The sequence below is a fragment of the Streptomyces doebereineriae genome (assembly GCF_031845645.1).
GTDB classification, from domain to species: domain Bacteria; phylum Actinomycetota; class Actinomycetes; order Streptomycetales; family Streptomycetaceae; genus Streptomyces; species Streptomyces canus.
Map to the genome: position 1 here is coordinate 1 of NZ_JAVREZ010000013.1, position 55,895 is coordinate 55,895.

General features: G+C 70.5%; 52 protein-coding genes and 2 tRNA genes (1 of these 54 running past the window's edge). 31 read left to right on the forward strand and 23 right to left on the reverse strand.

The features are described from left to right. The coding region (locus RNB18_RS31800) for an RICIN domain-containing protein (protein ID WP_311717573.1) at positions 1–678 on the forward strand (678 nt) is incomplete at its 5' end. Positions 679–701: 23 nt separating this feature from the next. Beyond that, the gene (locus tag RNB18_RS31805; RefSeq protein WP_311717574.1) at positions 702–1,595 is read left to right on the forward strand and encodes a DUF4429 domain-containing protein; all 894 of its coding nucleotides are present in this window, start codon (positions 702–704) and stop codon (positions 1,593–1,595) included. A gap of 11 nt (positions 1,596–1,606) precedes the next feature. Here the strand turns inward: RNB18_RS31805 and RNB18_RS31810 are convergent, their stop codons facing one another. Next, positions 1,607–3,169: a purple acid phosphatase family protein gene (locus RNB18_RS31810; RefSeq protein WP_311717575.1), complete on the reverse strand. Its 1,563-nt coding sequence runs from the start codon at positions 3,167–3,169 to the stop codon at positions 1,607–1,609. Positions 3,170–3,334: 165 nt separating this feature from the next. On the opposite strand from RNB18_RS31810, the gene RNB18_RS31815 reads away from it, so the two are divergent. Next, entirely contained in the window at positions 3,335–3,592 is a 258-nt protein-coding gene (locus tag RNB18_RS31815) for a hypothetical protein (RefSeq protein WP_266528077.1), read from the forward strand. Between the two features lie 12 nt (positions 3,593–3,604). Next, positions 3,605–5,422 carry a glutamine--fructose-6-phosphate transaminase (isomerizing) gene (glmS, locus tag RNB18_RS31820; RefSeq protein WP_266564340.1) on the forward strand — a complete coding sequence of 606 codons (1,818 nt, stop codon included), beginning with the start codon at positions 3,605–3,607 and terminating at the stop codon, positions 5,420–5,422. Between the two features lie 216 nt (positions 5,423–5,638). On the opposite strand, the gene RNB18_RS31825 is transcribed toward glmS, so the two are convergent. Further along, positions 5,639–6,166 (reverse strand): universal stress protein, encoded by a 528-nt coding sequence (locus RNB18_RS31825; protein ID WP_020123262.1) that lies wholly within the window; start codon positions 6,164–6,166, stop codon positions 5,639–5,641. A 337-nt stretch (positions 6,167–6,503) separates the two neighbouring features. On the opposite strand from RNB18_RS31825, the gene RNB18_RS31830 reads away from it, so the two are divergent. The 4 genes from RNB18_RS31830 to RNB18_RS31845 all read left to right on the forward strand — a co-directional run bounded on the left by RNB18_RS31830 (position 6,504) and on the right by RNB18_RS31845 (position 9,267). Then, positions 6,504–6,809, forward strand: coding sequence for a hypothetical protein (locus RNB18_RS31830; RefSeq protein ID WP_311717576.1), 306 nt, complete (start codon positions 6,504–6,506; stop codon positions 6,807–6,809). A 377-nt stretch (positions 6,810–7,186) separates the two neighbouring features. Next, a complete protein-coding gene (locus RNB18_RS31835) occupies positions 7,187–8,410 on the forward strand; it encodes a GlxA family transcriptional regulator (protein WP_311717577.1) in 1,224 nt (407 codons plus the stop codon). Positions 8,411–8,510: 100 nt separating this feature from the next. Then, positions 8,511–9,113, forward strand: coding sequence for an oligoribonuclease (gene orn / locus RNB18_RS31840; RefSeq protein ID WP_057609681.1), 603 nt, complete (start codon positions 8,511–8,513; stop codon positions 9,111–9,113). Positions 9,114–9,191: 78 nt separating this feature from the next. After that, a tRNA-His gene (locus RNB18_RS31845) sits at positions 9,192–9,267 on the forward strand. 49 nt (positions 9,268–9,316) lie between these two features. On the opposite strand, the gene RNB18_RS31850 is transcribed toward RNB18_RS31845, so the two are convergent. Then, positions 9,317–10,192 carry a LysR family transcriptional regulator gene (locus RNB18_RS31850; RefSeq protein ID WP_311717578.1) on the reverse strand — a complete coding sequence of 292 codons (876 nt, stop codon included), beginning with the start codon at positions 10,190–10,192 and terminating at the stop codon, positions 9,317–9,319. Positions 10,193–10,352: 160 nt separating this feature from the next. On the opposite strand from RNB18_RS31850, the gene RNB18_RS31855 reads away from it, so the two are divergent. Continuing rightward, entirely contained in the window at positions 10,353–11,249 is an 897-nt protein-coding gene (locus RNB18_RS31855) for an SDR family oxidoreductase (RefSeq protein ID WP_311717579.1), read from the forward strand. A 9-nt stretch (positions 11,250–11,258) separates the two neighbouring features. On the opposite strand, the gene RNB18_RS31860 is transcribed toward RNB18_RS31855, so the two are convergent. Both RNB18_RS31860 and RNB18_RS31865 read right to left on the reverse strand, forming a co-directional pair. Next, the gene (locus tag RNB18_RS31860; protein ID WP_311717580.1) at positions 11,259–12,038 is read right to left on the reverse strand and encodes a serine/threonine-protein kinase; all 780 of its coding nucleotides are present in this window, start codon (positions 12,036–12,038) and stop codon (positions 11,259–11,261) included. A 44-nt stretch (positions 12,039–12,082) separates the two neighbouring features. After that, positions 12,083–13,138, reverse strand: coding sequence for a LacI family DNA-binding transcriptional regulator (locus RNB18_RS31865; RefSeq protein ID WP_311717581.1), 1,056 nt, complete (start codon positions 13,136–13,138; stop codon positions 12,083–12,085). A 354-nt stretch (positions 13,139–13,492) separates the two neighbouring features. Between RNB18_RS31865 and RNB18_RS31870 the strand changes: the two genes are divergently transcribed. The 4 genes from RNB18_RS31870 (at position 13,493) to RNB18_RS31885 (ending at position 18,306) form a co-directional block, all read left to right on the forward strand. After that, entirely contained in the window at positions 13,493–14,818 is a 1,326-nt protein-coding gene (locus tag RNB18_RS31870; protein ID WP_311717582.1) for an ABC transporter substrate-binding protein, read from the forward strand. After that, the gene (locus tag RNB18_RS31875; protein WP_311717583.1) at positions 14,815–15,846 is read left to right on the forward strand and encodes a carbohydrate ABC transporter permease; all 1,032 of its coding nucleotides are present in this window, start codon (positions 14,815–14,817) and stop codon (positions 15,844–15,846) included. Before RNB18_RS31870 ends, RNB18_RS31875 begins: the two co-directional genes overlap by 4 nt. After that, positions 15,843–16,748, forward strand: coding sequence for a carbohydrate ABC transporter permease (locus RNB18_RS31880; RefSeq protein WP_266383313.1), 906 nt, complete (start codon positions 15,843–15,845; stop codon positions 16,746–16,748). The genes RNB18_RS31875 and RNB18_RS31880 overlap by 4 nt, the downstream gene beginning before the upstream one ends. Before the next feature lie 118 nt (positions 16,749–16,866). Next, entirely contained in the window at positions 16,867–18,306 is a 1,440-nt protein-coding gene (locus RNB18_RS31885) for a GH1 family beta-glucosidase (protein WP_311717584.1), read from the forward strand. Between the two features lie 78 nt (positions 18,307–18,384). Here the strand turns inward: RNB18_RS31885 and RNB18_RS31890 are convergent, their stop codons facing one another. Continuing rightward, entirely contained in the window at positions 18,385–18,804 is a 420-nt protein-coding gene (locus RNB18_RS31890; protein WP_311717585.1) for a PIN domain nuclease, read from the reverse strand. Next, the gene (locus RNB18_RS31895) at positions 18,801–19,010 is read right to left on the reverse strand and encodes a type II toxin-antitoxin system VapB family antitoxin (protein ID WP_311717586.1); all 210 of its coding nucleotides are present in this window, start codon (positions 19,008–19,010) and stop codon (positions 18,801–18,803) included. The genes RNB18_RS31890 and RNB18_RS31895 overlap by 4 nt, the downstream gene beginning before the upstream one ends. A gap of 142 nt (positions 19,011–19,152) precedes the next feature. Between RNB18_RS31895 and RNB18_RS31900 the strand changes: the two genes are divergently transcribed. Both RNB18_RS31900 and RNB18_RS31905 read left to right on the forward strand, forming a co-directional pair. Further along, a complete protein-coding gene (locus RNB18_RS31900; protein ID WP_311717587.1) occupies positions 19,153–19,482 on the forward strand; it encodes a trypco2 family protein in 330 nt (109 codons plus the stop codon). Between the two features lie 20 nt (positions 19,483–19,502). Continuing rightward, positions 19,503–23,222 (forward strand): tetratricopeptide repeat protein, encoded by a 3,720-nt coding sequence (locus RNB18_RS31905; protein ID WP_311717588.1) that lies wholly within the window; start codon positions 19,503–19,505, stop codon positions 23,220–23,222. A 10-nt stretch (positions 23,223–23,232) separates the two neighbouring features. Here the strand turns inward: RNB18_RS31905 and RNB18_RS31910 are convergent, their stop codons facing one another. The 8 genes from RNB18_RS31910 to RNB18_RS31945 all read right to left on the reverse strand — a co-directional run bounded on the left by RNB18_RS31910 (position 23,233) and on the right by RNB18_RS31945 (position 33,526). Further along, positions 23,233–25,227, reverse strand: coding sequence for a beta-galactosidase (locus RNB18_RS31910; protein WP_311717589.1), 1,995 nt, complete (start codon positions 25,225–25,227; stop codon positions 23,233–23,235). Then, entirely contained in the window at positions 25,224–26,537 is a 1,314-nt protein-coding gene (locus RNB18_RS31915; RefSeq protein ID WP_311717590.1) for a glycoside hydrolase family 36 protein, read from the reverse strand. The genes RNB18_RS31910 and RNB18_RS31915 overlap by 4 nt, the downstream gene beginning before the upstream one ends. A 26-nt stretch (positions 26,538–26,563) precedes the next feature. After that, positions 26,564–27,457, reverse strand: coding sequence for a carbohydrate ABC transporter permease (locus tag RNB18_RS31920; RefSeq protein WP_311717591.1), 894 nt, complete (start codon positions 27,455–27,457; stop codon positions 26,564–26,566). Then, positions 27,454–28,434, reverse strand: a complete 981-nt coding sequence (locus RNB18_RS31925) for a carbohydrate ABC transporter permease (RefSeq protein ID WP_311717592.1) — start codon at positions 28,432–28,434, stop codon at positions 27,454–27,456. Before RNB18_RS31925 ends, RNB18_RS31920 begins: the two co-directional genes overlap by 4 nt. A gap of 13 nt (positions 28,435–28,447) precedes the next feature. Then, entirely contained in the window at positions 28,448–29,752 is a 1,305-nt protein-coding gene (locus tag RNB18_RS31930; protein ID WP_311717593.1) for an ABC transporter substrate-binding protein, read from the reverse strand. Between the two features lie 200 nt (positions 29,753–29,952). Further along, complete coding sequence (locus RNB18_RS31935; RefSeq protein WP_311717594.1) at positions 29,953–31,341, reverse strand: glycoside hydrolase family 18 protein; 1,389 nt, start codon at positions 31,339–31,341, stop codon at positions 29,953–29,955. A 74-nt stretch (positions 31,342–31,415) separates the two neighbouring features. Beyond that, positions 31,416–32,825, reverse strand: a complete 1,410-nt coding sequence (locus RNB18_RS31940; RefSeq protein WP_311717595.1) for a sensor histidine kinase — start codon at positions 32,823–32,825, stop codon at positions 31,416–31,418. Continuing rightward, complete coding sequence (locus tag RNB18_RS31945) at positions 32,822–33,526, reverse strand: response regulator transcription factor (RefSeq protein WP_311717596.1); 705 nt, start codon at positions 33,524–33,526, stop codon at positions 32,822–32,824. Before RNB18_RS31945 ends, RNB18_RS31940 begins: the two co-directional genes overlap by 4 nt. Positions 33,527–33,624: 98 nt before the next feature. Here RNB18_RS31945 and RNB18_RS31950 point away from each other — a divergent pair, with 98 nt between their 5' ends. Continuing rightward, positions 33,625–34,125 carry a hypothetical protein gene (locus RNB18_RS31950; RefSeq protein ID WP_311717597.1) on the forward strand — a complete coding sequence of 167 codons (501 nt, stop codon included), beginning with the start codon at positions 33,625–33,627 and terminating at the stop codon, positions 34,123–34,125. Between the two features lie 9 nt (positions 34,126–34,134). On the opposite strand, the gene RNB18_RS31955 is transcribed toward RNB18_RS31950, so the two are convergent. Together RNB18_RS31955 and RNB18_RS31960 are read right to left on the reverse strand one after the other, a co-directional pair. Continuing rightward, the gene (locus tag RNB18_RS31955; protein ID WP_311717598.1) at positions 34,135–34,986 is read right to left on the reverse strand and encodes a spermidine synthase; all 852 of its coding nucleotides are present in this window, start codon (positions 34,984–34,986) and stop codon (positions 34,135–34,137) included. Between the two features lie 69 nt (positions 34,987–35,055). Then, entirely contained in the window at positions 35,056–35,436 is a 381-nt protein-coding gene (locus RNB18_RS31960; RefSeq protein WP_311717599.1) for a hypothetical protein, read from the reverse strand. A gap of 264 nt (positions 35,437–35,700) precedes the next feature. On the opposite strand from RNB18_RS31960, the gene RNB18_RS31965 reads away from it, so the two are divergent. Beyond that, positions 35,701–37,107, forward strand: coding sequence for a tetratricopeptide repeat protein (locus RNB18_RS31965; protein WP_311717600.1), 1,407 nt, complete (start codon positions 35,701–35,703; stop codon positions 37,105–37,107). A gap of 44 nt (positions 37,108–37,151) precedes the next feature. Here RNB18_RS31965 and RNB18_RS31970 read toward each other — a convergent pair whose 3' ends face one another. Beyond that, positions 37,152–37,748 (reverse strand): histidine phosphatase family protein, encoded by a 597-nt coding sequence (locus tag RNB18_RS31970; RefSeq protein WP_311717601.1) that lies wholly within the window; start codon positions 37,746–37,748, stop codon positions 37,152–37,154. A 209-nt stretch (positions 37,749–37,957) separates the two neighbouring features. On the opposite strand from RNB18_RS31970, the gene RNB18_RS31975 reads away from it, so the two are divergent. The 7 genes from RNB18_RS31975 (at position 37,958) to RNB18_RS32005 (ending at position 44,217) form a co-directional block, all read left to right on the forward strand. Further along, entirely contained in the window at positions 37,958–38,911 is a 954-nt protein-coding gene (locus RNB18_RS31975; protein ID WP_311717602.1) for a phosphatase PAP2 family protein, read from the forward strand. Beyond that, entirely contained in the window at positions 38,808–39,986 is a 1,179-nt protein-coding gene (locus tag RNB18_RS31980; RefSeq protein WP_311717603.1) for a hypothetical protein, read from the forward strand. Before RNB18_RS31975 ends, RNB18_RS31980 begins: the two co-directional genes overlap by 104 nt. Next, complete coding sequence (locus RNB18_RS31985; protein WP_311717604.1) at positions 39,977–41,569, forward strand: hypothetical protein; 1,593 nt, start codon at positions 39,977–39,979, stop codon at positions 41,567–41,569. Before RNB18_RS31980 ends, RNB18_RS31985 begins: the two co-directional genes overlap by 10 nt. Next, entirely contained in the window at positions 41,566–42,903 is a 1,338-nt protein-coding gene (locus tag RNB18_RS31990) for an AAA domain-containing protein (protein WP_311717605.1), read from the forward strand. Before RNB18_RS31985 ends, RNB18_RS31990 begins: the two co-directional genes overlap by 4 nt. Positions 42,904–43,039: 136 nt before the next feature. After that, positions 43,040–43,408, forward strand: a complete 369-nt coding sequence (locus RNB18_RS31995; RefSeq protein ID WP_311717606.1) for a hypothetical protein — start codon at positions 43,040–43,042, stop codon at positions 43,406–43,408. A 154-nt stretch (positions 43,409–43,562) separates the two neighbouring features. Continuing rightward, complete coding sequence (locus tag RNB18_RS32000; RefSeq protein ID WP_311717607.1) at positions 43,563–44,153, forward strand: bifunctional DNA primase/polymerase; 591 nt, start codon at positions 43,563–43,565, stop codon at positions 44,151–44,153. After that, a tRNA-Lys gene (locus RNB18_RS32005) sits at positions 44,144–44,217 on the forward strand. The genes RNB18_RS32000 and RNB18_RS32005 overlap by 10 nt, the downstream gene beginning before the upstream one ends. A gap of 138 nt (positions 44,218–44,355) precedes the next feature. Here the strand turns inward: RNB18_RS32005 and RNB18_RS32010 are convergent. After that, the gene (locus RNB18_RS32010) at positions 44,356–45,609 is read right to left on the reverse strand and encodes a M6 family metalloprotease domain-containing protein (protein WP_311717608.1); all 1,254 of its coding nucleotides are present in this window, start codon (positions 45,607–45,609) and stop codon (positions 44,356–44,358) included. A gap of 315 nt (positions 45,610–45,924) precedes the next feature. Between RNB18_RS32010 and RNB18_RS32015 the strand changes: the two genes are divergently transcribed. Next, positions 45,925–47,739: a putative bifunctional diguanylate cyclase/phosphodiesterase gene (locus tag RNB18_RS32015; protein ID WP_311717609.1), complete on the forward strand. Its 1,815-nt coding sequence runs from the start codon at positions 45,925–45,927 to the stop codon at positions 47,737–47,739. On the opposite strand, the gene RNB18_RS32020 is transcribed toward RNB18_RS32015, so the two are convergent. Continuing rightward, positions 47,736–48,827, reverse strand: coding sequence for an LLM class flavin-dependent oxidoreductase (locus RNB18_RS32020; RefSeq protein ID WP_311717610.1), 1,092 nt, complete (start codon positions 48,825–48,827; stop codon positions 47,736–47,738). The genes RNB18_RS32015 and RNB18_RS32020 overlap by 4 nt on opposite strands. A gap of 190 nt (positions 48,828–49,017) precedes the next feature. On the opposite strand from RNB18_RS32020, the gene RNB18_RS32025 reads away from it, so the two are divergent. Together RNB18_RS32025 and RNB18_RS32030 are read left to right on the forward strand one after the other, a co-directional pair. Further along, positions 49,018–49,278, forward strand: coding sequence for a hypothetical protein (locus tag RNB18_RS32025; RefSeq protein WP_311717611.1), 261 nt, complete (start codon positions 49,018–49,020; stop codon positions 49,276–49,278). Between the two features lie 13 nt (positions 49,279–49,291). Next, positions 49,292–49,825, forward strand: coding sequence for a hypothetical protein (locus tag RNB18_RS32030; RefSeq protein WP_311717612.1), 534 nt, complete (start codon positions 49,292–49,294; stop codon positions 49,823–49,825). A gap of 19 nt (positions 49,826–49,844) precedes the next feature. On the opposite strand, the gene RNB18_RS32035 is transcribed toward RNB18_RS32030, so the two are convergent. Together RNB18_RS32035 and RNB18_RS32040 are read right to left on the reverse strand one after the other, a co-directional pair. Then, positions 49,845–50,576 carry a maleate cis-trans isomerase family protein gene (locus RNB18_RS32035; protein ID WP_311717613.1) on the reverse strand — a complete coding sequence of 244 codons (732 nt, stop codon included), beginning with the start codon at positions 50,574–50,576 and terminating at the stop codon, positions 49,845–49,847. Continuing rightward, a complete protein-coding gene (locus tag RNB18_RS32040) occupies positions 50,573–51,397 on the reverse strand; it encodes a maleate cis-trans isomerase family protein (protein ID WP_059209990.1) in 825 nt (274 codons plus the stop codon). The genes RNB18_RS32035 and RNB18_RS32040 overlap by 4 nt, the downstream gene beginning before the upstream one ends. Positions 51,398–51,594: 197 nt before the next feature. Here RNB18_RS32040 and RNB18_RS32045 point away from each other — a divergent pair, with 197 nt between their 5' ends. Next, positions 51,595–52,542: a D-2-hydroxyacid dehydrogenase gene (locus RNB18_RS32045; protein WP_311717614.1), complete on the forward strand. Its 948-nt coding sequence runs from the start codon at positions 51,595–51,597 to the stop codon at positions 52,540–52,542. A gap of 19 nt (positions 52,543–52,561) precedes the next feature. Continuing rightward, positions 52,562–53,989: an amidase gene (locus tag RNB18_RS32050; RefSeq protein ID WP_311717615.1), complete on the forward strand. Its 1,428-nt coding sequence runs from the start codon at positions 52,562–52,564 to the stop codon at positions 53,987–53,989. Here RNB18_RS32050 and RNB18_RS32055 read toward each other — a convergent pair. Beyond that, positions 53,976–54,470 (reverse strand): DUF3830 family protein, encoded by a 495-nt coding sequence (locus tag RNB18_RS32055; RefSeq protein ID WP_057610926.1) that lies wholly within the window; start codon positions 54,468–54,470, stop codon positions 53,976–53,978. The two genes, RNB18_RS32050 and RNB18_RS32055, sit on opposite strands and share 14 nt — an antisense overlap. A 97-nt stretch (positions 54,471–54,567) precedes the next feature. On the opposite strand from RNB18_RS32055, the gene ehuB reads away from it, so the two are divergent. Next, a complete protein-coding gene (gene ehuB, locus RNB18_RS32060; RefSeq protein ID WP_311717616.1) occupies positions 54,568–55,473 on the forward strand; it encodes an ectoine/hydroxyectoine ABC transporter substrate-binding protein EhuB in 906 nt (301 codons plus the stop codon). Beyond that, positions 55,470–55,895: the 5' portion of an ectoine/hydroxyectoine ABC transporter permease subunit EhuC gene (gene ehuC / locus RNB18_RS32065; protein ID WP_311717617.1), read on the forward strand. 273 nt of this gene lie beyond the right edge of the window; only the first 426 of its 699 coding nucleotides appear in the window; the start codon lies at positions 55,470–55,472; its stop codon lies off the right edge, out of view. The genes ehuB and ehuC overlap by 4 nt, the downstream gene beginning before the upstream one ends.

Sequence of the window (55,895 nt, forward strand, 5' to 3'; positions counted from 1 at the left end):
CCCCCCACCCCGACCGAACCCCGCCCCGCCGATCCCGGCCCCCGCCGACCGGTGCTCGCCATCGCCGTCGCCGTCGTGGTGACCGCCGCCGCCACCGCCGTAGCACTGAATCTGCTGTCCGACGTCGGGCAGAGCGAGCGGCCCACCGGTTCCTACGGTCCGCCGCCGGCCGGACCCGCGCGGTCCGCCTCGGCCTCGCCCTCGCCCTCGTTCTCCCAAGCGGCGGGGACCGTGCTCGCGACCGTCGCGCTGAAGAGCGCGGCCGGGCCCTGTGTCGGCGCAGCCGCCGGTGAGGCTCCGGACATCCCCGCCCCGAGCGCCTGCGACGGAGGCACGACACAGCGGTGGCGGGTCGTCGACATCGGGGACGGGGCCGTCGCTCTGCAGCATGTGGCGTCGACGTTCTGTCTGGACATCGCGGGCGACCGGGCGGTGGGCGACCCCATGCAGCTGCGGCCGTGCGCCTACGCGCAGGGGGACGCCGCCCCCTACCCCGAGGACCAGGCGTTCCTCCTCAAGACCCACCAGGACAAGACCTTCACCCTGGTCTGCCAGGACAAGCCCGCCATCGCCGTGGGGACCACGAACGGCGAGATCCGCATGCTGCCGACCGGGACCCCCGGCGCGGCGACCCGCTTCGCCCTCGACGACGTCCTGGACAAGGCGCTGGGCAACTGAGCCCCGAATGCCAGAATTTCCCCATGGCGGAAATCCTCCAGAAGGACGGCACATGGGTCTTCGACGGCGACGCTCTGCGGCTGACTCCGGGAAGAGACAAGAACGTCGGGCTGCTGCGCAGAGAACTGGGTGAACTCGTCGTCCCGCTGGGCGCGTTGGCGGGCATCTCCTTCGAACAGGGCAAGAAGACGGGCCGGTTGAGGCTGCGGCTGCGCGACGGAGCCGATCCTCTGCTGCACGCGACCGGCGGCCGGCTGACCGAACCGCACGACCCCTACCAGCTGACCGTGGAGTCGGACCGCTACGGCGTGGCCGAGTACTTCGTGGACGAGGTCCGAAGCGCACTGCTCCTGGACCAGGTCCCCACCGACCCCGTGGACGGGTATCTGCTTCCGGGCCCGGCCGTCCCCCTCGCCGTGTCCGCGGGTGACGGCACCGCGGCCTTCGACGGTGAGCACATCCGGCTGGAGTGGAACTGGAAGACGGAGGACGCCAAGGCCTCCGCGGGGCCCCGCACCCTCGCCCTGACCGACGTCGTCGCCGTGGAGTGGCAGCCCGCGGCCGGCCTGGAGAACGGCCACCTGCGTTTCACCGTGCGGCACGCTCCGACGAAGGCCCCGCCGAAGTACGACCCCAACGCGGTGGAGCTGTGGGGCTTCAAGAAGGACCCGCTGATGGCGTTGGTCGCGGCGGCGGTCCAGGCCAGGCTTCCGCACCCGGCCCGGGCCGCCGCCATCGACGTACGCACATCGCGGGACGTACGACCGGAAACGCCTTCTTCTCCGGTCGGCTCCGCCGAGGACGGTCACGATGCCCTCCTGCGCCGGCTGCGCGAGCTCGGTGAGCTGCACCGCACGGGTGTCCTGACGGACGAGGAGTTCACGATGGCCAAGCAGGCGATCCTCAAGCGCATGTGATCCGGGGCGGGTTACTTCGCCTTGCGCGCCACCGTGAAGTGGTCGATGCGGTCACCGGTCTCGGCGATGCCCGACACCTTCAGCTTGGCGTAGTGGCCCCGTGCGGCGGGTTCCACGTCGACGCGCAGGAAGGAGTAGTTGAGGTAGCGCACCCGGGACCAGGCGACGGTCTCGTTGACCTTGCCGTCCTTGGTGTTGATGAAGGAGGCGACCGAGTCCTGCTCGTTGAGGTGGCCCTCGTACGAGTCCGGCGCGCTGAACGCGTACAGGCTGCGGCCCGCGGCGCCCGCCGTGACGTAGACGACGCCCTCGGTCTCCGAGTAGGCCGTCTCACCGATCGGGAGCTTCTTGGCGACCTTGTCGCCCTTGATGACGTCGGTGCGCTCGTACTGGTGGTTGTGGCCGTTGATGACCAGGTCCACCGTGTACTTCTCGAACAGCGGCACCCACTCCTGGCGCACGCCCCCCTCCGAGGCGTGCGCGGTGGAGGTGCAGTAGGCGCAGTGGTGGAAGAACACGATGATGAAGTCGATGTCCTTCGCGGCCCGGTACTTCTTCAGCTGCCCCTCGAACCACGTGGTCTGGGTGCCGCCGGAGATGCCGAGGTTGGCCGGGATCTCGAAGGAGACGTCGTTGGGGTCCAGCGAGATGACCGCCGTGTTGCCGTAGACGAAGGAGTACACGCCCGGCAGATGCGCCTTGTCCGGCCCGTTGTCGGGGAGCGTGAAACGGGCCTCCTCGCCGCCGTAGCCGTTGGGCGAGTACCAGGCCTCCATGTCGTGGTTGCCGAAACTCACCATCCACGGCACGGACTTGGCGACCGACTCGGTCTGGGCGAGGAACTGGTCCCAGGTGCGCGAGTCGAAGACCGTGTCGGAGGTCTTGCCCTGGCCGGCCGGGTCGGCGTAGGCGATGTCGCCCGCGTGGAGATGGAAGGCCGGGTTCTGGCCGAGGAGCAGGCTGTCGTTGGCCAGCGCGTGGTAGCTGACGCCCTGGTCGCCGAAGGCCGTGAAGGTGAACGGCTGCTTGTGGGCGGGCGCGGTGGTGAAGGTGCCCAGGGTGCCGGTCAGGTGCGGCTCGGCCGGGTCGAAGCCCTGGTGGCCGACACCGTAGTAGTAGGTCTGGCCGGGGCGCAGCCGGCTCAGCTTGGCGTGCACGTAGTACTGCGTGTGATCGCCGCTGGCGCCGACGCCGGCCGGGGTGTACAGGGTGCGCACCTCGGCCTCGATCTTGCGGGAGAGGTCCCAGGGGCGGGCGCCGATCCGGATGAACGGCTTCTTGACCGCGACCGGCACCTGCCACGAGACGGTCATCTCGGTGCGCGGATCGCTGCCGTAGGCGAGGTGACGGCCGAACGGGGCGACGAGTGCGCCGTCGACGCTCTCGGCACTGGCGAAGGTCCGGGTCGGCGTGGCGGCCTGGGCGACGGCGCCCGGCACGAACGCGCCACCCGTGACGGCGCCCAGCGTGACGGCGCCGCCCCTGATCATGTTGCGCCGGGAGAATCTGGCGCGCAGGTACTCGTGCTGCTCGGCCATGCTCATGCGCTCGGCGAGCTGGTCGGGTACGCCCATACGAGGAATGTCCATGACGTCTGAAACTCGTCGCCATGAGCAACGAGGTGTAAGACGCAGGATGGACAGCTTGCGAACAGACGTTCATAAGAACATCAACAGCAGCTTGCCCGATACCGGGCAGGATTCTTGCGAAACGGCTCCAGGTACCCCAGGATCTACCGGGTGCACGACGACCTGGTTGATCATCTGATGCGGTCCACACCCCTGAGCCGGGGCGAGGCGCTGCGGGTGATCCAGGACGTGCTCGCCTACTTCGACGAGACGACCGTGGAGTTCGTCCGTCGCCGCCACCGCGAGCTCCAGGCACAGGGCCTGGTGAACACGGAGATCTTCGGACGGATCGAGGCGGATCTGAAATACCGAGCGGTGGCACCGCCCGAGCTCACGCTCAGGCAGCTACGGCGCATCGTCTACGGCTAGGAATGCATACATATGTGCGGAATCGTCGGTTACATCGGGAAGCGTGATGTCGCCCCTCTGCTCCTGGAGGGTCTGCAGCGCCTGGAGTACCGCGGCTACGACTCGGCCGGCATAGTCGTCACCTCGCCGAAGACGGCAGGCCTGAAGATGGTCAAGGCCAAGGGCCGGGTGCGCGACCTGGAGGCCAAGGTCCCGGCCCGCTTCAAGGGCACGACCGGCATCGCCCACACCCGCTGGGCCACCCACGGCGCCCCCTCCGACGTGAACGCCCACCCGCACCTGGACGCCGAGGGCAAGGTCGCCGTCGTCCACAACGGCATCATCGACAACGCCTCCGACCTGCGCCGCAAGCTGGAGGCGGACGGTGTCGAGTTCCTCTCCGAGACCGACACCGAGGTCCTCGTCCACCTCATCGCGCGCTCCCAGGCGGAGAAGCTGGAGGACAAGGTCCGCGACACCCTGCGGGTGATCGAGGGCACCTACGGCATCGCCGTGATGCACGCCGACTTCAGCGACCGCATCGTGGTGGCCCGCAACGGCTCCCCGGTCGTCCTCGGCATCGGCGAGAAGGAGATGTTCGTCGCCTCGGACATCGCCGCGCTGGTCGCCCACACGCGGCAGATAGTGACGCTGGACGACGGCGAGATGGCCACCCTCAAGGCCGACGACTTCCGCACCTACACGACGGAGGGCACCCGCACGACGGCCGAGCCCACCACCGTCGAGTGGGAGGCCGCCTCCTACGACATGGGCGGCCACGACACCTACATGCACAAGGAGATCCACGAGCAGGCCGACGCCGTGGACCGCGTCCTGCGCGGCCGCATCGACGACCGCTTCTCCACCGTGCACCTGGGCGGCCTCAACCTGGACGCACGCGAGGCCCGTCAGATCCGCCGCGTGAAGATCCTCGGCTGCGGCACCTCGTACCACGCGGGCATGATCGGCGCCCAGATGATCGAGGAGCTGGCCCGCATCCCCGCGGACGCGGAGCCCGCCTCGGAGTTCCGTTACCGCAACGCGGTCGTGGACCCGGACACCCTCTACATCGCGGTCTCGCAGTCGGGTGAGACCTACGACGTCCTCGCGGCCGTCCAGGAGCTCAAGCGCAAGGGCGCGCGCGTCCTGGGCGTGGTGAACGTGGTCGGCTCGGCGATCGCCCGGGAGGCGGACGGCGGCATCTACGTGCACGCGGGCCCGGAGGTCTGCGTGGTCTCCACGAAGTGCTTCACCAACACGACGGTGGCCTTCGCCCTCCTCGCCCTCCACCTGGGCCGCACCCGGGACCTCTCGGTCCGCGACGGCAAGCGGATCATCGAGGGCCTGCGCAAGCTCCCCGCGCAGATCACCGAGATGCTGGAGCAGGAGGAGCACATCAGGAAGCTGGCCGAGCAGTACGCCGAGGCCCGCTCGATGCTCTTCATCGGCCGCGTGCGGGGCTATCCGGTGGCCCGCGAGGCCTCCCTGAAGCTCAAGGAGGTCTCCTACATCCACGCCGAGGCCTACCCCGCCTCCGAGCTCAAGCACGGCCCCCTGGCCCTGATCGAGCCGGCCCTCCCGACGGTGGCGATCGTCCCCGACGACGACCTCCTGGAGAAGAACCGCGCCGCCCTGGAGGAGATCAAGGCCCGCAGCGGCAGGATCCTGGCGGTCGCCCACCAGCACCAGGAGAAGGCCGACGAGACGATCGTGGTCCCGAAGAACGAGGACGAGCTGGATCCCATCCTGATGGGCATCCCCCTCCAACTCCTCGCGTACCACACGGCCTTGGCGCTGGGCCGGGACATCGACAAGCCGAGGAACCTCGCCAAGTCGGTGACGGTCGAGTAGCACCCCAAAGAGAACGGACCCCACGTGATGCCACCTTTCACGCGGGGTCCGTTTCATCGCCGGGAAGCCGCCCGACTCCCGGCCCGCGCAGCTGACCGGTGGCCGTCACGCCCCGGCCGGCAGCAGTGCTGCGGTGACCCCTATATGCCCTTCACAAGGGCACAAACACCTCTACGCGTGAGTAGATTTACCCATCTCACCTGGGAGAAGGGCGAGTTACGGAATGACGATGACGGGCCGCTTCGCCCGCTTGGCGAGCCGCCCCGCGACAGAGCCGAAGATGCGCCCCACGATGCCGTGGGTGGAGCCGACGACGATCGCGTCCGCCTCGTACTCCCGCCCGACCTCCTCGAGCTCGTGGCAGATGTCCCCGCCGCGCTCGACGAGGATCCAGGGCACCTCGGCCAGGTAGTCGGCACAGGCGAGCTCGAGGCCGAGCACCTCGGTGCGGTGATCCGGCACGTCGACGAAGACCGGTGGCTCACAGCCGGCCCACACGGTGGTGGGCAGCCGGTTGGCGACATGGACGATGATCAGGCCCGAGCCGGAGCGATGGGCCATGCCGATCGCGTACGCGAGGGCGCGCTCGCTGGATGTCGAGCCGTCGAAGCCGACCACGACGCCGTGCTTGAAGGCGGGGTCGCAGGAGTGGCGTGGCTCTTCCGCCGCCAGGGGCTCGGCCGCCGTGGGATCGGCGACGGGCCGCTTGCGGTCCGCTGGTTCGAAGAATTCGTGACCGGCCATGGCTGTCTCGGCGTTGTGATCCTTGTGTGGGAGGGACGACAGTGTGCGGCGGAGCTGTGTCCGGGAATCATCTTCCCAACCCCATACCCCCAAGGGTACGGCGGCAAGCCTCCTTCGCCCAGCGCCCGCCCTCGGTCCGTGGGGGTTCCAGGGAGCATGCACGAGGGGGCGCCCGTCACGCAATGGTTGCTGCGTTGTACAGGCGGTTTGCACAGGGTTCAGGTGGCCACTCCTGCCCCGGACCCACCGGACGGCCCCTCGATACAGTGACCGACTGGTCGAACGCGCGTTGACCTCCGTGAGCCACCCCGCAGGGAGACGCCACAGGGAGCACGCGATGACCGGACACCGACCGCCCTCCGAGGACTCCACCACGGACGTGGTCCGCTGGGCGGCCTTCAGCTGCGTCCTCGTCCCCGTGGTTCTTGTCTGCTACGGCACCTCGCTGGCCGGCGCGGCGGGCACGGCCCTCGGTCTCGCCGCCGTCACGGCCGTCTGCCGTATCCTCCTGCGCCAGTCGGAGCGCGGCGCGGCCCAACTGCGGGCGGAGGAGCGGGCACCCCATCGTGGCCGTCATCACAGGAGCGGCACCGGGGCCCATCGAGGCGGTCGTCACACCGGGGGAAATACACCGGTCGGCTGACCGGTTTCCATGCACCCGGACGATTCTTTTCAGCCAACTTCCGCAGTGGGCGTGTCCCTTGGCCCGACCACCCCTCAACCCCCGTTCCACCTGCACGGATAGGGTCTCCGGCGCCCTGCGCACCCTACGTGGATTAGCCACTGCCACAAGGCGCACTTCCCTGCACGGCCCACGAGTGCAACGCTTCGTGATCGAATGCTTTACGCCAAGTTGCCATGTCGACAATGTGCCGGATGACGAACTGGTCACGCCGACACCACGGGACACAGTAGATTCGATCTTGACGTCTTACGGCGGGGGACTCGTGCAGGACCGAGGGGAAACGTGCAGGAGCGACACAACCGAGGAGCCGCGACCACCGAGGGGGGCTTAGCAGTATGAGCCACGACTCCACTGCCGCGCCGGAAGCCGCGGCCCGGAAGCTTTCCGGGCGACGCCGCAAGGAGATCGTCGCGGTGCTGCTGTTCAGCGGCGGCCCCATCTTCGAGAGTTCCATACCGTTGTCGGTGTTCGGGATTGACCGCCAGGACGCCGGCGTACCGCGCTACCGCCTTTTGGTGTGCGGTGGCGAAGAAGGCCCACTGCGGACCACAGGGGGCCTGGAACTCACCGCACCGCATGGCCTGGAAGCGATCTCACGAGCGGGCACGGTCGTCGTACCGGCCTGGCGCTCGATCACTTCACCGCCGCCGGAGGAGGCGCTCGACGCTCTGCGCCGGGCGCACGAGGAGGGCGCCCGCATCGTCGGGTTGTGCACCGGCGCCTTCGTTCTGGCCGCGGCGGGCCTGTTGGACGGCCGCCCCGCGACAACACACTGGATGTACGCACCGACGCTGGCCAAGCGCTACCCGTCGGTGCACGTCGATCCACGAGAACTCTTCGTGGACGACGGCGACGTATTGACCTCGGCCGGTACCGCGGCCGGAATCGACCTCTGTCTCCACATCGTGCGGACGGACCACGGCAACGAGGCGGCCGGCGCGCTGGCCCGTCGGCTGGTGGTCCCGCCGCGCCGCTCGGGCGGCCAGGAGCGCTACCTCGACAGGTCTTTACCAGAGGAGATCGGCGCCGACCCGCTCGCCGAGGTCGTCGCCTGGGCGCTGGAGCACCTCCACGAGCAGTTCGACGTGGAGACGCTGGCGGCGCGGGCGTACATGAGCCGTCGTACGTTCGACCGCCGGTTCCGCTCGCTGACGGGCTCGGCCCCGCTGCAGTGGCTCATCACGCAGCGGGTGCTGCAGGCGCAGCGGCTGCTGGAGACGTCCGACTACTCGGTGGACGAGGTCGCGGGCCGCTGCGGCTTCCGCTCGCCGGTGGCGCTGCGCGGGCACTTCCGGCGGCAGCTGGGCTCGTCCCCGGCCGCCTACCGGGCCGCGTACCGGGCCCGTCGTCCGCAGAGCGACAAGCCGGTGGACAGCGACGGCTCCGTGGGTCCGACCGGTCCCGCGCCCAGCCCGCCGGTGCAGCTGCACCCGGACAGCGGTCCGGTGCCGATCCAGACCCGCCGCACCCCGGCGCCCGTGGGCCCGCCCTCCGAGAACGGCCGCGAGCTGTACGTCGGCGGCCGGGCGAGCCTGCCGGGGCAGCGCAGCGGCACATGACGTCCCGACGCCGGGCGGGCCACACGGCCCGCCCGGTGTCACAGGTCCTCGCACCGACGCGGGGCACCACAAAAGCAGACGTCAGCCGTAGGGTGTTCGCATGAACGATCGCATGGTGTGGATCGACTGCGAGATGACCGGCCTCTCGCTGTCCGACGACGCGCTCATCGAGGTTGCCGCCCTCGTCACCGACTCCGAGCTCAACGTGCTCGGCGACGGTGTGGACATCGTCATCCGCCCGCCGGACCAGGCGCTGGAGACGATGCCGGAGGTGGTGCGTCAGATGCACACCGCGTCCGGACTGCTCACGGAGCTGTCCGGCGGCACGACGCTCGCCGACGCCGAGGACCAGGTCCTCTCCTACGTCCGCGAGCACGTCAAGGAACCCGGCAAGGCCCCGCTGTGCGGCAACTCCGTCGGCACCGACCGCGGTTTCCTGCTCCGGGACATGCCCACCCTGGAGGACTACCTCCACTACCGGATCGTGGACGTCAGCTCCGTCAAGGAGCTCGCCCGGCGCTGGTACCCGCGGGCCTACTTCAACAGCCCGGAGAAGAACGGCAACCACCGCGCCCTCGCCGACATCCGCGAATCCATCGCGGAGCTGCGCTACTACCGCGAGGCGATCTTCGTCCCGCAGCCCGGGCCCGACTCCGACACCGCGAAGACGATCGCCGCGAAGCACGTTCTGCCTGGGCGTTAAAAGCCGGGCGCGAGCACCCCTTCAGACCCTGTACACTTTTTCTCGGCCGGTCGGGGAAACCCAGGACAGCCGAACATGGTGGGTGTAGCTCAGTTGGTAGAGCACCTGGTTGTGGTCCAGGTGGCCGCGGGTTCAAGTCCCGTCACTCACCCCACTCACCTCAGCCGGTGATCCTGGAGACAGGGTCACCGGCTGAGGTCGTTTCAGGAGTCGGACGCCCTGAGCAAGGCCCGCGCGGCCTTGCGGAAGGCCGCGACCAGCCGGCTCCGCTCCTCGGCACGGGTCGCGAGGACCACGTGGGCCGGGTCGACCCCGTGCAGCGGGACCGCGGTGATGTCCGGGCGGAGCGCACCGGCCCTGGGCAACGCCGTGATGGCCAGGGCCTGTCCCGAGGCGACGAGTTCGAACTTGTCCTCCAGGGCGTCGGCCAGGGGACCGTCGGGTGCCGGTCGGCCGTCCGGTCGGGGGTCGATGCGCCAGTACGCGTTCCAGACCGGGTCGGCCACCCGGACCAGCGGCTCGTCGGCGATGTCGTCGAGGGTGACGGACTCCTTGCCGGCGAGGCGGTGACCGACCGGGAGCACCAGGACCCGGGGCTCGTCGTAGAGGACCGTCACCTGCGCCCCGTCGGTCGGGAAGGGCAGCCGGGTCACCAGTACGTCGACCTTGAGCTCGGGCAGGGCCGTGGTCCGCTCGCCCCAGTCGACGTGCGCGGTCCTGACGTCGGCGTCCGGGAAGCGCTCGCGCAGTGCACGCACCGCCGGGGTGACGATGATCCCCGCCGTGTACCCCACGGTGATCCGGCTCGGCTCGGCGGCCGCCCGGGCAAGGCTCGCCGCCTGGGCCGCCGAGCGCAGCAGCGCCTTCGCCCGGGGCAGGAACACCTCCCCCGCCTCGGTGAGGCTGCTCCCCTGCGGGGTGCGCTCCAGCAGACGCGCGCCCAGTTGTTGCTCCAGCCGCCGGATCTGCCGGCTCAGCGACGGCTGGGTGATGTGCAGCGCTTCGGCGGCCCTGCCGAAGTGCCGGTGCTCGGCGACGGCCGTGAAATACCGGACCAGCCGGAGGTCGAGGTCGGTCATGCCCGAAGCGTACGCCCGGGTTCGCGGCCGATGTCCGTATAAACGGCCCGCCACCTGCGGTCATGCCTGATGCGTATTGCGCAATGCGGAACAAGCTTTGGACTCGCTCGCTCTCTCCTCCGCACGCTGGGACCATCACTCGACACAGCGAAGGATCACCATGCGTGTATTCGTCACCGGTGCGACCGGCTTCGTCGGTTCCGCCGTCACCCGTGAACTCCTCGACGCCGGGCACGAGGTCCTGGGCCTGGCCCGTTCGGACCGGTCCGTGGAGGCACTGAAGTCCGCGGGAGCGGAGGTGCACCGCGGGGACCTGAACGACCTCGACAGTCTGCGCCGGGGTGCCGAGGCGGCCGACGGGGTGGCGCACCTGGCGTTCATCCACGACTTCACCAATCTGACCAGCTCCGGCGAGGCCGACCTGCGGGCGATCGAGGCCATCGGGTCCGTCCTCGAAGGCACCGGCAAGCCCTTCGTGGTCACCTCGGGGCTGCTGACCGCACCGGGGCGCCTCGGCACCGAGGAGGACCCGGCCGACCCGGACTCCCCCGCCAAGCACCGGCATGCCTCGGAGTTCGCGACGCTCGCGCTCGCCGAGCGCGGGGTGCGCTCGGCGGTGCTGCGGCTTCCCCCGAGCGTGCATGGTGAGGGCGACATCGGCTTCGTGCCCATGTTCATCGACTTCGCGCGCGACAAGGGCGTCTCGGCCATGGTGGGCGACGGCTCCAACCACTGGGCGGCCGTGCACCGGCTCGACGCGGCCCGGCTGTTCCGGCTGGCCCTGGAGGCGGCTCCGGCGGGCGTACGGCTGCACGCGATCGGGGACGAGGGGGTGCCGTTCCGCGAGATCGCCGAGACCGTCGGGCGGGGGCTGGGGGTGCCGGTCGCGAGCGTGGCCCCCGAGGAGGCCATGGACCACTTCGGCTGGCTCGGCCGCTTCGCCTCCATCGACATGCGGGCGTCCGGCACGCTGACCCGAAAGCTGCTGGACTGGCAGCCGGAGCACCCCGCGCTGATCCCGGACCTGGAGGCGGGCCACTACTTCAGGACCGCCTGAGCCGCTGGGCTACGACACCGCCCGCCACGCCTCGACCAACTCCCGTACGCCGTCGAACCGTTCGCCCGGCTCCGCACACGTGGCCCGTTCGACGACCGCGAGCTGTGCGGCCGTACCGCGAAAGGCGTCCTCGCCCGGGCCTGCGTCCAGGAGGAGGCGGGCGGTGCGCCCGAGGACGTGGACGGTGGTGCGGAGGTCGATGACGGCGCCGCGCCGCCACTCCTCGGGGGCCATGAAGCGGGTGGAGCCCGGGAGGCGGTCCTCGGTCAGGACGAACGGGCCCGGGCGGTACTCGTCCAGGTCGATCAGGTGGAGCTCGTGGGCGCCGAAGTCGTAGAGGAAGGCGCCGTCGTAGAGATCCACGGCGACCTGGCCCGCGGCCTCGACCGCGAGGTGGGCGTCCAGGATGCGGTCCAGGGCGTGGTGGGCGCGGGCGAGGGGCAGGGCGTGGAAGCGGGCGCGGGCAGTGCGGTCGTAGAGGATCTCGCCGTCGTGCCACGGCATGACGACGGCCGCACGGCGGTCTCCCACGGTGATCCGGTGCAGCTGGGGGACGATCGCCGGATGCCGGACCGTGCGGTGGAAGGACCAGGCGCGGTCGAGCGAGCGCCGGCCGCGGTCGGTCGTGGCCTCCTTCACGAACCAGCGGGTGCCGTCGGGGAGTCGGACTCCGTGGGAGAGGCAGCCGGAGTCCTGTTCGCGGAAGGAACGGAACACCTGGCCCACGGTCCGCAGGTACGGCTCGGTCCCGGGGATCTCGTCAACGTCCAGCAGGGGATGGGCGGTCATGGCCTTCCAGGGTGATCCTTGCGTTCAACCTCTTGACGCTGAGGTCAGGACGACGCCCGCGCCACCAGTTCCGTGGCCAGTACCACCTGTCTGCGCTCCAGGCCCCGGGAGACCGCCGGGCGGCGGTCGGCGATCTCCGAGAGGAGGAGGTCGATCATGTGGCGGCCCATCTCCTCGATGGGCTGGCGAACGCTGGTGAGGGGCGGGTCCATGTGGCGCGCTATGGCCGAGTCGTCGTAGCCGATCAGGGCCACGTCGGAGGGGATGCTCCGGCCCTCCTCGCGCAGGACCTGGCGGGCGCCGGCCGCCATGACGTCCGAACCGGCGAAGACCGCGTCCAGGTCGGGGCGGCGGGCCAGCAGCTTCGTCATCGCCCGTCGGCCGCCCTCCTCCGTGAAGTCGCCGGGTTCGATGAGCCGCTCGTCCACCTCGTGGCCCGCATCGCGCAGCGCGTCCCGGTAGCCGTCGACGCGGCGCTGGGCGCCGTACACGTCGAGGCGGCCGGTGATGTGCGCGATCGCACTGCGACCGCCGGCCAGGAGGTGCTCCACGGCCGAGCGGCCGCCGCCGTAGTTGTCGGAGTCCACGGAGGGGAGGGTCTCCGCCGCCGAGCGCGGGCCGCTGATCACCGCCGGGATCTCCAGCTGGGACAGCAGGTCGGGAAGCGGATCGTCGGCGTGGACCGACACCAGCAGGACGCCGTCCACCCGGTGCGCCGCCAGGTACTGGGCCAGGCGCCGGCGTTCGCGGTCGCTACCCGCGAAGATCAGCAGAAGCTGCATCTCGGTGTCCGAGATCTCGGCGCCCACACCCTTCAGCATGTCCGAGAAGTACGGCTCCGCGAAGAACCGCGTCTCCGGTTCGGGCACGACCAGCGCGATCGCGTCGGTGCGGTTGGCCGCCAGGGCCCGGGCCGCGGTGTTCGGGACGTACCCGAGCTCGGCCACCGCCGCCTCGACCGCCGCGCGGGTGGCGTCGCTGACCCGGGGCGAGCCGTTGATCACCCGGGAAACGGTCCCCCGGCCGACGCCGGCGCGCGCGGCGACCTCTTCGAGGGTGGGCCGGCCACCGCTCCGGCTCCGCGCTCCGTGGCTTGCCATGGGCTCCGCCTTCCCACCGTGTCTCTAAGCTGGCCTGGAATTTAACAGTCCCGCGTGTGGGCGTGACGGGCGCGGGGCCCGGCGCCCCCGCACCCCACAGCTTCGTGCCCGGGCATCGGGCGGGCCGAGTGGTTCCAGTTAACAGGCTGATAACTGAAGGCATCTCCCCTCGCGCACTCCCTTGACACCCTCGCTCCAACCCGCGAACCTTCAACACATCACACGTGGGAGCGCTCCCACGCTACCTGACACATAAATATCCCGCACGTTCCCCGCCCGAGCCGCAGCATGAACTAACGGGTCCAACAACGCAGTTGGCCGGGGGGTCGGCACGTCAGGCAACAGGAGGACGCAATGCGCACGACTACCCGCCGGTCCCACCGGCTGTTGGCCCTGGCGGCCGTCGCCGCACTGACTACGGGAGTGCTGGCCGGCTGTGCCGGCGACTCGGACGACGGCGACCCGTCGGGCTCGGGCAACAACTCCGGCGGCGGCAAGACCACGCTGACCGTCGGCACCTTCGGAGTCTTCGGCTACAAGCAGGCCGGTCTCTACGACGAGTACACGAAGCTGCACCCGGACATCACCATCAAGGAGAACGTCACCACCCGGACCGACGTCTACTGGCCGAAGGTCCTCACCCGGCTGCAGGCCGGCTCCGGCACCGACGACATCCAGGCCATCGAGGTCGGCAACATCACCGAGGCCGTGCAGACGCAGGGCTCCAAGTTCGTCGACCTCGGCAAGGACGTCGACAAGTCGCAGTGGCTGGACTGGAAGAACGCCCAGGCCACGACCGCGGACGGCAAGCTCATCGGGCTCGGCACCGACATCGGCCCGATGGCGATCTGCTACCGCAAGGACCTGTTCGAGAAGGCCGGTCTGGAGACCGACCGCACCAAGCTCGCCGCACAGTGGAAGGGCGACTGGAACAAGTACGTCGACCTCGGCAAGCAGTACATGAAGAAGGCGCCGAGCGGCACCAAGTACGTGGACTCGGCCTCCTCCGTCTACAACGCGGTGCTCAACGGTGAGAGCGAGCGCTACTACGACAAGAGCGGCAAGGTCGTCTGGGACAAGTCCAACGGCGTGAAGAACGCCTGGGACGTCGCGATGTCCGTGGCGACCAGCAACATGTCGGCGAAGCTCAAGCAGTTCGACAAGCCGTGGGACCAGGGCTACGCGAACGCCTCCTTCGCCACCGTGGCCTGCCCCGCCTGGATGATCGGCTACATCCAGGAGAAGTCCGGTGACGCGGGCAAGGGCAAGTGGGACGTGGCGGCCGCGCCGACCGCGGGCAACTGGGGCGGCGCCTTCATCGGCGTGCCGACGGCGGGCAAGCACCAGAAGGAGGCCATCGCGCTGGCCAAGTGGCTGACCGCGCCCGAGCAGCAGGCGAAGGTCTTCGCCAAGCAGGCGAGCTTCCCGTCGGCCCCGGCGGCCTACTCGACCCTGAAGCCGGCCCCCGCCACCACGGAGTTCTTCAGCAACGCGCCGATCACGCAGATCTTCTCCGACGCGGCGAAGACGATCCCGGCGCAGGTCTTCGGCGTCAAGGACCAGCCGATCAACACCGCGCTGACCGACATCGGCATCCTCCAGGTCGAGCAGAAGGGCAAGTCGCCCGACCAGGGCTGGGACGCGGCCACGAACGAGATCAAGGACGTGCTCGGCCAGTGACAAGCCCCAAGCAGGCACTCGCGCATCCCGCGTCGAGCGCCGAGGCCGCGCCCGGCTCCCAGCCGGGCGCGGCCCGGGGCGCTCACGGTCGCGGTACGCCGCCGCCCGAGGACAAGAGCCCCTGGCGCAGCCGGCTGTACCGCTGGGACATGAAGGCGTCTCCGTACGTGTTCATCGCCCCCTTCTTCGTCATCTTCGGGGCGTTCTCGCTGATCCCGCTGATGTACACGGCCTGGTACTCGCTGCACGACGTGCAGTTGTCCTCGCTGGACACCCAGACCTGGGCGGGCCTGGACAACTACCAGAACCTGCTGTCCTCGGACTTCTTCTGGAACGCCCTCAAGAACACCTTCACCATCGGTGTGATCTCGACCGTGCCGCAGCTGATGGCGGCGATCGGACTCGCGCACCTGCTCAACTACCGGCTGCGCGGCTCGACCGTATGGCGGGTCGTGATGCTGACCCCGTACGCCACCTCGGTGGCGGCGGCGACCCTCGTCTTCACGCTGCTGTACTCGTGGGACGGCGGCATGGTCAACTGGCTCCTCGACTTCGTGGGCATCGACCCCATCAACTGGCGTGAGTCCGACTGGGGTTCGCAGTTCGCGGTGTCGTCGATCGTGATCTGGCGGTGGACCGGCTACAACGCGCTGATCTACCTCGCGGCGATGCAGGCGATCCCGGCCGACCTGTACGAGTCGGCGGCGATCGACGGGGCCAACCGCTGGCAGCAGTTCATCCACGTGACGGTCCCGCAGCTTCGGCCGACCATCCTGTTCACGGTGGTGGTCTCCACCATCGGCGCGACCCAGCTCTTCGGTGAGCCCCTGCTGTTCGGCGGGGTCAGCGGCTCCAAGGGCGGCTCCGAGCACCAGTACCAGACGCTCGGCCTGTACATGTACGACCAGGGCTGGATCATCGGCAACCTCGGCAAGGCGTCCGCGATCGCCTGGTCCATGTTCCTGATCCTGTTGATCGTCGCCGCGATCAACCTGCTGGTCACCCGACGTCTGAGGAAGTCCCAATGACCACCAGTGAACTGACGCTGCCTCAGGCAGAGCCTCAGGCGGGGAAGAAGCGGGGCCCCTCCCGTCGGGTGATGGGCGCGGGCAAGCAGCTGCACGCGGGCCCGGTGACCTACCTGGTCCTGGCGGTCTTCGCGCTCGTCTCGCTGGCGCCCCTGGTGTGGACGGCGATCGCGGCCTCGCGCACCGACCACCGGCTCGCCGAGACGCCGCCGCCGCTGTGGTTCGGCGGGAACCTGTTCAAGAACATGCAGACCGCGTGGGACGAGGCCGGCCTCGGCACCGCGATGCTCAACAGCGTGATCGTCGCGGGCGCCATCACGATCAGCACGGTGCTGTTCTCCACGCTCGCCGGATTCGCCTTCGCCAAGCTGCAGTTCAGGTTCTCGGGCTTTCTGCTGCTGCTGACGATCGGCACGATGATGATCCCGCCGCAGCTGGCGGTCGTACCGCTGTATCTGTGGATGGCCGACCTCGGATGGTCGAACCAGCTCCAGACGGTCATCCTGCCCACTCTGGTGACGGCCTTCGGCACCTTCTTCATGCGGCAGTACCTGGTGCAGGCGCTGCCGAGCGAGCTGATCGAGGCGGCCCGGGTGGACGGGGCGAGCAGCATCCGGGTGGTGTGGCACGTGGTCTTCCCGGCCGCGCGGCCGGCGATGGCCGTGCTCGGGCTGCTGACCTTCGTGTTCGCCTGGAACGACTTCCTGTGGCCGATCATCGCCCTGAACCAGCAGAACCCGACCGTGCAGGTCGCCCTCAACTCGCTGGGCACCGGCTACGTCCCCGACCAGGCCGTGATCATGGCGGGCGCGTTCCTCGGCACGCTGCCGCTGCTGATCGCCTTCATCCTGTTCGGCAAGCAGATCGTAGGCGGCATCATGCAGGGCGCGATCAAGGGCTGACACCCCTCATACGGCTTTCCGCCATCTCTCCTGGGGCCGGGCCGGCGCCGCCTCGGCCCCTTCCACTCCCCTCCCCCCTCCATCAGTCGCTCTGACGACCTCCAATGGGAGCGCTTCCATGCTTGAGTCCGAAACGCCGGCGACCCCGGTGACCTTTCCCCCCGCCTTCCTGTGGGGCGCCGCGACCTCCGCCTACCAGATCGAGGGGGCGGTGCGGGAGGACGGCCGTACGCCCTCCATCTGGGACACCTTCAGCCATACCCCGGGCAAGACGGCCGGCGGCGACCACGGTGACATCGCTGTCGACCACTACCACCGCTACCGCGACGACGTGGCGCTCATGGCCGACCTGGGCCTGACGGCGTACCGTTTCTCGATCTCCTGGTCCCGGGTGCAGCCGACCGGCCGCGGCCCCGCGGTCCAGCGGGGTCTGGACTTCTACCGCCGGCTGGTGGACGAGCTCCTCGCGCACGGCATCAAGCCGGCCGTGACGCTCTACCACTGGGACCTGCCCCAGGAGCTGGAGGACGCGGGCGGCTGGCCGGAGCGCGACACGGCCTACCGTTTCGCCGAGTACGCGCAGATCGTCGGGGAGGCGCTCGGCGACCGCGTGGAACAGTGGATCACCCTCAACGAGCCGTGGTGCGCGGCCTTCCTGGGCTACGCGTCCGGGGTGCACGCGCCGGGCCGTACGGACCCCGCGGCCTCGCTGAAGGCGGCGCACACCCTGAACCTGGCGCACGGACTGGGCACTTCGGCGCTGCGCGCGTCGATGCCGGCCCGCAACTCGGTGGCGCTCAGCCTCAACTCCTCGGTGGTCAGGCCGTTCTCGCAGGACGCGGCGGACCTGGCGGCGGCGCAGAAGATCGACGACCTGGCCAACGGTGTCTTCCACGGACCGATCCTGCACGGGGCGTATCCGCAGACGCTGTTCACGGCGACGGAGCTGCTCACGGACTGGTCGTTCGTGGAGGACGGCGATCTCGCGCTGATCAACCAGCCGCTGGACGCGCTGGGCCTCAACTACTACACGCCGGCCCTGGTGTCGTCCGCCGATGCTGACACCAGCGGGCCGCGCGCCGACGGTCACGGCAGCAGCGCGCACTCCCCGTGGCCCGGGGCGGACGACGTCACCTTCCACCAGACCCCCGGTGAGCGCACGGAGATGGGCTGGACGATCGACCCGACGGGTCTGCACGACCTGATCATGCGCTACACGCGCGAGGCCCCGGGTCTGCCGCTGTACATCACGGAGAACGGCGCGGCCTACGACGACAAGCCCGACCCCGACGGCCGTGTCCACGACCCCGAGCGGGTCGCCTACCTGCAGGGCCACCTCGCCGCGGTCCGCCGCGCGATCGCCGACGGCGCGGACGTCCGGGGCTACTACCTGTGGTCCCTGCTGGACAACTTCGAGTGGGCGTACGGCTACGAGAAGCGTTTCGGCGCGGTCTACGTGGACTACGCGACGCTGGAACGGACACCCAAGTCCAGCGCCCTCTGGTACGGCCAGGCAGCCCGCACGGGCACGCTCCCGGAGGTCCAGAGCATCCAGTAGCCACCGCGAGGACGGGGGTCGGGGGAACGGGGCGCGGCAGCCGAGGGGGGTGCCGCGCCCCGCCGCGTCTCACCGGGCTCAGAGAGTGCCCGGCGCCGCGAGCCATTGGGTCGGCTGACCGGTGACCGTGGCGATGGTTTCGAAGTCGTTGTCGTAGTGGAGCATGATCAGGCCTTGGAGTTCGGCCGTCGCGGCGACGAGAAGATCCACGGCTCCGGCGGAACGGTGCCGCCCCTTCTCGGTGAGTTCCCGCTGCACGTCCCACGCGTGGGTCACGGCCCGGTCGTGCAGGGGCGTCCAGCCGAACAGCGCATCCAGGTCCTGGACCAGTTCGGAGCGGTCCTCCGCGTTCTTGGCGCTGTAAAGAAACTCGACCTCGGTCAGGGGGCAGCGCGAGACCAGCCCCTCTTCCAGGGGCTTCTCCCACAGAGAGCGGGCGGGACGCTTCAGAATGCGGACCAGTGCGCTGGTGTCAATGAGGTAGACGGCCGTACTCATCGACGGTAGGTCTCCTTGACGAGCAACTCGTCGAAGTCCCCCGCATCGGCCCGCGCCGCGAGCCGGGCCAGGGCCAGAGCCCTCTTCTTGCGCTCGACCCCCTCTTTGAGAGCGGCGTTGACCGTGTCCTTCTTGGTCTTGGTCCCGAACGCTATGGCCGCCTCGGCCAGCAGCTCCTCGTCGATGTCGATCAGCGTCTTGGTCACGGGAGACCTCCTGGATATCCGAATCGCATTCCAGTATATCCAGCAGCTCGGGGCGGGCGTAGCGAAGGTACGCCTTTGGACTGGTTTTCTTCCGTCTGCGGCGGGAGAAATAGGAGGCGACAGTCGACGACCCGGGGGGCCGATGACGGACAGCCATTGCTCAGATCCAGGGTGGCTCGACCTGGCGGACGCGATCGCGATGCTGAGAGATCAGATCGCCGAGGCCCAGAGCCGCACGACCAGCCCTTCGGGCCCCGGCGACCGTGGAGTGCTGTTCACGGTGGGGGAGATCACTCTGGAACTCGGCCTGGAGCTGACCGGAGTCCAGGGAATCGACGGTGGGCTGCGCTGGAGCGTTGTCAGCCTGGGCGGCAAGAAGGAGAGCGGCAGAAGGGCTACCCACACGGTGACGGTGAAGCTGCAACCCCATCAGCCCGGGAGTGGCGACATCAACGTGCGCGACACGGAGTGACCGGCCCCGGGGGAAGTGTCGTGGCGAACGACCGACTGGTGCGGATCTTCGTGGAGGTTCCGGGACCGGACCCACGGAGCTTCGGCTCGGGCTACCTGCTCGCGCCCAGGCTGGCACTCACGGCGGCCCATGTGCTCGGGGAAGGCGACTGTGGCGGGGCCACTGTGTCGCTGGCTCTGGCCGACGGGCCGAAGTATCCCGCGACAGTGCGCTGGCACATCCTGGACAAAACCATCGACGCGGCTCTGGTCGAGATCGTCGAAGGCAACGGCTGGCAGCCCCCGGATTCGCTGGCCGAGCCGTCGGTCCGGCCACCGCAGAGATTCGGCCTCCTGATCGGCGCCCGCCCCTGTCCTGTCACCTTGGCCGGCTTTCCGCGCATGCAGAGGGACCCGGACGGCAACCGCCTGGACGAGCAGCTGAACGGCTCCATCACGCCGGGCAAGGGGTCCCTGGCCGGACACTACGAGGTCTCGAGTACCGATCCCCTACTCCCCGTTGACCGGGCGGCCGTACTCGCGAACGGCAGCCGCTGGTCCGGCATTTCGGGAGCCGCCGTACTCTACGACGGCGACAGGAGCGGGCACTTGCTGTGCGGTGTCGTCGGCCGCGACCGCCGGGCCGAGGGGGGTACCCGCCTCACCGCCACCCCCAGCGATCGCCTCCTCGCCGACGACGGCTTCCGCGCGGTGGTCACCGAGCACACCGGCTGGGAGCCACTCCTCGAACCGGCCGAAGCAGCATCCCTGTTCACCCCGGCCGCGTCCACACGCCATCTGAAGTCACCGGCCTCTCTGCTGCGCGCCGATGCCGAGGCCGTCGCCTTCCACGGCCGCGACCGTGAACTCTCCCGGCTGCTCACCTGGTGCCAGGACGGTCCGTCCGCGATGTCGGTGGAGGTCCTGACCGGGCCGGGCGGACAGGGCAAGAGCCGCCTCGCCCGCCGTCTGACCGAACTCCTCCGGCGTCGAGGCTGGGTGACCGGGCAGCTGCGCTCCGACCTCACCGATCGCGGCGTACCGGACTTCACCGCTCTGGCCACGGCGCTGCCCCTGCTGATCGTCGTGGACTACGCGGAGACCCGTCCGCACCTGGTCCGTCGCCTCATCAGCGACCTGCACCTCTCCCGTCACCGCGTGCGGCTGCTCCTGGTCGCCCGGTCCGACGGGCCCTGGCGCACCGACCCGCTCAGCGAGGAACCGGACGTGCGACAGGAACTCATCCACACCCCGGGCATCGAGCTCACCGCGCTCATCCCCCGCAGCCGCCCCGTCGCGGAACGGCACAGCGCGTTCCTCCGTGCGGCTCACGACCTCGCTCGCCTTCTGCCCCGCATCCCGACTCTGCCCGAGCACGACTGGGCAGGGTCGGCCGGGGAACTCCAGCCGCCCGACGACCTGACCCATCCCCGGTACGACAACGCCCTCACCCTTCAAACGACCGCCTTGGTCGCCCTGCTCCAGCTCGGGCCCCGCCCTGCCGACGTACCCCCCGGCACCCCGCCGGAGGAGGTCCTCCTGCTTCACGAGAAGCGGTTCTGGAAGGACAGCGCCGAGACGCCCGCCTTCGACCTGCGCCTGTCCACCCGGGCCCTGGAGGCCGTCGTCGCGGTGGTCGTGTTGTGCGGGGCGGCCGACGAGGACGAGGCGGCCGAGGTGATCGGCGTGCTTCGCGACGTGCCCGATCACAAGATCATGGACACCGTGGCCTGGCTGGCCGGCCTCTACCCGCCCGAACCCAGCCGGTACTGGGGTTCCCTCCAGCCCGACCGCATCGCCGAGTACCAGGCCTCGTCCGCCCTCCTCCATGGGTACGTCCCGCTCCCGGCCCTGTTCGAGAAGTCCGCACCCGCTCAACAGGCTCAGATCATCTTCGTCCTGGCCCGCGCCGCCATCGCCCACTACAACTCCGGCCGTGCCGCGGAGAGTCGGCAGGTTCTCAGCGCTCTGGACTCGGCTCTGGACAGCGCACACCTCACCTACGAGGCCGCCTACGCCGCGGTCACCGCGCTGCCCCTGTCGTCTCGAGTCATCGCCCCGCTCGCTCTGCGGCTCCGCCGGGGTCTGGCCAAGGCCGACCAGGAATTCGCGGACGAGGACCCGGCCGTTCACGAACCCCTGCTGGCCACGTCGCTCGACAACCTCGGAACCCAGTTGGGTCACGCGGGATACAGAGCCGAAGCCCTCGCCGTCACCGAACGGGCGATAGCGATCCGGCGGCGGCACGTGGCGGACGGGGCGGTCGGCGAGGAGCACCGGCTCGCGGTCTCGCTCTCCAACTACGGCATCCAGCTGAGCGAACTGGGGCGCAGGAAGGAGGCACTGGCGGCGACCGCCGAGGCGTCGGCTGTCTGGCGCCGTCTGGCCCAGGCCTCCACGCTCTACGAACCCGATCTCGCCCGTTCACTGTCCCACCTCGGCATCAGGCTGACGGAGACCGGACGCCTCGGCGAGGGTCTCGCCCTCGGGCAGGAGGGAGTACGGATCTGGCGCAGACTCGCCGCCGGCAACCCGACCGCCTTCACGTCCGACCTGGCCGGTGCACTCTCCAATCTCGGCATCAGGTTCTCGGACACCATGCGTCTGGACGAGGCCCTGGCTGCCACCGGGGAGTCCGTACGGCTCCTCCGTCCGCTCGCGGCCCACGATCCCGACGCCTTCGAATCCCAGCTCGCCGGCTCGCTGTCGAACCTCGGGGTGGATCTGAAGAACCTGGGGCGTTGGCGCGAGGCGCTGGCCGCCGAGGAGGAGGCGGTGGAGATCAGACGCCGGCTCGTGGCCGAGGCCCCGGCCGCCCACGAGCCCGACCTGGCACGCTCACTGTCCAATCTGGACGAACAGCTGGCCCAGGTGGGCCGTGTGCAGGAGGCCTTGGCCGCCGAGGAGGAGGCGGTGGGCATCCTGCGCCGACTCGCACACCGCGACTTCACCGCCTACGGCCCCGGCCTGGGCAGGGGTCTCCACCGACTCGGCATTCGGCTGTCGGGGGTGGGACTCCCCGAAGAAGCCCTGCGCCGGGCCGAGGAGGCGCTGGCGATCTGGTGCCGACTCGCCACGGACAACCCCGTCATCTTCCGGGACGAGGTGGCGCGATCCCTGTCCGCGGTCGGAGCTCATCTGGTCAACGTGGGGCGCCCAGAGCAGGCTCTGGACCTCACCGAACAGTCAGTGGCGGTGTGGCGGCAGCTGGCGGCCGACAACCGCGCCTTCGAGCCCGACCTCGCCACGACGCTGACCAACCTCGGCACTCAACGGGCCGAAGTCTTCGGCGGAGGTGAGGGCCGGACGGCCACCGAGGAAGCGGTAGGGATCTGGCGCCGACTGGCCACCGAATACCCCGCCACCTACGAACCCGACCTGGCGCGCACGCTGTCCAACCTCGCCCTGGATCTGTCACAGGCGGAGCGAGAGGGGGCGGCCTTCGTCTGTGAGTGGGAGGCGGCGGAGATCGGGCACCGCCTCGCGGCCGCCGACCCCAGAGTTTTCGCCTATGACCCCACCCGCTCACGGCGCCTACGGGCCGAGCTGATGGCGCTGGACGTCGACGAACTCCGGGACGCGCTCAGGACCACCGGCGAGATCGTGGAGTTCTATCGCGGAAGGGCCTCCGGAAGTCCCGTGGTGCTGATGTGCCTGCACACCGTGCTGGGCCTCCAGGAAATCCTGCTCCGCAGACTCGGACACGAGGAAGAGGCGGACCGGATCCACAGGTGGCTCCGGGAGAACCCGCCCGACTCCTGATGCGGTTCGGTCACCGGCTTCGCGGCTCCCGTACCACCACGACGTCTCCCGCCGCGATGGACACCTTGCCGTCCTTGGTGGGCCCGCCCGTCAACAGATCGGTGGCCTCGGCCGAGACCTCGACCTCCGCATCCCGCCCCCCATGGTTGATCAGGAAGAGGTAGTCCGCGTCCTCGCCCCTGCGCAGCACCGCCTCCACCCCCTCCGGCGTCTCGCGTACCGGCGCCACGCCCGCCTCGGTGCGGATGCGGTCCAGCAGGCCCGTGAGCGTCGTCGGGTCCGGGTGGGTGGCCAGGTACCAGGCCACGCCCTCGCCGTAGGTGTGCCGGGTCACGGCGGGGACGCCGGCCAAGGGGCCCTCGGCGTACGACGTCACGGCGTCCGCGCCGGCCAGGCGCACCCGCTCCGACCACAGGGACGCCGTGCCGCCGCCGTCGAGGGCCACCGTCTTGTCGGGCAGCAGCGGGAAGAGTTCGTCCGTGCTGACGCCGAGTGCCTCGCGGAAGGCGCCCGGGTAACCGCCCAGGCGGACATGGCAGTTGGTGTCCACGGCCCCGCTGTGGAAGCCGACGACCAGGGTGCCGCCGCCCGACGCGAAGCCGGTCAGGTTCGCCGCGCCCTCGTCGTCGACCAGGTAGAGGGCGGGGGCGAGGACGAGGCGGTAGCGCGACAGGTCCGCCGACGGGTGGACGAAGTCCACGGCCACGCCGGAGCGCCACAGCGGCTCGTACCAGGCGCGGACCAGGTCGAGGTAGCGCACCGACTCGCTGGGCTGGGAGGGGAGTTCCAGTGCCCAGCGGGCGTTCCAGTCCCAGACGACGGCGACCGAGGCGGGGCTGGTGCTGCCCCGCACCTGCGCCAGCGCCTTCAGGTCCGCGCCCAGCGCCACCACGTCCCGCCAGATCTGGCTGTCGGTGCCGGCGTGCGGGAGCATCGCCGAGTGCCACTGTTCGGCGCCCGCCTTCGCGGCCCGCCACTGGAAGTAGGCGATGCCGTCGGCACCTCGGGCGACGTGCCCCAGGGCGTTCCGGCGCAACTCACCGGGATTCTTGGCCCGGTTGACGGGCTGCCAGTTCACCGCGCCCGTCGAGTGCTCCATCAGCAGCCACGGGCCGCCCGCCAGCGAACGGACCAGGTCGCCGCTGAGCGCGATGTCGATCTCCGACTCGGGGTCGGTGGAACGCAGGTAGTGGTCGTTGGAGACGACGTCCAGCTCCGGTGCCCAGCGCCAGTAGTCCAGCGCGTCGAAGTTGTACATCACCATGAAGTTGGTGGTGGCAGGCACCGAGGGGGCGGCCTCCCGCAGCACCTCCCGCTCCGCCTTGTACAGCGACAGCAGTGCGTCGCTGCAGAAGCGGCGCCAGTCCAGCTGGTGGGTCGGGTTGGGCACGGCACCGGTGGCGCGGGGCGGGATGATCTCGTCCCAGTCGTAGTACCACTGGCTCCAGAAGGCCGTACCCCAGGCGTGGTTCAGGGCTTCCAGATCGCCGTACCGCGACCGCAGCCACACCCGGAAGGCTTCCGCGCTCGCGTCGCAGTAGCACTCCGCGTTGTGGCAGCCGTACTCGTTGTGGATGTGCCACATCACGACCGCCGGGTGGTCGGCGTACCGCTCCCCGAGCACCCGGGCGATCCGCAGGGCCGCCTCCCGGTAGGCGGGGCTCGACGGGCAGAACGTCTGGCGGCTGCCGTACGACAGTCTCCTGCCGTCCCTGTCGACCGGCAGCGCCTGCGGGTGCTTGCGGAAGAACCAGGCCGGCGGGGCCGCCGTCGGTGTCGCCAGGTCGGCGGCGATGCCGTTCTCGTGCAGCAGGGCGAGGATCTTGTCGAGGCGCGCGAAGTCGTACTCGCCCTCGCGGGGTTCCAGGAGCGCCCACGCGAAGATGTTGACGCTGACCATGTTCACGCCCGCCTCGCGCATGAGGCGTACGTCCTCGGCCCAGACCTCCTCGGGCCACTGCTCGGGGTTGTAGTCGCCGCCGTAGGCGATGCCCTCCGGGATCATCGGGCGTCTCCCGAGAGCAGTCGCCGGGTCGTCTCCACGCCCCACTGGTCCAGCGACAGCAGGCGGTCGCTCGACGCCATCAGGCCGCCCGTCGCCTCCACGTGGGCCGCCCAGCGCTCGCGGGTCTCCACGGCCGGGCGGGCCATCAGGCAGTCGGGGTCGTTGACCCAGAGCCGGCCGTGCTGCCACTGGCGGCCGACGCCGGTGAACTCGGCCGGGTCCTGGCCGGGCTGGCTGTAGTCGTCGGCCTCGGGGCGTCGGTGCGGGGCCGTGTCGGGGCTGACCCGCATCGCGTCGAACAGGCCGATGGAGGGCAGGACGGGCGCGCCGCAGCCGAGCAGGTAGGCGTCCTCGCCGATGGCCTCGCGGATCAGCTCGATCCCGGAGCGGTACGCCGTGAGCGCGTCCGCGGAGGAATGCCGTACGCCTTCCAGCGCCCCCGCGTACAGGAAGTCGACCTTGAAGTAGTCGTAGCCCTCGGACACCAGGGTCCTGAAGACCGACGAAAGATACTCCGCCGCTTCGAGGTGGGTCGTGTCCAGGACGCACAGGTCGTGGCCCCAGTTGCGGCCGGCGTGCAGGAAGCCTCCGTCGAGATCCTCGACCAGCCAGTCGGGGTGCTCGGCGGCCAGGTCACTGGCCGGGTCGACGAGGAAGGGGGCCGTCCAGATGCCGGCGCGGCGGCCCCGGGCCCGGATCGCGTCGGCGATGCCCGCGCGGGAGCGGAAGCGGCCGGAGAGGGTGAGCCAGTCGCCGAGGGCCTTCTGGTAGCCGTCGTCGATCTGGACGACGTCGATGGGCAGGTCGAGGGTGTCCATCGCACGCAGGTTCTCGTGGATGTCGTCCTCGGTGACGCTGGTGAAGTACTCGTACCAGGAGCACCAGACGGTGGGCGCCGGGCGAGGGGCCTCGACCCCGAGCCCGGCGGCCCACTCGGCCAGCGCCGACTGGATGTCCGTACCCGTGAACTCCTTCACCGGGCCGTCGGCGGAGACCTCCGCCACGGAGCCTTCGGCGACCAGGCGGATCGACGGGACCTCGTGCAGCGGGTCCGTCGCCGCCCACAGCCGTACCGGCGATCCGTCGCCCGGGTCGAGCGCCAGCAGCCCTTCGCCCTGGAAGGCGCCTTCGGGAACGGCGACACCCGGGCGGTAGCAGACCGTCGCCCAGTTGTCGTTCGTCGGGCGGTACGGCTTGTCGCCGAGGGCGTAGGCGCCGCTGGGGCTCCAGGACTGCCAGCCCTCCTCGTGGACGCGGGCCTTTCGGGGGTCCACGGGCACGGAGGCGAGCGGGGTGAAGGGGTGGGGCACGGTGGTTCTCTCTCAGGTGAGGGCGGTCAGCCCTTGTTGGCGCCGAGGGTCAGTCCGCTGACGAACTGGCGCTGGAGCACGAAGTACACGATCAGGGTGGGAATCGCGGTGAGCAGGGCGCCGGCGGCGACCAGGTTGGGGTCGGTGAAGTACTGGCCGGAGAGGTTGTTGAGAGCCGAGGTGATGGGCATGTTCTCGCCGGTGGAGATCAGCACGATGGCCCAGAAGAAGTCGTTGTAGATCCAGATGGACAGCAACGTGCCCAGGGCGGCCATCGCGGGCTTGCACAGCGGCAGCACGATCTGCCAGTACATCCGCCACACGGAGGCGCCGTCGACCAGGGCGGCCTCGGTGAGCTCGTGGGGCAGCATGCGCATGTAGTTGGACAGGACGAAGGCGCAGAACCCGGACTGGAACGCCACGTGGATCAGGACCAGGCCGAGCGCGGAGTCGTACAGCTTGCCGCTCATGGTGATGCCGGGCAGGTCGATGAGCAGGTACATGCGGTACAGCGGCGTGATGATGACCTGCTGCGGCAGCAGGTTGCCGGCGGTGAAGACCAGCAGCAGGAAGATGTTCAGGCGGAAGTCGAAGCGGGAGACGTAGAACGCGACCATCGACGACAACAGCAGGGTGACCAGCACCGCCGGGACCGCGATGAGCAGCGTGTTCCCGAAGTAGTGGAGCATGTCGGACTGCTCGAAGGCGTTTTTGAAGTTGTCGAAGTTCAGCTTGTCCGGCCAGGAGACATAGCCCTTGGTGCTGGTCTCGCTGTAGGGGCGCAGGGCCGCGAAGACCGCCCACAGCAGCGGGGCGAGCCAGGCCAGCGAGGTGCCGACCAGGAAGACGTGGAGCAGGATCCGGGCCGGACGCAGGGGGGTGCGCTGCTTGGCGCCGAGCGCGACGGTGGGGGTGCTCATGCGCTGCGCTCCTTGCGGAAGGTCGAGATCAGATACGGGATGATCACGACGAGGGAGATGACCAGCAGGACCACCGCGATCGCCGAGCCGTATCCGATCCGGCTGGACTCGCCGATGATGTTGTTGGTGATCAGGATCGACAGCAGCTCGGTGCCCTGGGCGCCCTTGTTGAAGACGAAGACCAGGTCGAAGGCGCGCAGCGCCTCGATGATGGTGACGACCAGGACGACGGTGTTGGTCGGGCGCAGGGTCGGGAAGATGACGTTCTTGAACGTCTGCCACTCGTTCGCGCCGTCCAGCGAGGACGCTTCCCTGAGAGAGGGATCGACGCCCTTGAGGCCGGCCAGGTAGAGGATCATCATGTAGCCGGTGTGCCGCCAGGACGCGGCGATCAGCACTGCCCACAGGTTGAGGTGCGGGTCGCCGATCCAGTCGATGTAGTGGCCGGGTTTGTTGGCCCCGATCAGGCTGTTGATCAGGCCGGTGTCCGGGTTGTAGACCAGCTGCCACACGAAGCCGGTCACGGCCAGCGAGACCACGACCGGCAGGAAGAACGCCGTCTGGTAGACCCGGGAGAAACGGATCTTCTTGTCCAGCTGGACGGCCAGGAACAGGCCGAACGGCGTCGGGATCAGGATGAGCACGACGAACCAGATGACGTTGTGCTGGACGGCGGGCCAGAACTGCGGGTTGTCGCTGAACAGCTGCTGGAAGTTGTCCAGCCCGACCCACTTGATGGAGTCGAAGCCGATGCCGTCCCAGCTGGTGAAGGCCAGCGCGATCGACGCGAGGGCGGTGACCCAGACCAGGGCCACGTGCAGGACCGTGGGCACGCCGGCCATGAAGCCGAGCGTGATGCGGTCACGGCGGGTCAGCAGGCGCTTGTGCCCCCGCGGGACCCGCTTGTTGACAGGGGCAGGGCCCGAAGGCGGCACGGCGGCCGCCTCCGGGCTCTTCATGTTCGTGTCGGTAGTCATTTAGCCGCTCAGCTCAGGAGGACGCGAAGATCGTCTTCTTCTGGCGTTCGATCGAGGACAGCAGACTGTCGACGCCCTTGGGGTTCTGCAGGAACTTCTGCAGCGAGGGCTGCATGACCGTCGAGGTGAAGTCGGGACGGGAGTCACGGTCCATGAACTGGGTCAGGCTCTTGGCGCCGGTGATCATCTCGTACGCCTTCTTCTGCAGCGGCGTGTACGAGGAGGTGTCGGCCTTGTTGGAGGCGGCCACCACACTGGTGTCGGACTTGAGGTAGATCTGCTCGGCCTCCGGCGTGCCCAGGTACTGCATGAGCTTGGTGACGCCCGCCTTGTTCTTCGGCGACTTGCTCACCATGAAGCCGTCGGCCGGCGCCTCGACGGTGTCCTGCCCGTACGCGGAGTTGATCTCCGGGAAGGCGAAGAAGTCGAGGTCGTCCAGGTCGGCCTTGTTGGTGAACTGCTGCGCCACGAAGGTGCCCAGCACGTACATGCCGGCCTTCTTGGCCACCAGGGTCTGCGCCGCGTCCTGCCAGGTGCGGCCCATGAAGCCGTCCTGGTGGTAGGGCAGTATCTCGGCCCAGTGGTCGAAGACGGTCTTGACCTTGGGGTCGGTCCAGGAGGCCTTGCCCGCCATCAGGTCGACGTGGAAGTCGTAGCCGTTGGTGCGGAAGTTGAGCTGGTCGAAGGTGCCCATCGCCGGCCAGGCGTCCTTGTCGCCGAACGCGATCGGGACCAGGTTGTCCTTCTTCATCTGCTTGCACAGGGCGATGAAGGCGTCCCACGTGGTGGGGACCTCGTAGCCGTACTGCTTGAAGACGCTCTTGCGGTAGAAGATCGCCCACGGGTAGGTGACCAGCGGCACGAAGTAGTACTTGCCGTCCGCGCCCTTGGACAGCTTCTTCATCGCGTCGGGGAAGTTGTCGCCGATCTTCTCCCACACGTCGTCGATCGGGGAGGCGAGGCCCTTGGCCGCGAAGAACTGCATGCGGTACCCGGCGAACCAGTTGAACACGTCGTCGGGCGTGCCCTGGAGGTAGGAGTTGATCTGCTCCTGGAAGGTGTTGTGGTCCTTCGTGTTGACCTTGACCGAGAGCCCCGACTGCTTCGTGAACGCCGTGTAGATCTCCCCGTACGCCTTCTTCGGCACGGCGTCCGACTGGTTCGACCCCAGCGTGACGGTCTTGGAGTCCGACGAGCTGTCGCTGCTGCCACAGGCGGACAGCAGGGGTATGCCGGCCCCGAGCAGGGCGGCGCCGCCCATGCCCTTGAGCAGACCGCGGCGGCTGGGCGAGGGGAGGGAAGACGAGAGGTCACGCATGTACGGCTCCTGAAGGCAGGGGTTCGATCATGGAGGGTTTGGAGACCGGTCGTAATCGACCAGAAATCAACTTGACCGAACACGGTGGCGCAATGACAGCGTTATGTCAGGTCATGCGTCAATAGCTATCGGCCCGATTTGTCGAAACGTGACCGACATCCCTGCCTATCGGTGACACAGGAGCCCCGTCGGCGACGGGTTCAGTCGTAGGCGGCGAAGGCCTTCGAGAAGGCGAACGGGTCCTGGACGATCGAGCTGCAGGTCGCGTCGGCGGAGGGCTTCGCACCGCCGGGGCACTGCTTGTCCCGGGTGGCGGACCACATCGACAGCCCGCCCACCCCCTTCGCCTTGGCGAAGGTCACGAGCTGGGAGGCGTCGTCGACCTTGAAGATCTCCGAGGCCACGTCGTTGACCCCGATCATCGGGGTGACGGCGACCGCGTTCCAGGCCGCGCTGTCGGACAGCCCGAGCACGCCCTTGACCTGCGCCTGGGTGGCGGTGGCGGCCTGCTCGGCGTAGGTGCCCATGTCTCCGCTGTACGCGGGCCCGTAGTCCATCGCCATGATGTTGACGGTGTCGATCTTCACGCCGTTGGACTTGGCGTTCGCGAGCAGGTCCACGCCGTCCTGGGTGAGGCCCTCGGGCATGACCGGGAGGGTGTAGGAGACATCCAGTCCGGGGTGCCCCGACTGGAGCTTCGCGATCGCCTGCGCCCGCCGGGTGTTCGCGGCCGTGTTCGGCAGCGCCCCGCCCTCCACGTCGAAGTCGACCTTGGTGAGGCCGTACGCGTCCACGGCCTTCCCGTACGCAGCCGCCAGCGCGTCCGCCGAGGAGCAGGTCGTGGCCAGCTCGGAGCCGGAGGCGCCGCCGAAGGAGACCCGGACGTCCCCGCCCTTCGCCCGCAGTGCGCCGATCTGCTGGGCCACGGCGTCGCTCGCCAGGTCGGTGACGCCGCCCCACTTGGGGGTGCAGCCGCCACCGTCGGTGACGAAGGCGAGGTTGTAGTTCTTGACGCCGGTGGACGCGGCGCTCGCGAGGAGGTCGAAGGCGGGGTAGAGGGAGGTGTCGACGTAGGGGGCGAAGCCGGTGCTTACCGAGGGGGAAGCGGTGGAGGTGGGCGTGGGCGTGGAGGGAGACGTGGGTGTGGGGGTAGGGGTGCCGTTGTCGTCGGTGGCGCAGTCGGCGTCGTCCATGCGACAGCCTGTGGGATCGCCCGAGCCGTTGACCACGAACCCGACCGTGACCGACTCACCGGCGGCCAGACCGTCGGTGTCCCACCGGGGCGGCTTCACGGTGACGTGCCGCCCGCTCACACCGGACTCCCCGTTCCACAGGGAACCGAGCGTGGATCCGCTCGGCAGGTCGAACTCCAGCTTCCAGTCCTTGTCCGCCGCACCGCTGTTGTTGGTGACGACGTACTGCGCGGTGTAACCCGTCGACCAGTCACTGGTTTTGGTGTACGCGACACCGACCCCGGCCGCCTGGGCGGTACCGGTGACGAGGACCGCGCCACCCCCGACCACGGCGGCGGCCACCGCCCCGCCGATCAGCTTGTTCCTGCCACTCACCTTGCGCCGATGCATGCTCATGCCGCGGCACGCTAGCGAGCCGGAATCGGGCAAATAACCTGATCAGGACGGGGATTGAGGATCTTAGGGCGCCCTTAAGGAAGGGATCGGGGTCGGTTAAAGGTCGAGACCAATCTGCCCGTTCGGCGCCGGCGCACCCGGTGTCCCCGGCGCACCGGTTCGCGTCCGTCCAGCTGGATCCAGATCCGCACCTCGGTACCGCCCAGCACCGACGACCCGATCCGTACGTCCCCGCCGGTCGACTCGGCGAGCCGCCGCACGATGTCCAGCCCGAGCCCGGTCGACCCGGCGCTGCCCGAACCCCGCCCGCGCGCCATCGCGGCCTCGGGGTCGCGGATGCCGGGCCCCGCGTCGGAGACGAGCACGATCACCGCGTCCTCGCCGTTGTGCACGTCGACCGCGAAGGCGGTGCCCTCCGGGGTGTGCCGGAAGACGTTGCCGAGCAGGGCGTCCAGCGCGGCGGCGAGATCCGCCCGGGCCACGGGTATGCGCACCGGCCGCTCGGTGCCGGCCACCCGCCACTTGCGGCCCTCGTCCTCGGCGAGCGCGGACCAGAACCCCATCCGCTCCCGGACCACTTCGGCCGCGTCGCACCCGGCGCCGGGCCCGGCGGCCGCCGTCTGCGGCTTGGCCTCCCGGGCGGTACGGATGATGGTGTCGACCTCGCGCTCCAGCTGCGCGACCGCGGCCCGGGTCTGCTCCGCGGCGGGCCCGTCCCCGAGCGAGGCCGCGTTGAGCCGCAGCACGGTCAGCGGGGTGCGCAGCCGGTGGGACAGATCGGCGGCCAGCTCGCGTTCGTTCGCCAGCAGTTGTACGACCTGGTCGGCCATGGAGTTGAACGCGACCGCCGCCAGCCGCAGTTCGGTCGGCCCCTCCTCCGGCACCCTCGACCCCAGCTTCCCCTCCCCCAGTTCATGGGCGCCCTCGACGAGTTTCTGAGCGGGCTGCACCATCCGGACGCCGAGCCGGTCGGCGACCGCGACCGAGCCGACGACGAGCGCGACACCGACGCCCGCGAGCACCGCCCAGGCGGTCGCGACGCCGTTGCTCACCTCGGACTCGGGGACGTACACCTCGACGACGGCTATCTCGCCGGAGCTGAGCGCGACCGGCTGGAGCAGGGTGGAGCCGCCGGGCACCTCGGTGGTGGAGGCGCGGCCCAGTTTCCGTACGGTCGCGATGTCGGCGGCGGCGGCCCGCCGGTGTCCGAGGTCGACGGCCTTCTGACCGCTCTTCCGGTCACCGTCGGCCGGTATGTGGACGGCCATCCCGGAGTCCGAGCCCGCGGAGGCGACGACCCGCTCCAGCTGGTCGCGGTCGGTGGTGATGGACAGCGCCGGGGCGACGGCGGCGGCCTGCCGCTCGGCGTTGGAGAACGCGCGGTCCCGGGCCATCTCCCGGATGACCAGACCGAGCGGGATGGCGAAGGCGACCACGACCATGGTGGTGACCGCCAGGCAGACCTTGACCAGAGCCCATCTCACAGCGGCAGCCCCCCGCCCGGTGGTTCCAGCTTCACGCCGACGCCCCGCAGGGTGTGCAGATAGCGGGGCTGCGCGGCCGTCTCCCCCAACTTGCGCCTGAGCCACGACAGATGGACGTCGATCGTCTGGTCGTCGCCGTAGGACTGCTGCCAGACCTCCGCGAGGAGTTCCTTGCGGGGCACGACCACCCCGGGCCGGGCGGCAAGGAAGGCGAGCAGGTCGAACTCGCGGCGGGTGAGGTCGAGTCGGACGCCGTCCAGCTCGGCCTGGCGGCGCAGCGGGTCGACGCTCAGGCCGCCGACGCGCAGCACGGTCTCCGGCGGTCCGTCACCACCGGCAGCACGGGACCGTCGCAGGACGGCGGCCATGCGGGCGGAGAGGTGCTCGACCGAGAAGGGCTTGGTGAGGTAGTCGTCCGCCCCGGCGTTCAGCAGTCGGACGATCTCCGTCTCGTCGTCCCGCGCGGTGGCGATGATGACCGGGACGTCGGTGATCCCGCGCAGCATCTTCAAGGCCTCGGACCCGTCCAGATCGGGCAGTCCGAGGTCCAGGACGACCACGTCGAAACGGAAATGGGCGACCTCGCGCAGCGCCTCCAGTGCCGTGCCGACACTGCGCACGGTGTGTGACGCGTCGGTCAGGTGCCGGATGAGCGCCGAGCGAACGAACTGGTCGTCCTCGACCACGAGCACACTTGCCATGCGCCGCACCGTACGCCATGCGGGGGACCCCTTTCGGCGCCTGTGGACAACTCAGTCCGGGTGCGCTCTGTGAGGTGCCTGAGGCAGTATGGCCCGCGATGCGCAGAGGACTCGTACTCGTACTGGCTTGGACGCTCGCCACGGGCGCGGCGGTCACGCTGTCGTGGTGGGGCGTCCACACGGTCATGGCGGGCACGGCCTACGATCCGCCGCGCGCCCTGCCCATCACAGCGGCCGAGGCGACGACACAGGAGTCGAAGCCGCTGGCCTCACCGAGCCCGGCGAAGCGGCCGGCCCCGTCGAAGAGCCCGTCACCGGCGCCGAGTGCCACGTCCGCGAGGCCGACGCCCTCGAAGAGCCCAACTCCCACGGCTTCCGGTCAGGTCAGGAGTTACGACACCGACGGCGGCCGCGCGGTCTTCGACCTCGGCGAGAAGTCGGCGTCCCTGGTGTCCGCGACGCCGGGCACGGGCTGGTCGATGCAGGTATGGAAGACGGAGTCGTGGATCCGGGTGGAGTTCACCTCGGGCACGGACCGGGTGTCGGTGTTCTGCACCTGGCACGACGGGCCGCCGCGGGTGGAGATCGGTACGTACTGAGTCACCTGGTCATCTGAAGACGGAGGCCGGCGGGGCGGGTGAGGCCACCGCTCCGGCGTCCGTCACGGCCGCGGCGCCTCCGGTGAAGTCGAGGAGCGCCTTGCCGTGTTCGACGCGGCCCGGGTGCGGGTCGGAGGCGGCGCGGCGGGTCAGTTCCGCGAGCGGCAAGGGGGTGTCGGAGGCGACCAGGACGGCGTTGCCGAAGCGTTTGCCGCGCAGGACCGTCGGGTCGGCCACCAGGGCGAGTTCGGGGAAGCGGGCGGCGGCGGTGGCGATCTGGCCGCGGAGATGGGCGAGCGGCGGTCCGTCGGCGAGGTTGGCGGCGTAGTAACCGCCCGGCTTGAGGGTCCGGCGGACCTCGTCGAGGAACTCGGTGGAGGTGAGATGCGCCGGGGTCCTGGCTCCGCTGAACACATCGGCGATCACGAGGTCGGCCCACCCGTCGGGGACTTTGGCGAGGCCCTCGCGCGCGTCGACGGACCGCACCCGTATCCGCGCGTTCTGCTCCAACGGGAGCTTTCGCCGGACCAGTTGGACCAGAGCTGCATCCCGCTCGACGACCTGCTGGGTGGAGCGGGGGCGGGTGGCGGCGAGATACCGGGCGAGGGTGAAGGCGCCTCCGCCGAGGTGCACGGCGTGCACGGGCTTGCCGGGGGGAGCGACGAGGTCGATGACGTGGCCGAGTCGGCGCTGGTACTCGAAGGAGAGGTAAGTCGGGTCGTCCAGGTCGACGTGGGACTGCGGGGCACCGTCGATGAGCAGCGTCCACGCGTGTGTGCGCTCGCGGTCGGGGATGAGCTCGGCGAGGCCGCCGTCCACGGGTTCTACGACGGCTTCGGCGGACCTTCTGGACTTTCCCACTCCACCATTATCCGCAGCAACGGATGGTCACGCGTCCGCGGGCCGGTGGGGCACCTCGGGCCGGCGAACTCACTGGCAATTGTCCGCGGCCTCGATCAGTCTCGCCGCCTCGCCCAGTGCCGCCCGCAGCACCGCCGGGTCCGTCGCCAGGTCGGCGTCTCCCGGTGGCAGCAGCCAGTCCGATCCCGCCACCGGCGGCTCCGGAGCCAGCCGCATACCCCGGCCGTCCGTCTCCGTGCACGTACTTCCCGGCAGGTCCCAAGCTGCCGCGGTCCCCGGTGGCACCAGGAAGCCCAACGTCTGGCCACCGTCGTCGTGCAGCACCGGCCCGACCCCGTCCCCCACCCCCCGCCGCAGGATGTCGACGGCCTCCAGGCCGTGTCGCGTCGGCACCGTGACCACGTCACAGGACACCGGCGTACAAGGATCGACGCTCTGGCTGATCTCCATCGCGGCCTCCATCAAGGAACCCTCGTCCGACTCCGAGGATTTCAACGCACGCCCGCGTCAACGGCTACGGCAGAAGTCCGCCGCAAAGGATGGCAGTTCATGGCAGATCCCGGATGAGATATCCGGTTTGTAGCCAAACCCCGCATGGCGACCCGGACACAGCAGGTACGTTCTTGCCCGCCGGAAACAGGGCGTCACACTGACAAACCAGTCAACTCGCCCGCCTCCGGCATGGTTCGACGGTTCGCACGAGAGGACCCGGCCATGGCGTCGTCAATGGTGACCTCGTCCCAGTCCCCCACCCCACCGCAGCCGAACCTCGCGTTCCGGCGCCTGCGCGGACAGCGCTCGCCGGCCGAGTTCGCCGCGGCGGTTCGGCGGGCCGCGCGCGAGATCGGCGAGCGGGTCAGCTGCGACGCACGCTATGTGGGCCGCGTCGAGGCGGGCGAGATCCGCTGCCCCAACTACGCGTACGAACGGGTGTTCCTGCACATGTTCCCCGGCCGCACGCTCACCGACCTGGGCTTCGCGCCCCGCGCCTCCGTACGCGGACGCCGGGCGCGTCCGGCGAGTGAGACAGAGGGGACGTACGAGCCGTATGACACGCAAGACACGCAAGACACTGACGAGACGTACGACAACTACGAGGAGAGCGACGTGCTGCGTCGCGCATTCATGACCGGCGGGGGCGCCACGGTGGCCGCCGCCTCACTGGGCCCCCTCGGGCTCGCCGTCGACGCCACGGCCGCCGGACGGCCGGTCCGCCGCGCCGGGACGGGCGAGGCGGGCGCCCTGGAAGAGGCCGTGCGCAGGATCCGGTTGCTCGACGACCGGCACGGCGCGGACGGTCTGTACCGGCGCGCGGCGGCTCCTCTGCGCGCCGCCTACGCGCTGCTGGACGCCGGCGCGACCCGGCAGACGACCGCGGACCGGCTGCACTCGGGCGCGGGCGAACTCGCCATCTCGGTGGGCTGGCTGGCGCACGACTCGGGACGCTTCGACGACGCCCGCTCGCACTACGCGGAGGCGCTCGCGACGGCCCGGGTGACCGGTGACGACGCCCTGGAGGCGCACGCCTTCTGCAACACGGCCTTCCTCGCGCGCGACGCCGGACGGCCGCGCGAGGCGGTGCGGGCGGCGCAGGCCGCGCAGCGGGTGGCCCGGCCTCTGGGCTCGCCCCGGCTGATGTCGCTGCTCGCGCTGCGCGAGGCGGGCGGCTGGGCGGGACTCGCCGACCGCACGGGGTGCGAGCAGGCTCTCGCCCGCGCGCAGGCCTTCTTCGAACGAGGACTCTCGGACGCCGACCCCGAGTGGATGAGCTTCTACGGTGAGGCCGAGCTGGAGGGTCTGGAGGCGCAGTGCTGGTCGACGCTGGGCGACTGGCGCCGGGCCGCCCGGCACGCGGGCCGGGCGGCGGATCTCCAAGACCCGCACTTCACCCGCAACATCGCGCTGTACACCGCCGAACTGGCCGACGACCTGGCCCGCGGCGGCCACCCCGACGAGAGCGCGGCGGCGGGGCTGCGGGTCCTGGACCTGCTGGGCGAGGTCCAGTCGTCCCGGATCCAGACGATGCTGGCGGGAACGGCGAGGGTGCTGCTGCCTCACCGGCGCGCTTCGGGGGTGTCGGCCTTTCTGGAACGCCATGCATCGACGCCGAGGACGGCGTGAGCGGGTGGTTGTTCGGCTGCGGGTCCGTCGTGGCCGGCACTCGACTACGAACCCAGATGCCCCAAGTCGTTCCAGCTCTCGATCGCCGGCTCGCCATAAGCCCAGCCCAGCACCGAAAGGGACGTCGGATTCAGCCGCACCCGCGCCGCGAAGTCGATCGGCAACCCCAGCCACCGCGCTCCGATGGACCGCAGAATGTGCCCGTGGGCGAACACCAGCACATCCCGGTCGGCAGAACGCGCCCAGGCGACGACCTCGTCCGCGCGCGAGGTGACCTCCGCCAGGGACTCCCCCTGCGGCACCCCGTCCCGCCAGATCAGCCACCCCGGCCGGACGGCCTGGATCTCCTCCGGGGTCATGCCCTCGTACGCGCCGTAGTCCCACTCCATGAGCGTGTCCCAGGTGGCCGCCCGCTCCGCGAACCCGGCGAGTTCACAGGTCTCCCGCGCGCGTGCCAGCGGGCTCGTGCGTATCTCCGCCCCGTGAAGACCGTCGTGGGGAGCCCGGTGCAGCCGCTCGCCGAGCAGCTTGGCGCCCCGCCGTCCCTCCTCCAGGAGCGGCACGTCGGTCCTGCCGGTGTGCTTGCCGGACAGCGACCACTCGGTCTGTCCGTGCCGGGCCAGCAGGATGCGCGGAGCCATGAAGAGACCTTTCCGGGGGAAAGCGGAGGCGGAACCCCTCCATCATCGCGCACGCTGTGCAGGGGCAACCCGACGGGCGATCTCAGCGTCTTTGAGGGCCGAAGGCGCTGCGTGGGGGCACTCCACATGGGCCCGCACATACGCCGTAAAGTGGCACGACCGGACAAGGACCGCCGGACGCCGCGCGAAACGAAGGGGGACAGGATCGGATGCCGCTGACCGAGACACCAGGCACCGAGGCAGTCCCGGACACGCGGTTGCGCTGGTGGACCGAGCTGCCCCTGATCCTGTTGGTGTACGCCTGCTACAGCGCCGGCCGGCTCCTCGCCAGGGGCGATGTCACGGGCGCCGTCGACCACGGCCTGGCGATCCTCAAGGTCGAGAAGTTCCTCTACCTCAACGCCGAGCATCCGCTCAACCGGCTGTTCACCAGCCAGACCTGGATCGGCGTACCGGCCGACTTCTGGTACGCGTCGCTGCACTACCTGGTCACGCCGGCCGTCCTGGTCTGGCTCTTCCGGTCCCGCGCCCTGCACTACCGCGCGGCCCGCACCTGGCTGATGACGTCCACCTTCATGGGTCTGATCGGCTTCACCCTGCTGCCGACCTGCCCGCCCCGCCTCCTGTCCGCGAGCCACGGCTTCGTCGACACGATGGCCCAGTACAGCTCGTACGGCTGGTGGGGCGGCGAGGCGAGCGCCCCGCGGGGTATGGGCGGCATGACGAACCAGTACGCGGCCATGCCGAGCCTGCATGTCGGCTGGGCCCTGTGGTGCGGAGTGATGCTGTGGCGCTACGGCAGGACGCGTACGACGAAGGTCGCGGCCGTCGCCTACCCGCTGATCACCACGATCGTGGTCATGGGCACCGCGAACCACTACTTCCTCGACGCGGTCGCGGGCGCGGCCGTGATGGGCGCCGGGTTCCTGCTCGCCCCGTACGTCTCACGGGCCGCGGAGCGGGCCACGGCGGGTATCCGGGCCCGGATAGCTCCTGTCACCGCCGTCTCGCGGGACGCAGAGCCCTCAATTGTCAGTGACGGATGCCAGACTTCCGCGGGTGAGCACATTCCACGGCAGCGCGAGTCACTCTTCGGAAGCGGAGCCGAGCCGAGTACCTCTCCCGCGGACGCGGGGGACGGCGCTCCGGCAGCGGCTCGCTGAGCTGCGCGGGCCCGAGGTACCGGCCAAGGCACTGGACGCGCGCGCCCTCGCGGCCCTCGCCGCGAACCCCGGGTGCAAGCGGCGCGCGATCCTCGACGGCGCCGGGGTGGACAAGACGGCGGTGGCGAGCGCGCTGGGTGCGCCGTCCGCCTTCGGGCAGTCGCAGTTCGCCCTGACGCGGGGCAACGCCTTCGAGGCGAAGGTCAAGGCGGACGGCGGCGCGGAGCTGCTGCGGCTGGTGCACGAGCGGCTGGACCGCACCGCGCAGCCCCCTGTCGACGCCCAGGTCCCCGACCTCACCGCGATCGGCCCCGAGGGCCGTACCGCGCGGACGGCACTGGCCCTGCGCGAAGCCACAGAGGCAGCGGGCACCTGGACGCTGCTCGACCACCCGATGCTCGCGCTCGACGTCGCCGGCTCCCCCGCCTTCCTGGAGCCGGACGCGGTGGTCGTGCACCCGGACGGCAGCTGGACGGTCGTGGAGATCAAGTCCTTCCCGATGCTGGACGGTTCGGCGGACCCGTCGAAGGTGGGCGCGGCCGCCCGCCAGGCCGCGGTGTACGTCCTGGCGCTGGAGGCGGTCGCCGCCCGCCTGGAACCGGTTCCGAAGGTCCGCCACCGGGTCCTGCTGGTCTGCCCCAAGGACTTCTCCAACCTGCCCACCGCCTCGGCCGTCGACATCCGCAAGCAGCGCGCGGTCACCGCCCGCCAGTTGGCCCGTCTCACCCGCATCCAGGACATCGCCGACGCCCTTCCCGACGGCACCTGCTTCGCCCCCGACCAGCCCGCCGCCGAACTGACCGCCGCGGTGGAGTCGGTCCCGGCGACCTACGCCCCCGAGTGCCTGTCCGCGTGCGAACTGGCCTTCCACTGCCGGGACCGCTCCCGCGCGGCCGGCGCGGTGACCTCCCTGGGCCGCTCGGTGCGCGCGGAACTGGGCGGCCTGACGACGGTCGAGGGGGTCCTGGCCGCGGCACGCGGCGAGGCCGGCGATCCGGACGATCCGGCGGTGGCGGCCCTGCGCAGGGCGGCCGAACTCCGCGCGGAGGCGCTGGGGGTGACCGCATGTCGCTGATCGCCACCCTCGCCCGCCTCGAAGCCGTCAGCACCGGCCGTGCCCAGCCCGCCGCGACCGTCCTTCACCGGCACCTCTCCGACCGCCCCCTCGTCCTCGTCCCGCTCACCACCGCGGGCGAGGCCGGTGCCCCGCTGGGCGCGCTCGTGGGCACCGACCGGGACGCGCCGCACCTCCTGGTCGTACCGCAGCCGCGGGACCGGGACCTCAGGTTCGCGTTCCTGGCCGAGCTGGCGGACATCGTGCTGCCGTACGTCGACGGATACGCCGAATCGGTGGAGGCCGCCGAGCGCAATGAGACCGATCCGGAGACCGGCAAGCGGGTCAAGGTCGAGGTCGAGCTGTGCGCGGACGCCCCGCAGCTGATCCTGCCGAGCCGCGCGGGTGTCGATTTCGTACGGCTGCTGGGACGCTCCATGCGTTTCCGGCGTACGGCGGAGCAGGACCCGGAGACCCCGTATCCGGCCCCGCCCCGGGTGCCGTTGCTGGGCCGATGGCTGACCCACTTCGGGGAGCGGGCCCGGGTGCCCGGCTCCTCGCTGCTGCCGGCGATGACGGACGTACTGGGCCGGCACTGGTCCACCGGCCAGTCCACGCTGGAGGACCAGCACCTGGGCGCGCTGCTCGCGTGGATCGACCCGCCACCGGGCCGCTCGGGCGCCGACGCCGCGCTGGAGGCCGAGCTCGCCCGGGACGACGACGGCCAGCTGCTGCACCCGCCCGCGGGGCCCGCCACCGACCCGGCGTTCGACAACAAACTGCTCGCCCCGGCCCTCTTGCGCTACGACCGTGCGCGTACCGCCCTCGCCGCCGCCGAGGACGGCCTGGAGGCCGACGACCGGCTCGGCGCGCTCACCGCCGCCGAACAGGAGATCCGCGCCCTGGTCGCGAGTCGTACCCGCCCGACCTGGGACGCGGTGTGGCGGGGCATCGATCTGCTGCGGACGCTGCCCGAGGGGGCGCACGCCGAGGAGCGGTGGACGCGCGACCGCTGGTCGTTCACGAGCCACCGCGACCGGGTCGTGGCGGGCGAGCCCCCGCAGCCGCGCCGCGACGACGCGGTCACCGCCGCCAACAAGCTCGCCGCGCGCGAGCGCGAACAGGCCCGTCTGGAGGCGCAGGAAGCGCTCGACGACCCGCTGGTGATGGCCGGGCGGCGGCTGGCCGGAGAGGCGTTCGCCGGGGAGGTCACGGACGTCGTGATGACGTACAGCGAGGGCAAGCGGCCGAGCCCGCGCCCGCTGGTGACCGTACGGACCGACGACCGGCCGCATCTGGGCGAGCGGGCCAAGGTGTACCGCTCGCTGGGCGGGAAGCCGCAGTCGGCCGAGTTCGTGGGGTACGAGGAGGAGGGCGCCCTCGTCGTCCTCAAGATCCTCGACAAGATGGGCCGCGGCAAGGAGCCCGAGACCGGGTCCGTGCCCGAGAAGGGCGACCGGGTGTGCTTCACGCTCTTCGAGCACGAGCAGCGCGGCGGCGCGAAGCTGCCCGACCCGGAGGACACGCCGTGGACGCACGGCGGGCCGCCCGGTGAGGCCGTACAGGAGACCGCCGATCCCCTGACCCCGGAGGACGTCCTGTGACCACCCGCACCTTCGACCCCGGTGCCGAAGCCGCGCGGGCCACCGACGCGATCCTCCACGACACCCTGCACGGCACCCACCGCGGTGTCGTCGTCGACTCCCCGCCCGGCGCCGGCAAGTCCACCCTCGTCGTGCGTGCCGCGCTGGAACTGGCCGACGCGGGGCGCTCGCTGATGGTCGTGGCGCAGACGAACGCCCAGGTGGACGACCTGGTCCTGCGGCTCGCCGAGAAGAACCCCGAACTGCCGGTCGGGCGGCTGCACAGCAGTGACGCCGACCCGTACGACAAGGCGCTGGACGCGCTGGCGAACGTACGGAAGTCGGCGAAGGCGGGTGATCTGACCGGGCTGCCCGTGGTGATCTCCACGGCCGCCAAGTGGGGACATGTGAAGGTCGACGAGCCGTGGGCGCACGCGATCGTGGACGAGGCGTACCAGATGCGCTCGGACGCGCTGCTGGCGGTGGCGGGGCTGTTCGAGCGGGCGCTGTTCGTGGGCGACCCGGGGCAGCTGGACCCGTTCGCGATCGTGGGCAGCGAGCAGTGGGCGGGGCTGTCGTACGACCCCTCGGCCTCGGCGGTGACGACCCTGCTGGCCCACAACCCGGAGCTGCCCCAGCACCGCCTGCCGGTGTCCTGGCGGCTGCCCGCCTCGGCCGCGCCCCTGGTCTCGGACGCCTTCTACCCGTACACGCCCTTCCGCAGCGGCACGGGCCACGGCGACCGCCGGCTCACCTTCGGCGTCCCCTCGGACGGCTCGGGCCCCGACCGGGTGATCGACGCGGCGGCGGAGTCCGGCTGGGGCCTGCTGGAGCTGCCCGCTCGGCACACTCCGCGCACGGACCCCGAGGCGGTACGGGCCGTCGCGACCGTCGTACGGCGGCTGCTGGACCGGGGCGGGGCGGCCACGTCGGAACGCTCACCGGACCCTGCGCCGCTCACCGCCGACCGCATCGCCGTGGGCACGGCCCACCGCGACCAGGCGGCGGCGGTCCGCGCGGCGCTCGCCGACCTCGGCGTCATGGACGTCACCGTCGACACAGCGAACCGGCTCCAGGGCCGCGAGTACGACGTCACGGTCGTCCTCCACCCCCTCTCCGGCCGCCCCGACGCCACCGCCTTCCACCTGGAGACGGGTCGCCTGTGCGTCCTGGCCTCCCGGCACCGCCACGCGTGCGTCGTGGTGTGCCGCGCGGGCGTGAGCGAGCTCCTGGACGACTACCCGTCGACGGAACCGGTCCAGCTGGGGACCCTGGTGAAGTTTCCGGACGGCTGGGAGGCGAACCACGCCGTACTGGCACGGCTGGCGGAGCACCGGGTGGCCTGGCGGCCGTGAGCGGGAACATCGCGCGGGCCGTAGACCTTGGTACCGCCGCAGGCGCCCCGCCCTCTTGCATGGGCGCGGGACAATGGACGGTGGCCCATGCACAGATGGGCCGCCGGAACGGACGACGTACGAGGAGGATGAAGACATGGCGGAGCCCACGCCGCGTCGGAACGAACCGCGGCTGCGCCCCGCGCCCCTGCTGTTCGAGCCCGCGCAGGTGGCCGACGACCCGGAGCACTTCTTCGACCTCGAGTCGATGGACGATCCGCGCGCGCTGCTGACCCGGTCCACCGAGCTGGCACTCGCCTTCCGTGCGGCGGCGGACCGTGCCGTGGAGTTCCAGGCGATGGCGGCGGCCCAGCTGGCCGACCCCAGGCGCTTCGACCGGCTCACGACGGCCGACATCGCCGAGCGCGCCGAGTGGACCGAGGACTACGCCAAGAAGATGGTCGAGTTCGGCCGGGATCTGCTGGGGGGCGCGGAGGGTGGAGCGGGGCACGCCGATCCCGTGTGAGCCACGGGCACCGCGCTCGTCGTAGCCGCACTGGCCGCCGTAAACCCTCCATGGCATATGCCAGGCGGGCAAGATACCCCTCCTCGGCCCCTCCTGTCCCGATTTCCCGCAACTCTGAGGAACGGCCTGCTCACGCCCGGTAGATGTAAGCGGCATGAGCACTCGCGACGAACCGTTCTCCGACACGCGCTTCGACGTCTCCGGCGTCACCGCGGACGGAGCCGCCTGGCTCGCCTCGGCGGGAACGTACCCGCGCAGCACCCTGGCGCTCTGGGAGGAGCGCCCCGCGGCCCCGGTCGTACTGCCCTGCGGCACCGCCTTCGACGTGGTCAGCACCCCCGCGATCTTCGGGCGCCGGATGCTCGACCGGCTGTGGGAGGAGGGGCCGGGATCGGGACCGGTGGCGATGCTCCGGGCCCGGATGCTGTTGTTCGCGGCACCCGGCACGGCTCAGCGGCTGCCGTCGCTGCTGCGGTGGGAGGAGATCGGCCGTACGGCCGCGATCCCGCCGCTGCTGTGCCACGGCATCGGCGACGCGATCACCGTCCCGGCCCCGCTGAGCGCCCCGAAATCCGCACCGGCCTCCCGCTGGCTGGTCGCCCCCGACACCCGCCACCCCTGGCTGCCGGGCCCGGAAATCCTGCTCTGGGCAGCGGTACGCGCGGCTCGCGCCGCCGTGCGGATATCGATTTTTCCCCCCGCCGATCAGGATGCTAAGGTCTACGACGTCAGCAGGCGCCGCTAGCTCAGTTGGTTAGAGCAGCTGACTCTTAATCAGCGGGTCCGGGGTTCGAGTCCCTGGCGGCGCACAGACAGTGAAGGCCTCTCGCGAGTGCGGGGGGCCTTCATTCTTGACGGCACCGCAGGACGGCTGGCGCGGCTGCGCCGCGCGTTGTGGGGGCTCCGCCACCCACACCCCCTCGCCCACCGAGCCGTCGGCCGGGAAGTCACCCGACCGCGATCTCCACGTTCCACGCCCCCGAGGCCGTTCGCCCGGTCACCTTTACGCGTACGTGCTCGTCCGGGACCGTGAAGCTCTCGCCGGTGTCGACGGGGGCGTCCGCGAGGGGTGGGTAGACGGAGTTCTCCCAGCAGGCCTCGGTACGGGGGTGGGCGTCGATCACCTGGATCGGGCCGCCGCCGGACGCGGCGCCGCTGTGGACGCGGTAGATCAGCACACCCTGCCGGCAGACCGCCTCGTCGTCGCCCATCGCCGCGCGTCCCTCGAAGGCCAGCGCGCTGTCGGCCCCGGTGCGCACGACCGCGAGCTTGGTGCCGTGACCGGGCCCGAAGATCCCGGCGTTGCCAGGACCGGTCCCCAGCGGCTCCAGCGTCAGCCGGGTCGGTTTCGGCCCCCGTACGCACACCACCTGCCGCCGCTCCAGCCAGCCCAGCTTCCACTTGTGCCAGGCGAACAGATCGGGGGCGAGTCCGAACTGGCTGCCCATCAGGTCCCAGTCGCCGACATAGGTGTCCCAGTCGCCCTTGCCGTCCATCGGCCGGTGGTAGAGGTCCGGCAGGTCGAACACGTGCCCCGTCTCATGGGCGAGGACCAGCCGGTCCGGCGGGTGCTTCTCGAAGACGGTGACCACCCGGCGGATGTTTGTGCCGTCGGCGCGCAGCGGCACGTCCAGGTTGACGACCTTCGTGGCGTCCGAGTCGACGCCGGGAGCGTCCGGGTCGGCGACGAAGTAGACGACGTCATAGCGCGAGAAGTCGACCTGCCCGTCGGCCGCGGCGAGCGCGTCGCGCAGGTACGCCCCTCGGTCCGCGGCGCTCCAGTCGCGCTGTATGGCGTAAGCCGTCGACGGGCGCGGCATCCGGATCCAGTGCCGCAGCGGGTGCGGGCGCAGGGTGAAGCGGCCGTAGGAGGCGTGCTGGAAGAAGCGGGTGGTGGCCGGGAAGTGATCGGCGGCCAGCTGGGCGGGGGTGGTCATCGGCCCGGCGTCCGGGAAGGACAGGAAGACCATGACCGCGTCGAGGGCGCGGGCCGGACGCGGATAGGCGGTGTTCCAGGTGTCGAGGCCCTCCGAGTGGTGGGCCTCGGTGCGCTCCAGAGTGCAGGGCGCCGACGAGAAGGGTTCGGCGACAGAGGGGCCGGTGACGAGGGAGGTGGAGGCCAGGGCCACCATGGTGGTGAACACGGCGGCGGAGCTGCGCAGTCGGGGGCGCGGGAAGGTGCGCGGAAACGGGCGCGGCAACGGGACCTCCGGGAGCGGTTTCACGGGATACCGCACCCAGCCTGTGTCGTTTTGCAGTAGTACGCCCTGTTTATCTGCACCGGACGAGTGAGACGGCGTGACCTGCCGGACCGGCCGACACCCCCGAATCGCTCACGGAACGTCACAACCGGTCCCAGGCCCCAAGAACCCGTCCAGCTGCGGGCAGAAACGATCTGCCAGAAGGGGTTGCCGGTCCTCCAGACTGGGCAATGGCTGGAAGGGCCCGGGGGCAGCCTCTATGATCGGCACACTTTCCTGCGCGGACAGCGATCGAGTGCACTGCGGGAGCTAGCGGTGAACGGAACGTCCGAAGGGCCGGCGCCCGCGGCAGACCTCGACGGGTCGGCCGTAACAGAGAGTGACATCACGACACCTGCTCGTACGGAGCCCCCGACGCACCGTGCCGCGTTCGCGGCGGCGCCGCTGGCCATGGCCGTGGTGGACCGCGAGGGCACGGTCGTCGACGCCAACCCCGCCTTCGGCGAGCTGCTCGGCGCCGTACCGGAGGAGCTGGCCGGGGCCCAGGCCGCCGACCTGGTGGATCTGGCCTCGGACGCCCGCACCTGGCACTCCTACCGCGAGGTGCTGCGCGGCCGGCAGGCGAGGCTGCGCTGCAAACGGCGGCTCAAGCATCCCGACGGGCACTCGATGTGGGCGCAGATCACGATCACGCCGCTGGCCGAAGGCTCCCAGGAGTCCCCCGGCGTCCTGCTGTCCGTCGCCGACATCACCGCCCGTCGTGAACTCCAGGCCCGGCTGCGGCACTTGCAGATGCACGACCCGGTGACGCGGCTGCCCAACCGCACGCTGTTCTTCGAGCGGCTGACGGCCGCGCTGGAGCCGGAGTCGTACGAGCAGGGCGGCACGGGCCGGATCGGGCTGTGCTATCTGGACCTCGACGGTTTCCAGGCCGTCAACGACACCCTCGGCCACCGGGTCGGCGACCGGCTGCTGGCCGCCGTCGCCGAGCGGCTCACGCGTTGCGCGGACGAGGCCGGCCACGGGCGGGCGACCGCTCCCCTGGTGGCGAGGCTGGGCGGCGACGAGTTCGCGCTGCTCGTCGAGGACTCCACAGGCACCGAACAGCTCGCCGACCTCGCCGAGTCCCTGCTGAAGGCCGTCCAGGCGCCCTTCGACGTCTCCGGCCACCGGATGTCGGTGTCGGCGTCGATCGGGGTCGTCGAGCGGCAGGCGGAGGGCACCTCGGCGACGGGTCTGATGCAGGCCGCCGACACCACGCTGTACTGGGCGAAGGCGGACGGCCGGGACCGCTGGACGCTCTTCGACCCCGAGCGCAACGCCCACCGCATGACCCGCCAGGCCCTCGCCTCCACGCTCCGTCCGGCCATCGAGCGCGGCGAGTTCCAGCTGGAGTACCAGCCGCTGGTGGGCATGGAGGACGGCCGGCTGCGCGGGGTCGAGGCGCTGGTGCGCTGGAACCACCCGCAGTTCGGGATGCTGACGCCGAATCGGTTCATCGCACTGGCCGAGGAGGACGGCTCGATCGTTCCGCTGGGCCGCTGGATCCTCGACACCGCCTGCCGCCAGGCCCGTCAGTGGCAGCTCGACCACCCCGACGAGCCGCCGATCTTCGTCAGCGTCAATGTGGCGGTCCGTCAGGTCTGGGACTCCGACCTGGTCGCGGACGTGGCGAAGACCCTCGCGGAGACCGGCCTGGCGCCCCATCTCCTCCAGCTCGAACTCACCGAGTCGGCGGTGATGGGTTCGGCGGGCCGCCCGCTCCAAGCCCTCCAGGCGCTGAGCGACATGGGCGTCGGCATCGCGATCGACGACTTCGGCACGGGCTACTCGAACCTCGCCTACCTCAGCCGCCTGCCGGTCTCCGTCCTGAAGCTGGACGGCTCCTTCGTGCGCGGCTTCCAGTACGAGGGCGAGGGCGTCCCCCCGAACCCGGCCGACGAGGTCGTCGTCGAGGCGATGATCCAGCTCGCCCACCGTCTCGGCCTCACCGTCACCGCGGAATGCGTCGAGACCTCGGCCCAGGCCACCCGCCTGCGCCGGATCGGCTGCGACACCGGCCAGGGCTGGCTGTACTCGCGGCCGGTGTCGCCGGATCGTATCTCCGGGCTGATGGGCGTGAAGGCCTAGCGGGTCGTGGGCAGTCCGTAGGCGTCCGCGACGAGTTCGTAGGAGCGCAGGCGTGCGTCACCGCTGTGCGCGTTGCCCGTGAGCATCAGCTCGTCGGCGCCGGTGCGCTTGTGGAGGTCGTCGAGGCCGGAGCGGACCTCGTCGGCGGTGCCGTGGATGACGTTGGCGTTCCAGGTGCGCGCGAACTCCTCCTCCATCGGGCTGAATTCGTGGGCCTCCGCCTCCTCGGGGGTGGGGACCAGGCCGGGGCGGCCGGTACGCAGCCGGATCATGCTGAGCGCGGCGGCGCGGACCTGGCGGCGGGCCTCCTTCTCGTCGTCGGTGGCGAGGGCGGAGACGCCGATGAGGGCGTACGGCTCGTCGAGGACCGCGGAGGGCCGGAAGGACTCTCGGTACAGGTCCAGGGCCGGGATGGTGTTCTGCGCCGAGAAGTGGTGCGCGAAGGCGAAGGGCAGGCCGAGGGAGCCGGCCAGCTGGGCGCTGAAGCCGGAGGAGCCGAGCAGCCAGAGCGGCGGGCGGTGCGGGGACTGGACGCCGCCGGGTGACGTCGCCTGGACCGGGCCGGGTACGGCGTGGATACGGCGGTAGGGGTGGCCGTCGGGGAAGTCGTCGTCCAGGAAGCGGGTGAGCTCGGCGAGCTGCTCGGGGAAGTCGTCGGCGCCCTCGTGCAGGCGGTCGGCGCGGCGCAGGGCCGCGGCGGTGGCGCCGTCCGTGCCGGGTGCCCGGCCGAGGCCCAGGTCGATCCGTCCCGGGGCCATCGCCTCCAGCGTGCCGAACTGCTCGGCGATCACCAGCGGGGCGTGGTTGGGGAGCATGACGCCGCCCGAGCCGAGCCGGATGCGGGTGGTGTGGGCGGCGAGGTGGGCGAGGATCACCGCGGGGGACGAGGACGCCACGCCCGGCATGGAGTGGTGCTCGGCGATCCAGTAGCGGTGGAAGCCGCGGGACTCGGTGAGCCTGGCGATGGCGACGCTGGTGCGCAGGGCGTCGGTGGCCGTGCGTCCGGCGCCGACGGTGACCAGGTCGAGTACCGAGAGAGGTACGGGGGCGGTGCCCTGTGCAGTACCTCGGATCTCGTCTTCCGCCACGGTGGGGGCCTCCTGCTCATGAGCCGTGCGCTGTCAGTCAGGAAGTAACAGGAGAGTGTCCCCGTTTATTCCCGGGCGGGATCGAGGATTCCTGGAGCGCCTGCTTCCGCATCCCGACCTGCGTCAACCGCTTGCCGCACCGGCCCCCGGGTACTCAAAGCGCACAACTCCACAATCCGGAGGGATCGCCATGACGCGAGAGAACCCGTCGCGGCCGTCGGAACTCGGACCGCTCGAACCCGGCACCAGACAGCGCGCCCAGTTGTCCATCCGTATCGCCGACATCGCGTGGACCGCGCTGAGTGTCGTCGCCGCCCTGTGGGTGGTCCTGGCCGCCGTCGACGCCGTGCGCGGCAACGGCTCGTGGGCCTACTGCGCGGTGGCCCTGGTGCTGCTGGCCATCGGCCTGACGATGCGGTTGCGCGCCGTCCGCCGCCGCGACCAGATGTGACGGGGGGCAGGCCGTGGAACGCGTCAACTCCTTTCTCGGCAAGCACCTGTGGGTCCAGGTCGTCCTGTCCCTCCTGGTCGCGTGCGCCGTGGTCCTGCTGCTGTCCCCGGAGCGCTCGATCGCCTCGGTCCCGCTGTACGTGGTGTTCGCCTCGGTCGGCGGGGTCGGCGTCATGCTCGCCGTGCGGCGCCGGGAGAAGCGGGCCGCCGGAGGCTCCGTGGACCGCCTCGTGTCGCTGGACCGGAAACTGCGCCGGGGCGAGGTCCCCACGGCGCCGCAGGAGCGGCAGGCGATGCGCGACCTGGTCGAACAGCGTCTGCACCGCTCACGCCACCGGGTCGCGGCCCAGGTCTTCGTCGCCGGCCTGTTCTGCGCGGTCGTGGTGCTGACGGCCCTGACCGCGGGCCTGCCGCAGACCCTCGGCATGGGCCTGTTCGCCGGGGTCTTCCTGGGCTGGCTCGTCCTGTACGGAAACCGTCAGCACCGGCGACTGCGCGCCATGCACACAGAACTCACCGCCGAGGCCGGCCAGGACCGTCGGCGGTGAGCCCCTGGACAGGTGCGTCTCACACCTGGACGATCGGCTCCCTGGTGAACAGCGCCCCCAGAGCCGAAGCGTTCACCCGGCGGTCCGTCAGCCGCAGAGCCTCCCAGACGGTGACCTGGTTCGCGGTGAGGACCGGCTTGCCGAGCTCCTTCTCCAGGGCCGGGATGTGGGTGGCCGTGTGGAGGGCCGTGTCCGGGAGGAGCACCGCCTCGGCGTCCGGCGAGTCGGCCTCCCGGGCCAGCGCGAAGACCTCCTCCTCGCCCCAGGTGCCGACCTCCGCGGCGGTGATGATCCCGGCGCCGCGGACCTGGAGGACCTCGACTCCGCCCGCCCGCAGGAACTCCGCGAACAGTCCCGCCACGTCGTCCGGGTAGGTCGCCGCGACCGCCACCCGCCCGGCCCCGATCTCCTGGGCCGCGTGCACGAAGGCGAACGACGTCGAGGACGCGGGCATGCCGGCCGTGACGGCGAGGTTGCGCACCTGCTCGTGGGCGCCCTCCCAGCCGTAGACGAAACTGCCGCTGGTGCAGGCCCAGACGACGGACTCGGCGCCCGACATGCGCAGTTCCTCGACACCGGCGGCGAGCCGTTCGGCCGAGCCCATCTCCAGGAGGGCGTCCACGCGGTGCGCGTCGGTGCCGATGTCGGTGTGGACGACGTCCAGGCGGATGTCGCTGCCCAGGAGCTGTTCGATGCGCGGATAGTCGTCCTCGGCGGAGTGGCCCGGGTAGAGGAATCCGAGAGCGGTCATGTCCAGCCTTCCTGCTGCTGCTCTTCGTCCGGCAGGCCCCGGACTTCCGGCAGTCCCGGAATCTCCGGGCGCACGGGGCCGTACCTCGCCGCCGGATCGATCAGCGCCTGGTACGGTCCCACGGCTCGGGTACCCAATCGGCGCAGCGCGGCCCACATCGTCACCTGGTTGGCCGAGATCACCGGTATGCGCAGTTCCGCTTCCAGTTGCGGGATGACGTCGTACGTGGGCAGGTTGGTGCAGCTGATGAACAGGGCCTGGGCGTCACCCCGTACGGCCTTGTGGGCCATCTCGGAGACCTGGCGGTAGGGCACCTTCCAGATGTGCCGGGTCAGGCCCATGTAGGCGCATCCGGTGACCGAGACGCCCGCCTCGGCGACGTACTCCTCCAGCGACCTGGTCACCGACACCGTGTACGGCGTCACCAGCGCCACCCGGCGGACGTCGAGTTCGGCGAGGGCGTCCAGGAGGGCGCCGGACGTGGTCAGGGACGGGACGGCGCCCGCCCTGGTCATGGCGGCGCACATGGCGCGTTCCCCGGCGATCCCGCCGACGAAGCTGCCGGAGGTGCAGGCGTAGGCGACGACCTCGGGAGCGATGGCGTTGAGCGTGCGCACCGCCTCGTGCAGGGTCTCGTGCTCGCTCACCAGACGGGCCAGGTCGAGGCTGACCTCGACGGGGACGTAAGGGGTGCGGGTCAGATGGAGCGAGATCTCGTCGGGCACCCACCGCCACAGCTCGCGATCCAGCGCGAAGTCGAAGGGGGCGACGACACCGACACCGCGCTGGGGGCGCGGACCACCTAGAAAAGAAACGTCCATGGCAGAGACCGGCCTCACGGTGAGAGACGGGGGGACAGCGGAACGTGCACAACGCCCGTGTTGACGAAGGTAGGTTCGGGTGCGAGCGTGGTCAATCCGCCCATGTCACGCTCACGTCACACCGGGGTTGCCGTCGGCGTTCCCGCCCACGTCAGACGCCCGGCAGCTCCGCGATAATCCGTAGAAACGGTGGCTCGATGTCCGTCCCCGTCCTTCTGGTCCTTGACGCCGACCCCCCGCCGCGCCTCGGGAGCCTCACCGGCCGGGCCCGGATCCTGCACACGGACGGGGCCGGGCTCGCCGAGCGGCTGCCGGTCGCCGACGTGCTGCTGGTCTGGGACTTCACCTCGACCGCCGTGCGTGACGCGTGGCCGGGCGAGGGCCCGCGGCCGCGCTGGGTGCACACGGCGAGCGCGGGCGTGGACCATCTGATGTGCCCCGAACTCGCTGTCTCCGACACGGTGGTGACCAACGCCCGCGGGGTCTTCGACCAGCCGATCGCCGAGTACGTCGCCGCGCTGGTCCTGACGATGGCGAAGGACCTGCCCCGGACCCTGGAACTGCAGCGGGAGGGCGTGTGGCGGCACCGGGAGTCCCAGCGGGTGGCCGGGACCCGTGCCTGTGTGGTCGGTTCCGGGCCCATCGGGCGGGCGATCGTGAGCACCCTCAAGGCGCTCGGTATCACCACCGCCCTCGTCGGCCGCCGTTCCCGCACCGGGATCCACGGCCCCGACGACCTCGACCGTCTGATGGCCCGCGCCGACTGGGTGATCGCGGCCGCCCCGCTCACCGCGGACACGCACGGCATGTTCGACGCCCGCCGCTTCGGGATGATGCAGCCCTCCGCGCGGTTCATCAACATCGGCCGGGGTCAGCTGGTCGTCGAGGACGCGCTGGTGGAGGCGGTGTCCAAGCGGTGGATCGCCGGGGCCGCCCTCGATGTGTTCGACACCGAACCACTGCCGCCCGACAGTCCGTTGTGGCAGGTGCCGGGCCTGATCGTGTCCCCGCACATGAGCGGTGACACGGTCGGCTGGCGCGATGAACTCGGCACGCAGTTCCTGCAGTTGTACGACCGCTGGGAGGCGGGCAGATCACTGCCGAACGTGGTCGACAAGCAACGCGGGTACGTGCCAGGGCACTGAACGTCGAGCGGAGGGGCACATGCAGGACCTCACCGAACTGACCGCCGTACAACTCGTGGAGGGCTACCGCAAGGGCGAGTTCAGCCCCGTGGAGGCGACCCGGGCGGCTCTCGACCGGGCCGAACGGATTCAGCTGGAGGTGAACGCGTTCGTACGGCTGACCGGCGAGGAGGCCCTGGCGCAGGCCCGCGCCTCGGCCGACCGCTGGCGACTGGGGGAGCCGTCCGGCGCCGTGGACGGCGTCCCCGTCACGGTGAAGGACATCCTGCTGCTGCGCGGCGCCCCGACGCTGAAGGGCTCCAGGACGATCCCGGAGGGCGGCACCTGGGACGAGGACGCGCCGTCCGTCGCCCGGCTGCGCGAGCAGGGCGCGGTCTTCCTCGGCAAGACCACGACCCCCGAGTTCGGCTGGAAGGGCGTCACGGACTCGCCGCTGTCGGGCGTGACGCGCAATCCCTACGACCCGACGCGCACCGCGGGCGGTTCCAGCGGGGGCGCCGCGGCGGCCGTGGCACTCGGCGCGGGGCCGCTCGCGCTCGGCACGGACGGCGGGGGCAGCGTCCGTATCCCGGCCGCATTCTGCGGGATCTTCGCCCTCAAGCCGACGTACGGCCGCGTGCCGCTCTACCCGGCGAGCGCCTTCGGCACCCTCGCCCACGTGGGCCCGATGACCCGCGACGCGGCCGACGCGGCACTGCTCCTCGACGTCATCGGGGTGCCGGACTCCCGTGACTGGTCGGCGCTGGGCCCGGCGGCCGGCCCGTACACGGCGGCCCTGTCGGGCGGGGTGCGCGGGCTGCGGGTCGCGTACTCACCGTCCCTCGGCGGCCAGGTGGCCGTACAGCCAGGGGTCGCCGCGGCGGTACGGCGGGCGGTGGAGCGCCTGGCAGGACTCGGCGCGTACGTCACCGAGACCGATCCCGACTTCGCCGACCCGGTGGACGCCTTCCACACCCTGTGGTTCAGCGGGGCGGCCCGGGTGACCCAGCATCTCGGGCCGCATCAGCGGGAGTTGCTGGACCCGGGGCTCCGGGCGATCTGCGGCCTGGGGGCGCGCATGAGTGCGCTCGACTACCTGGCCGCGGTGGACGTCCGGATGGAACTCGGGCGCCGGATGGGCCGCTTCCACGACTCCTACGACCTGTTGGTCACCCCGGCCCTTCCGATCACCGCGTTCGAGGCGGGCACGGAGGTCCCGAAGGGCTCGGGCCACCACCGCTGGACGGGGTGGACGCCCTTCACGTACCCCTTCAACATGACCCAGCAGCCCGCCGCGTCCGTGCCGGTGGGGACGGACGCCGACGGGCTGCCGGTGGGGTTGCAGATCGTGGCGGCCCGGCACCGGGACGACCTGGTGCTGCGGGCGGCTCACGCACTCTACGAGACGGAAACGGCGGGCATCCGGCCACCCGACCCGGCCCGCGCGGGGAGCGTCACGCCCGGCTGAACCGGAGGCTCTCGCCGAGGGCGCCGGCGCGCCAGAGGTCGTTGCAGCCCTCGGCCAGGGCGTCCAGCCCGTCCACCACCTGCCCCCAGACGATCCCCGGCACCCAGCCCACGTCGGCGTTCAGGAGCAGGTTGTTGCGTTCGTAGAACAGGGCCAGGTCGACGACCGTCGTGCCGGCGCGGACCTCGCGGTCGTAGCCGTAGGACTTGGTGCCGAGTTCTGTGCCCGCGAAGGAGAAATAGCAGAGATCTCCGGGAATCGGGGTAACTGTCGGATTTTCCAGGGGTGGTTCCGATTCTGCGAAAGGCGGGAAAAGGGCGTAGATCTCGTTGCGTGCGTACTTCGCGTGGTAGACGTCACCGGCGAGCGGGAGGGCATCCCATACGGCCGCGCAGGTGATCGGCGCCCGATCGTCCAGGAGCTTTGCCGTGGCGGTGATTCCCCGCTTGACCAGCGAGACTTCGATGTAGCGGTCAGCCATGCATTCCATGGTCCCCCTCCGGTCAAGAGGGCCTCGGTCCGGAACGGGGCTCAAATCGATCTGCATAAGTCGCATCCGGTCGGGTAGCCGCGCCGCCATGGCTCCACCACTGGAACATGGCGAACACATATCCGGGACCACCCGCCGGTCGCTGCTCGCGGGGGTAGCGGCGCTCGGTGCGCTGGGCGCGGCGGGCTGCTCACGCGTGGCCACGGCCTCGACCACGGGAGGCGGTGAACTGCTCGACCGGCTCAGGGCGGCAGGTGTCGTACGGCTGGGAATCGCGGGTGAGATCCCCTTCGGTTACATCGACAAGAACGGCGACCTGACCGGCGAGGCACCAGAACTCGCGAGGGTCATATTCAAGCGGCTCGGGGTGGACAAGGTGCAGCCCGTGCCCACCGAGTTCGGCTCGCTCATTCCCGGGCTGAATTCCCAGCAGTTCGATGTCGTGGCGGCCGGGATGTACGTCACGCCGGAACGCTGCGAACAGGTGATCTTCGCCGATCCCGACTACCAGATGCTCGATTCCTTCATCGTGCGCAAGGGAAATCCCAAAGGTCTTCACAACTACAAGGACGTCGTCGCGAAGAAGGCGAAGTTCGCCACCGGGACCGGCTACGCGGAGATCGGGTACGCCGTCGAGGCGGGATACAAGGAAAGCGACATCCTGATCGTGCCGGACCAGGTCGCGGGGCTGAACGCCGTGGAGGCGGGGCGCGTCGACGTGTTCGCCGGGACCGCGCTCACCACCCGCGAGGTGGTGAAGAAGTCGGCCAAGGCGGAGGCCACGAAGGCCTTCACCCCGACCGTCGGCGGCAAACCGCACGTCGACGGGGGCGCCTTCGCGTTCCGCCGGACCGAGACGAACCTGCGGGACGCCTTCAACGCCGAGCTGCGGAAGCTGAAGAAGAGCGGGGAGCTGTTCCGGGTCCTCAAGCCCTTCGGGTTCACGCAGGCCGAGATGACGGACCTGACCGCGAAGGAGCTCTGCGGCGGATGACCTCCGGACTCTGGGAACTGGTACTCAAGGGCATCTGGACCACGGTCCAGCTGCTGTTCTTCAGCGCGATCCTCGCCGCGGCCGTGTCCTTCGTGGTCGGCGTCCTGCGCACCCACCGGCTGTGGATCGTCCGCTTCCTCGCGGGCGTCTACACCGAGGTGTTCCGCGGGACCTCGGCGCTGGTGATGATCTTCTGGGTGTTCTTCGTGCTGCCCCCGGCCTTCGGCTGGCAGCTGGTGCCGATGTGGGCGGGCACGCTCGCACTCGGACTGACCTACGGGGCGTACGGCTCCGAGATCGTGCGCGGGGCGCTCAAGGCGGTCGACCCGGCGCAACAGGAGGGCGGGATCGCGCTGAGCTTCACGCCCTGGCAGCGCCTGAGGCTGATCCTGCTGCCGCAGGCGGTGCCGGAGATGATCCCG

Excerpts from the sequence above, each read along its gene's own strand:
- RNB18_RS31855 (WP_311717579.1), top strand. The coding sequence starts at position 10,353 with ATGCGTGTATTCGTCACCGGTGCGACCGGCTTCGTCGGTTCCGCCGTC.
- RNB18_RS31965 (WP_311717600.1), top strand. The coding sequence starts at position 35,701 with ATGGCGTCGTCAATGGTGACCTCGTCCCAGTCCCCCACCCCACCGCAG.
- glmS (WP_266564340.1), top strand. The coding sequence starts at position 3,605 with ATGTGCGGAATCGTCGGTTACATCGGGAAGCGTGATGTCGCCCCTCTG.
- RNB18_RS31950 (WP_311717597.1), top strand. The coding sequence starts at position 33,625 with ATGCGCAGAGGACTCGTACTCGTACTGGCTTGGACGCTCGCCACGGGC.
- orn (WP_057609681.1), top strand. The coding sequence starts at position 8,511 with ATGAACGATCGCATGGTGTGGATCGACTGCGAGATGACCGGCCTCTCG.
- RNB18_RS31885 (WP_311717584.1), top strand. The coding sequence starts at position 16,867 with ATGCTTGAGTCCGAAACGCCGGCGACCCCGGTGACCTTTCCCCCCGCC.
- RNB18_RS31835 (WP_311717577.1), top strand. The coding sequence starts at position 7,187 with ATGAGCCACGACTCCACTGCCGCGCCGGAAGCCGCGGCCCGGAAGCTT.
- RNB18_RS31810 (WP_311717575.1), bottom strand. The coding sequence starts at position 3,169 with ATGGGCGTACCCGACCAGCTCGCCGAGCGCATGAGCATGGCCGAGCAG.
- RNB18_RS31870 (WP_311717582.1), top strand. The coding sequence starts at position 13,493 with ATGCGCACGACTACCCGCCGGTCCCACCGGCTGTTGGCCCTGGCGGCC.
- RNB18_RS32025 (WP_311717611.1), top strand. The coding sequence starts at position 49,018 with ATGACGCGAGAGAACCCGTCGCGGCCGTCGGAACTCGGACCGCTCGAA.
- RNB18_RS31850 (WP_311717578.1), bottom strand. The coding sequence starts at position 10,192 with ATGACCGACCTCGACCTCCGGCTGGTCCGGTATTTCACGGCCGTCGCC.
- RNB18_RS32050 (WP_311717615.1), top strand. The coding sequence starts at position 52,562 with ATGCAGGACCTCACCGAACTGACCGCCGTACAACTCGTGGAGGGCTAC.
- RNB18_RS31975 (WP_311717602.1), top strand. The coding sequence starts at position 37,958 with ATGCCGCTGACCGAGACACCAGGCACCGAGGCAGTCCCGGACACGCGG.
- RNB18_RS31865 (WP_311717581.1), bottom strand. The coding sequence starts at position 13,138 with ATGGCAAGCCACGGAGCGCGGAGCCGGAGCGGTGGCCGGCCCACCCTC.
- RNB18_RS32045 (WP_311717614.1), top strand. The coding sequence starts at position 51,595 with ATGTCCGTCCCCGTCCTTCTGGTCCTTGACGCCGACCCCCCGCCGCGC.
- RNB18_RS31830 (WP_311717576.1), top strand. The coding sequence starts at position 6,504 with ATGACCGGACACCGACCGCCCTCCGAGGACTCCACCACGGACGTGGTC.
- RNB18_RS31805 (WP_311717574.1), top strand. The coding sequence starts at position 702 with ATGGCGGAAATCCTCCAGAAGGACGGCACATGGGTCTTCGACGGCGAC.
- RNB18_RS31930 (WP_311717593.1), bottom strand. The coding sequence starts at position 29,752 with ATGCGTGACCTCTCGTCTTCCCTCCCCTCGCCCAGCCGCCGCGGTCTG.
- RNB18_RS32035 (WP_311717613.1), bottom strand. The coding sequence starts at position 50,576 with ATGACCGCTCTCGGATTCCTCTACCCGGGCCACTCCGCCGAGGACGAC.
- RNB18_RS32000 (WP_311717607.1), top strand. The coding sequence starts at position 43,563 with ATGAGCACTCGCGACGAACCGTTCTCCGACACGCGCTTCGACGTCTCC.
- RNB18_RS31925 (WP_311717592.1), bottom strand. The coding sequence starts at position 28,434 with ATGACTACCGACACGAACATGAAGAGCCCGGAGGCGGCCGCCGTGCCG.
- RNB18_RS31945 (WP_311717596.1), bottom strand. The coding sequence starts at position 33,526 with ATGGCAAGTGTGCTCGTGGTCGAGGACGACCAGTTCGTTCGCTCGGCG.
- RNB18_RS31995 (WP_311717606.1), top strand. The coding sequence starts at position 43,040 with ATGGCGGAGCCCACGCCGCGTCGGAACGAACCGCGGCTGCGCCCCGCG.
- RNB18_RS32055 (WP_057610926.1), bottom strand. The coding sequence starts at position 54,470 with ATGGCTGACCGCTACATCGAAGTCTCGCTGGTCAAGCGGGGAATCACC.
- RNB18_RS31900 (WP_311717587.1), top strand. The coding sequence starts at position 19,153 with ATGACGGACAGCCATTGCTCAGATCCAGGGTGGCTCGACCTGGCGGAC.
- RNB18_RS31985 (WP_311717604.1), top strand. The coding sequence starts at position 39,977 with ATGTCGCTGATCGCCACCCTCGCCCGCCTCGAAGCCGTCAGCACCGGC.
- RNB18_RS32040 (WP_059209990.1), bottom strand. The coding sequence starts at position 51,397 with ATGGACGTTTCTTTTCTAGGTGGTCCGCGCCCCCAGCGCGGTGTCGGT.
- RNB18_RS31960 (WP_311717599.1), bottom strand. The coding sequence starts at position 35,436 with ATGGAGATCAGCCAGAGCGTCGATCCTTGTACGCCGGTGTCCTGTGAC.
- RNB18_RS31920 (WP_311717591.1), bottom strand. The coding sequence starts at position 27,457 with ATGAGCACCCCCACCGTCGCGCTCGGCGCCAAGCAGCGCACCCCCCTG.
- RNB18_RS31910 (WP_311717589.1), bottom strand. The coding sequence starts at position 25,227 with ATGATCCCGGAGGGCATCGCCTACGGCGGCGACTACAACCCCGAGCAG.
- ehuB (WP_311717616.1), top strand. The coding sequence starts at position 54,568 with ATGGCTCCACCACTGGAACATGGCGAACACATATCCGGGACCACCCGC.
- RNB18_RS31970 (WP_311717601.1), bottom strand. The coding sequence starts at position 37,748 with ATGGCTCCGCGCATCCTGCTGGCCCGGCACGGACAGACCGAGTGGTCG.
- RNB18_RS31890 (WP_311717585.1), bottom strand. The coding sequence starts at position 18,804 with ATGAGTACGGCCGTCTACCTCATTGACACCAGCGCACTGGTCCGCATT.
- RNB18_RS31860 (WP_311717580.1), bottom strand. The coding sequence starts at position 12,038 with ATGACCGCCCATCCCCTGCTGGACGTTGACGAGATCCCCGGGACCGAG.
- RNB18_RS31825 (WP_020123262.1), bottom strand. The coding sequence starts at position 6,166 with ATGGCCGGTCACGAATTCTTCGAACCAGCGGACCGCAAGCGGCCCGTC.
- RNB18_RS31880 (WP_266383313.1), top strand. The coding sequence starts at position 15,843 with ATGACCACCAGTGAACTGACGCTGCCTCAGGCAGAGCCTCAGGCGGGG.
- RNB18_RS31935 (WP_311717594.1), bottom strand. The coding sequence starts at position 31,341 with ATGAGCATGCATCGGCGCAAGGTGAGTGGCAGGAACAAGCTGATCGGC.